Annotated in this window: 43 protein-coding genes and 1 pseudogene (1 of these 44 only partly in view); 17 read left to right on the top strand and 27 right to left on the bottom strand. The window is 72.7% G+C overall.

Translation table 11 applies throughout. The features are described from left to right. Positions 1–366, top strand: a pseudogene (locus B9O00_RS33095) (methyl-accepting chemotaxis protein); the annotation flags it as partial. Positions 367–504: 138 nt separating this feature from the next. On the opposite strand, the gene B9O00_RS16640 reads toward B9O00_RS33095, so the two are convergent. Continuing rightward, entirely contained in the window at positions 505–2,016 is a 1,512-nt protein-coding gene (locus tag B9O00_RS16640; protein WP_085123821.1) for a UbiD family decarboxylase, read from the bottom strand. Between the two features lie 177 nt (positions 2,017–2,193). Between B9O00_RS16640 and B9O00_RS16635 the strand changes: the two genes are divergently transcribed. After that, positions 2,194–3,183: an ABC transporter substrate-binding protein gene (locus tag B9O00_RS16635; protein WP_085123820.1), complete on the top strand. Its 990-nt coding sequence runs from the start codon at positions 2,194–2,196 to the stop codon at positions 3,181–3,183. A 27-nt stretch (positions 3,184–3,210) separates the two neighbouring features. Continuing rightward, positions 3,211–4,935: an ABC transporter permease gene (locus tag B9O00_RS16630; protein ID WP_322111169.1), complete on the top strand. Its 1,725-nt coding sequence runs from the start codon at positions 3,211–3,213 to the stop codon at positions 4,933–4,935. Positions 4,936–5,099: 164 nt separating this feature from the next. Here B9O00_RS16630 and B9O00_RS16625 read toward each other — a convergent pair whose 3' ends face one another. Continuing rightward, positions 5,100–6,167, bottom strand: coding sequence for an ABC transporter ATP-binding protein (locus B9O00_RS16625; protein WP_085123819.1), 1,068 nt, complete (start codon positions 6,165–6,167; stop codon positions 5,100–5,102). Positions 6,168–6,452: 285 nt separating this feature from the next. Between B9O00_RS16625 and B9O00_RS16620 the strand changes: the two genes are divergently transcribed. The 3 genes from B9O00_RS16620 to B9O00_RS16610 all read left to right on the top strand — a co-directional run bounded on the left by B9O00_RS16620 (position 6,453) and on the right by B9O00_RS16610 (position 9,129). Beyond that, a complete protein-coding gene (locus B9O00_RS16620; protein WP_085123818.1) occupies positions 6,453–6,665 on the top strand; it encodes a DUF4170 domain-containing protein in 213 nt (70 codons plus the stop codon). A 15-nt stretch (positions 6,666–6,680) separates the two neighbouring features. Then, positions 6,681–7,406 carry a hypothetical protein gene (locus B9O00_RS16615; RefSeq protein ID WP_085123817.1) on the top strand — a complete coding sequence of 242 codons (726 nt, stop codon included), beginning with the start codon at positions 6,681–6,683 and terminating at the stop codon, positions 7,404–7,406. Between the two features lie 115 nt (positions 7,407–7,521). Beyond that, positions 7,522–9,129, top strand: a complete 1,608-nt coding sequence (locus B9O00_RS16610) for an OpgD/OpgG family glucan biosynthesis protein (RefSeq protein ID WP_085123816.1) — start codon at positions 7,522–7,524, stop codon at positions 9,127–9,129. A 38-nt stretch (positions 9,130–9,167) separates the two neighbouring features. Here B9O00_RS16610 and B9O00_RS16605 read toward each other — a convergent pair whose 3' ends face one another. Both B9O00_RS16605 and ubiA read right to left on the bottom strand, forming a co-directional pair. Next, on the bottom strand, positions 9,168–9,818 hold the full coding sequence (locus B9O00_RS16605; protein WP_200808543.1) for a class I SAM-dependent methyltransferase: 651 nt from the start codon (positions 9,816–9,818) through the stop codon (positions 9,168–9,170). A gap of 8 nt (positions 9,819–9,826) precedes the next feature. After that, entirely contained in the window at positions 9,827–10,786 is a 960-nt protein-coding gene (gene ubiA / locus B9O00_RS16600) for a 4-hydroxybenzoate octaprenyltransferase (RefSeq protein ID WP_085123814.1), read from the bottom strand. A 77-nt stretch (positions 10,787–10,863) separates the two neighbouring features. Here ubiA and B9O00_RS16595 point away from each other — a divergent pair, with 77 nt between their 5' ends. The 3 genes from B9O00_RS16595 (at position 10,864) to B9O00_RS16585 (ending at position 13,490) form a co-directional block, all read left to right on the top strand. Beyond that, on the top strand, positions 10,864–11,664 hold the full coding sequence (locus tag B9O00_RS16595; protein WP_085123813.1) for a 16S rRNA (uracil(1498)-N(3))-methyltransferase: 801 nt from the start codon (positions 10,864–10,866) through the stop codon (positions 11,662–11,664). Positions 11,665–11,836: 172 nt separating this feature from the next. After that, positions 11,837–13,204 carry a glutamate--cysteine ligase gene (locus B9O00_RS16590; RefSeq protein WP_085123812.1) on the top strand — a complete coding sequence of 456 codons (1,368 nt, stop codon included), beginning with the start codon at positions 11,837–11,839 and terminating at the stop codon, positions 13,202–13,204. Positions 13,205–13,274: 70 nt separating this feature from the next. Next, positions 13,275–13,490: a hypothetical protein gene (locus B9O00_RS16585; RefSeq protein ID WP_085123811.1), complete on the top strand. Its 216-nt coding sequence runs from the start codon at positions 13,275–13,277 to the stop codon at positions 13,488–13,490. Positions 13,491–13,560: 70 nt separating this feature from the next. Here the strand turns inward: B9O00_RS16585 and rpmB are convergent, their stop codons facing one another. The 8 genes from rpmB to B9O00_RS16545 form a co-directional block, all read right to left on the bottom strand. Then, complete coding sequence (rpmB, locus tag B9O00_RS16580) at positions 13,561–13,860, bottom strand: 50S ribosomal protein L28 (protein ID WP_085123810.1); 300 nt, start codon at positions 13,858–13,860, stop codon at positions 13,561–13,563. 138 nt (positions 13,861–13,998) lie between these two features. Then, the gene (gene meaB, locus B9O00_RS16575) at positions 13,999–14,973 is read right to left on the bottom strand and encodes a methylmalonyl Co-A mutase-associated GTPase MeaB (protein WP_085123809.1); all 975 of its coding nucleotides are present in this window, start codon (positions 14,971–14,973) and stop codon (positions 13,999–14,001) included. 324 nt (positions 14,974–15,297) lie between these two features. Beyond that, on the bottom strand, positions 15,298–17,139 hold the full coding sequence (locus B9O00_RS16570; RefSeq protein ID WP_085123808.1) for an ABCB family ABC transporter ATP-binding protein/permease: 1,842 nt from the start codon (positions 17,137–17,139) through the stop codon (positions 15,298–15,300). 28 nt (positions 17,140–17,167) lie between these two features. Further along, positions 17,168–19,468 (bottom strand): coiled-coil domain-containing protein, encoded by a 2,301-nt coding sequence (locus B9O00_RS16565; RefSeq protein WP_085123807.1) that lies wholly within the window; start codon positions 19,466–19,468, stop codon positions 17,168–17,170. A 31-nt stretch (positions 19,469–19,499) separates the two neighbouring features. Further along, the gene (gene scpA / locus B9O00_RS16560; protein WP_085123806.1) at positions 19,500–21,665 is read right to left on the bottom strand and encodes a methylmalonyl-CoA mutase; all 2,166 of its coding nucleotides are present in this window, start codon (positions 21,663–21,665) and stop codon (positions 19,500–19,502) included. 65 nt (positions 21,666–21,730) lie between these two features. Beyond that, positions 21,731–23,551, bottom strand: a complete 1,821-nt coding sequence (locus B9O00_RS16555; protein ID WP_085123805.1) for an adenylate/guanylate cyclase domain-containing protein — start codon at positions 23,549–23,551, stop codon at positions 21,731–21,733. A 55-nt stretch (positions 23,552–23,606) separates the two neighbouring features. Then, positions 23,607–24,494, bottom strand: a complete 888-nt coding sequence (locus tag B9O00_RS16550) for a TIGR01459 family HAD-type hydrolase (RefSeq protein ID WP_085123804.1) — start codon at positions 24,492–24,494, stop codon at positions 23,607–23,609. Between the two features lie 121 nt (positions 24,495–24,615). After that, positions 24,616–25,914: an EAL domain-containing protein gene (locus B9O00_RS16545; protein WP_085123803.1), complete on the bottom strand. Its 1,299-nt coding sequence runs from the start codon at positions 25,912–25,914 to the stop codon at positions 24,616–24,618. Positions 25,915–26,078: 164 nt separating this feature from the next. Between B9O00_RS16545 and arsC the strand changes: the two genes are divergently transcribed. Next, complete coding sequence (gene arsC / locus B9O00_RS16540) at positions 26,079–26,426, top strand: arsenate reductase (glutaredoxin) (RefSeq protein ID WP_085123802.1); 348 nt, start codon at positions 26,079–26,081, stop codon at positions 26,424–26,426. Positions 26,427–26,543: 117 nt separating this feature from the next. Here the strand turns inward: arsC and B9O00_RS16535 are convergent, their stop codons facing one another. Both B9O00_RS16535 and B9O00_RS16530 read right to left on the bottom strand, forming a co-directional pair. After that, on the bottom strand, positions 26,544–27,611 hold the full coding sequence (locus tag B9O00_RS16535) for a quinone-dependent dihydroorotate dehydrogenase (protein ID WP_085123801.1): 1,068 nt from the start codon (positions 27,609–27,611) through the stop codon (positions 26,544–26,546). A 12-nt stretch (positions 27,612–27,623) separates the two neighbouring features. Further along, on the bottom strand, positions 27,624–27,971 hold the full coding sequence (locus B9O00_RS16530; RefSeq protein WP_085123800.1) for a DUF952 domain-containing protein: 348 nt from the start codon (positions 27,969–27,971) through the stop codon (positions 27,624–27,626). Positions 27,972–28,180: 209 nt separating this feature from the next. Between B9O00_RS16530 and B9O00_RS16525 the strand changes: the two genes are divergently transcribed. Next, entirely contained in the window at positions 28,181–29,017 is an 837-nt protein-coding gene (locus tag B9O00_RS16525; protein WP_085123799.1) for a branched-chain amino acid aminotransferase, read from the top strand. 98 nt (positions 29,018–29,115) lie between these two features. Next, positions 29,116–29,523: a hypothetical protein gene (locus B9O00_RS33090; protein WP_085123798.1), complete on the top strand. Its 408-nt coding sequence runs from the start codon at positions 29,116–29,118 to the stop codon at positions 29,521–29,523. Between the two features lie 24 nt (positions 29,524–29,547). Here the strand turns inward: B9O00_RS33090 and B9O00_RS16515 are convergent, their stop codons facing one another. Genes B9O00_RS16515 through B9O00_RS16495 form a run of 5 tightly spaced genes read right to left on the bottom strand, consistent with a single transcriptional unit; the run spans position 29,548 to position 33,617 of the window. Next, positions 29,548–30,231 carry an ABC-type transport auxiliary lipoprotein family protein gene (locus B9O00_RS16515; protein WP_085123797.1) on the bottom strand — a complete coding sequence of 228 codons (684 nt, stop codon included), beginning with the start codon at positions 30,229–30,231 and terminating at the stop codon, positions 29,548–29,550. Continuing rightward, positions 30,206–31,246: an MlaD family protein gene (locus tag B9O00_RS16510; protein WP_085123796.1), complete on the bottom strand. Its 1,041-nt coding sequence runs from the start codon at positions 31,244–31,246 to the stop codon at positions 30,206–30,208. Before B9O00_RS16510 ends, B9O00_RS16515 begins: the two co-directional genes overlap by 26 nt. A 6-nt stretch (positions 31,247–31,252) precedes the next feature. Further along, positions 31,253–32,056 (bottom strand): ABC transporter ATP-binding protein, encoded by an 804-nt coding sequence (locus B9O00_RS16505; RefSeq protein ID WP_085123795.1) that lies wholly within the window; start codon positions 32,054–32,056, stop codon positions 31,253–31,255. Next, positions 32,053–33,207, bottom strand: coding sequence for an ABC transporter permease (locus B9O00_RS16500; protein WP_085123794.1), 1,155 nt, complete (start codon positions 33,205–33,207; stop codon positions 32,053–32,055). Before B9O00_RS16500 ends, B9O00_RS16505 begins: the two co-directional genes overlap by 4 nt. 50 nt (positions 33,208–33,257) lie before the next feature. Next, the gene (locus B9O00_RS16495; RefSeq protein ID WP_085123793.1) at positions 33,258–33,617 is read right to left on the bottom strand and encodes a hypothetical protein; all 360 of its coding nucleotides are present in this window, start codon (positions 33,615–33,617) and stop codon (positions 33,258–33,260) included. 86 nt (positions 33,618–33,703) lie between these two features. Between B9O00_RS16495 and B9O00_RS16490 the strand changes: the two genes are divergently transcribed. Beyond that, positions 33,704–35,200 (top strand): CoA-acylating methylmalonate-semialdehyde dehydrogenase, encoded by a 1,497-nt coding sequence (locus B9O00_RS16490; protein WP_085123792.1) that lies wholly within the window; start codon positions 33,704–33,706, stop codon positions 35,198–35,200. On the opposite strand, the gene B9O00_RS16485 is transcribed toward B9O00_RS16490, so the two are convergent. Both B9O00_RS16485 and B9O00_RS16480 read right to left on the bottom strand, forming a co-directional pair. Next, the gene (locus tag B9O00_RS16485; RefSeq protein WP_159460239.1) at positions 35,181–35,870 is read right to left on the bottom strand and encodes an AMP-binding protein; all 690 of its coding nucleotides are present in this window, start codon (positions 35,868–35,870) and stop codon (positions 35,181–35,183) included. The two genes, B9O00_RS16490 and B9O00_RS16485, sit on opposite strands and share 20 nt — an antisense overlap. After that, on the bottom strand, positions 35,867–36,250 hold the full coding sequence (locus B9O00_RS16480; protein WP_085123790.1) for an ankyrin repeat domain-containing protein: 384 nt from the start codon (positions 36,248–36,250) through the stop codon (positions 35,867–35,869). The genes B9O00_RS16485 and B9O00_RS16480 overlap by 4 nt, the downstream gene beginning before the upstream one ends. 135 nt (positions 36,251–36,385) lie before the next feature. Between B9O00_RS16480 and B9O00_RS16475 the strand changes: the two genes are divergently transcribed. Then, positions 36,386–37,564 (top strand): aminotransferase class V-fold PLP-dependent enzyme, encoded by a 1,179-nt coding sequence (locus B9O00_RS16475; RefSeq protein ID WP_085123789.1) that lies wholly within the window; start codon positions 36,386–36,388, stop codon positions 37,562–37,564. Positions 37,565–37,599: 35 nt separating this feature from the next. Here B9O00_RS16475 and B9O00_RS16470 read toward each other — a convergent pair whose 3' ends face one another. The 3 genes from B9O00_RS16470 to B9O00_RS16460 form a co-directional block, all read right to left on the bottom strand. Next, positions 37,600–38,760 (bottom strand): site-specific DNA-methyltransferase, encoded by a 1,161-nt coding sequence (locus B9O00_RS16470; protein WP_085123788.1) that lies wholly within the window; start codon positions 38,758–38,760, stop codon positions 37,600–37,602. 144 nt (positions 38,761–38,904) lie between these two features. Beyond that, complete coding sequence (gene rnhB, locus B9O00_RS16465) at positions 38,905–39,549, bottom strand: ribonuclease HII (RefSeq protein ID WP_085123787.1); 645 nt, start codon at positions 39,547–39,549, stop codon at positions 38,905–38,907. 33 nt (positions 39,550–39,582) lie between these two features. Continuing rightward, positions 39,583–40,935, bottom strand: a complete 1,353-nt coding sequence (locus B9O00_RS16460; RefSeq protein ID WP_159460238.1) for a cation:proton antiporter domain-containing protein — start codon at positions 40,933–40,935, stop codon at positions 39,583–39,585. Between the two features lie 97 nt (positions 40,936–41,032). Here B9O00_RS16460 and B9O00_RS16455 point away from each other — a divergent pair, with 97 nt between their 5' ends. Beyond that, on the top strand, positions 41,033–41,797 hold the full coding sequence (locus B9O00_RS16455) for a class I SAM-dependent methyltransferase (protein ID WP_085123785.1): 765 nt from the start codon (positions 41,033–41,035) through the stop codon (positions 41,795–41,797). Between the two features lie 332 nt (positions 41,798–42,129). Here B9O00_RS16455 and B9O00_RS16450 read toward each other — a convergent pair whose 3' ends face one another. Then, entirely contained in the window at positions 42,130–43,215 is a 1,086-nt protein-coding gene (locus tag B9O00_RS16450) for a PA0069 family radical SAM protein (RefSeq protein WP_085123784.1), read from the bottom strand. A gap of 41 nt (positions 43,216–43,256) precedes the next feature. Then, positions 43,257–44,312: a phosphotransferase gene (locus tag B9O00_RS16445; RefSeq protein WP_085123783.1), complete on the bottom strand. Its 1,056-nt coding sequence runs from the start codon at positions 44,310–44,312 to the stop codon at positions 43,257–43,259. A 99-nt stretch (positions 44,313–44,411) separates the two neighbouring features. On the opposite strand from B9O00_RS16445, the gene B9O00_RS16440 reads away from it, so the two are divergent. Both B9O00_RS16440 and B9O00_RS16435 read left to right on the top strand, forming a co-directional pair. Then, on the top strand, positions 44,412–45,068 hold the full coding sequence (locus B9O00_RS16440; RefSeq protein ID WP_235017145.1) for a TIGR04283 family arsenosugar biosynthesis glycosyltransferase: 657 nt from the start codon (positions 44,412–44,414) through the stop codon (positions 45,066–45,068). 10 nt (positions 45,069–45,078) lie between these two features. Then, positions 45,079–45,723: a TIGR04282 family arsenosugar biosynthesis glycosyltransferase gene (locus tag B9O00_RS16435; RefSeq protein ID WP_085123781.1), complete on the top strand. Its 645-nt coding sequence runs from the start codon at positions 45,079–45,081 to the stop codon at positions 45,721–45,723. Here B9O00_RS16435 and moaB read toward each other — a convergent pair. Beyond that, on the bottom strand, positions 45,695–46,232 hold the 3' portion of the coding sequence (gene moaB / locus B9O00_RS16430; RefSeq protein ID WP_085123780.1) for a molybdenum cofactor biosynthesis protein B. The gene runs 8 nt beyond the window's last position; 538 of the gene's 546 nt are visible here — the last part of the coding sequence; its start codon lies off the right edge, out of view; its stop codon occupies positions 45,695–45,697. The two genes, B9O00_RS16435 and moaB, sit on opposite strands and share 29 nt — an antisense overlap.

Genomic DNA, 46,232 nt, shown 5'->3' with positions numbered 1-46,232 from the left:
CAGACGGCGAAGGCGACGGAGGAGATCGCGGCGCAGATCGGCGGCATGCAGTCGGCGACGGGCGAGGCGGTCGGCGCGATCCGCTCGATCGGCGAGGTGATCGGGCAAATGAGCGAGATCGCGACCTCGATCTCGGCGGCGGTGGAGGAGCAGGGTGCGGCGACCGACGAGATCGCGCAGACCATGAGCCGGGCGGCCGACGGCACGCAGACGGTGGCCGGCAACATCACCGGGGTGACCGAGGCGGCGAACGAGACCGGCACGGCCTCGGCCCAGGTGCTCTCGGCTGCCGGCGAGCTCTCGAAGAATGCCGCCACTCTCGCCGACCAGGTCGACCGCTTCCTCGAAAGAATCAGGGCCGCATAGGGCGATACCGCTCTCCGGCCAAGGATGGCTTCATCCTGAGCCTGTCGCAGGATGGAGCCATTCCGGCTCCGTCCCGGCCAGTTTCGCTTCACCCTGCGACAGGCTCAGGATGAAGCGAAGAGGGCGAGACCGGCCTCGCTAGCGCTTCCAGATCGCCAGGCCGCTGCCGGGCAGGCCGAGGCTCGGCCAGAGGGCGTCGACCCGCTCGACGACCGCGGGGTCCATGCGGATCTCGCGGCCCCACTCGCGCTTCGTCTCGGGCGGCCACTTGTCGGTGGCGTCGAGGCCGATCTTGGAGCCGAGCCCGGACTCCGGACTGGCGAAGTCCAGGTAGTCGATCGGCGTGTTCTCCAGGACCGTGATGTCGCGCGCCGGGTCCATCTTGGTCGAGACCGCCCACCAGACGTCCTTCCAGTCGCGAGCGTCGACCGTGTCGTCCACGACGATCACCCACTTCGTGTACATGAACTGCCGGAGGTAGGACCAGGCGCCGAGCATCACCCGCTTGGCGTGGCCGGGATAGGCCTTCTTCATCGAGACCACGGCGATCCGGTAGCTGCAGCCCTCGGGCGGCAGCCAGAAGTCGGTGATCTCCGGGAACTGCTGTTGCAGCAGCGGAATGAAGACCTCGTTGAGCGCCTCGCCGAGCACCGAGGGCTCGTCCGGCGGCCGGCCGGTGAAGGTCGAGAGGTAGATCGGCTTCCTGCGCCGGGTGATCGCCGAGACGGTGAAGGTCGGGAAGGGCTCGACCGAGTTGTAGTAGCCGGTGTGGTCGCCGTAGGGCCCCTCGTCCTCGTAGTCCTCCAGGCTGACGTGGCCCTCCAGCACGATCTCGGCCTCGGCCGGCACCTTGAGCGGCACGGTGCGGCAGTCGACCAGCTCGACCTTGCGGCCGCGCAGCAGCCCCGCGAACTGGTACTCGGAGAGCGTGTCGGGCACCGGCGTGACGGCGGCCAGGATCGTCCCGGGATCGGCGCCGAGCACGACGGCGGCCGGCAGCGGCTCGCGCCTCTCGGCTTTCCAGCGGGCGTGGTGCTGGGCGCCGCCGCGGTGCTTCAGCCAGCGCATCAGGGTCCTGTTCCGGCCCCTGAGCTGCATGCGGTAGATGCCGAGGTTGAAGTCGTCCTCGCGCCGCTTGCCGGGCCCCTTGGTGACGACCAGCGGCCAGGTGATCAGCGGCGCCGGCTCGCCGGGCCAGCAGGTCTGGATCGGCAGCTCGTAGAGGTCGACCTGGTCGCCGGTCAGTACGACCTCCTGGCAGGGCGCGCTGCCGACGGTCTTGGGCTTCATCGCCATCACGGTCTTCAGGAGCGGCAGCAGGCCGACCGCCTCGCGGAAGCCCCCCGGCGGCTCGGGCTGGCGCAGGAAGGCCAGGGTCTCGCCGACCTCGCGAAGCTGGTGCGGCTCGCGGTCCATGCCCCAGGCGACCCGCTCGACCGTGCCGAAGAGGTTGGCCAGCACCGGCATGTCGTAGCGCCGCCCCTCGGGCCCGGTGACCGTCTCGAACAGCACCGCCGGTCCGCCTTCGGCGAGCAGCCGGGTCTGGATCTCGGTCATCTCGAGGACGCTGGAGACCGGCTCGCGGACGCGCACCAGCCGGCCGCTGGTCTCGAGCCGTTCGATGAAGTCGCGCAGGCTGCGGTAGGGCATGGCGCGCAACTTACTGTGCCGGGGGGCAAAGGCAAACGGCCGCCATGCAGGGCAGCCGCAGCGCCGCGCCGGCCGGTTGACAGAAAAGCTTCAAGCAAGCGTCATGGATCCTCAACGCGGGCTTGGCAGCGTCCGGCGCTGGCTTGATCCGGCGAGAGAGAGGGAGGGGAAGTGACCATGACGGGACGGAATTGGCTCGGTGCGGCGCTGCTGACGGCGGCGGTGGCCCTGGCGGGCGCTCCGGCGGACGCGGCCTCGGGCAAGCTGGTGCTCTACACCAGCCAGCCCAACGCCGACGCCCAGCAGACGGTCGACGCCTTCAAGGCGAAGAACCCGGGCGTCGAGGTCGAGTGGATCCGCGACGGCACGACCAAGGTCATGGCCAAGCTGCGCGCCGAGTTCGCCGCCGGCGCGCCGCAGCCCGACGTGCTGCTGATCGCCGATTCGGTGACCATGGCCGGGCTCAAGAAGGAGGGCCGGCTGATGGCCTATCCCGGGGCGCCGGTCGCTCCCTACGACCCGGCGCTCTACGACAAGGACCGGACCTGGTTCTCGACCAAGCTGATCACCACCGGCATCGTCTACAACACGGCGGCGCCGATGAAGCCCAGGTCCTGGAAGGACCTGCTGAAGCCCGAGGCCAAGGGCCAGATCGCCATGCCGAGCCCGCTGACCTCCGGCGCGGCGATGATCCACCTGGAGAGCCTGACCGGCGATCCCGCTCTCGGCTGGGACTACTACAAGGGCCTGGCCGACCAGGGCGCGGTCGCGAGCGGCGGCAACGGCGGCGTGTTCAAGGCGGTCGCCGGCGGCGAGAAGCTCTACGGCGTGGTCATCGACTTCCTGCCGATCCGGCAGAAGGCCAAGGGCTCGCCGGTCGAGTTCGTCTTCCCGACCGAGGGCGTCTCGGCGGTGACCGAGCCGGTCGCGATCCTCAAGACCGCGAAGAACCCCGAGGCCGCCAGGGCCTTCGTCGACTTCCTGCTGTCGAAGGACGGCCAGGAGCTGGCCTCCTCGATGGGCTACCTGCCGGCCGACCCGACGGTGGCACCCCCGCCGGGCTTCCCGCCGCGCAGCGGCATCAAGGTCATGCCCTTCGACCCGGACAAGGCCCTGGCCGACGAGCAGAAGGACAAGAAGGCCTTCGCGGAGCTGTTCGGCGGCTGACCGGCCGGTCGTCCGGGCGCGGGCCCCGTGTTGTCGCTGGCACTTCCCCGGTCCCGGCCCCGATGGCGGCGCTGGGGCGGCGAGCAGGCCCTGCTCGCCGCCTTCGCCGTCTTCCTGACCGTCGTCAGCCTGCTGCCGATGGCACGCCTGCTCTGGGAGGGAGTCGCGCCCGGCGACGTGCCGCAGCTCGGCGTGCTGGCAGAGGTGCTCGCCTCGCGCAGCACCTGGCGGGCGACCGGCAACTCGCTGGAGGCGGCCTGCGGCGGCACGGCGATCTCGCTGCTGCTCGGCGGCGTCTTCGCCCTGCTGGTCGCGCTGACCGACATCCGGGCCAAGGCGGCCCTGGTCTTCTGCTTCCTGCTGCCGCTGATGATTCCGCCGCAGATCACGGCGCTGTCCTGGGCGCAGCTGTTCGGGCCGGCGAGCCCGCTGCTCAACACGCTGGGCGTCGCGCCGCCGCCGGGCAGCCCGCATCCGCTCTATTCGGCGGGCGGCGTGATCCTGCTGCTCGGCATCCAGCACGCGCCGCTGGTCTTCCTGTCGCTGCGTGCCGGCCTGCGCAGCCTGCCGCGCGAGCAGGTCGAGGCGGCGTGCGCCGCCGGTGCCGGGCGCTGGCGGGTGCTGACGAGCGTGATCCTGCCGCTGATGACGCCGGCCCTGGTCGCCGGCGGGGCTCTGGCCTTCGTCTCGGCGATCGGCAACTTCGGCATCCCGGCGCTGCTCGGCATCCCGGCCGGCTTCACCGTGCTGCCGACCCTGATCTACCAGCGCCTCGCGAGCTTCGGGCCCTCGGTGATCTCCGAGGTCGCGGTGCTGTCGATCCTGGTCGGCCTGATCGCCGCCGCCGGCCTGCTGCTGCAGTCGCTGGTCCTGGGCAAGCGCGACTACCGCAGCTCGACCGCCGTCTCCCAGGCCCTGTCCTACCGCCTCGGCCGCTGGCGGCCGGCCGCCGAGCTGGCCTGCTGGGCGGTCATCTTCCTGATCCTGATCGTGCCGCTCGCCGCCCTGGTCGCGACCTCGCTGGTCACCGCCTACGGCGTGCCGCTCGGCCCCGGCACGGTGACGCTCGACAACTACGTCGAGGTGCTGTTCCGCCAGGCCGTGACGGCGCGTGCCTTCGCCAACTCCTTCGTCCTGGCCGGCGCGGCCGCGCTGGTGCTGGTCGCGGTCTCGGCGCCGCTCGGCTATTTCCTGGTCTGGCGGCGGGCACCGCTGCTGCGCGCCCTCGACCTGGTCGCCGAGCTGCCCTACGCGCTGCCCGGCGTGGTCCTGGCGATCGCCTGCATCCTGGTCTTCCTGAGGCCGCTGCCGCTGCTCGGGGTCGGCCTGTACGGCACGCTCTGGATCATCCTCTTCGCCTATCTCGCGCGCTTCCTGACCCTGGCGCTGCGCCCGACCGTCGGCGCCTTCCACCAGCTCGACCGGGCCCTGGAGGAAGCCGCGCAGGCCGCCGGCGCCCGCTTCCTGCGGCGCCTCAGGGACATCGTGCTGCCGCTGGTCGCCCCGGCCGCGGCGGCCGGCGGCCTGCTGGTCTTCATGACCGCCTTCAACGAGCTGACCGTCTCGGCCCTGCTCTGGTCGGGCGGCAACGAGACCCTGGGCGTCGTCGTCTTCAACCTCGACGACGGCGGCTCGACCGTGCTGGCCTCGGCGGTCGCCGTGCTCGCGGTGCTGGCCATCGTCGCCCTGATGGCCCTGGTCCAGCTGCTCTCGTCGCGCCTGCCCGCCGGCGTGCTGCCCTGGGAGCGGTAGGGGGCGGTCGCGCGCTCCCACGTCCTTCTCCGTTCTTTTCCATTCGTCATCCCCGCGGAGGCGGGGATCCAGGGCGGCCTGCTCGGAGCCCGCGGCTCTGGATCCCCGCCTCCGCGGGGATGACGGGAGAAAGTGTCGCCGACGGGTAGAGCAGGGCCGGCCGGCTACTCGGGGATCACCCAGCCGCCGCCGATGGCGATGCCGACCCGCTCGCCCGGCCCCGGTGCCGTCGCCTCGGGCTCGAGCAGCAGCAGGCTGGCTTCCGGGGCCGCCTCCGGGACCAGGTCCAGCGCGACCCGGCCGCCGCGGTAGACGGCGCGGCGCACGCGGGCCGGCAGGACGTCCGGCCCGTCGGGGGCGGTCAGGCTCAGCTGCTCCGGCCGCAGGCTGGCCACGACCGGGCCCGGCGCCTGGCCCGGCCGGGCGCGCAGCCGGACGCGGCGGTCCCAGAGCGTGACGGCGGCCCGGCCGTCGGCCTCGAAGCCGAGCAGCTCGGCCTCGACCAGGCTGCCCTCGCCGATGAAGCCGGCGACCATGGCCGTCGCCGGCTCGTTGTAGAGCGCGCGGGGGGCCGCGACCTGCTGCAGCCGGCCCTGGTGCATCACCGCGATGCGGTCGGCCAGGGCCATGGCCTCGGCCTGGTCGTGGGTGATGTAGACCATGGTCGCGCCGGTCTTGTCGTGGAAGCCGGCGAACTCCTCCTGCATGGCGGCACGCAGGTGGACGTCGAGATTGGCCAGCGGCTCGTCGAGCAGGACCAGCGGCGGCTCCATGACCAGGCAGCGGGCCAGCGCGACGCGCTGGCGCTGGCCGCCCGAGAGGTCGGCCGGCCGCCGCCCGGCGAAGCCCTCCAGGCCGGTCGTCGCCAGGGCCGCGTCGCGCCGCCGGACCAGCTCGGCGCGGGGCAGGCCGGCGACCTTCAGGGGATAGGCGACGTTCTCGGCGACGCTCATGTGCGGCCAGAGCGCATAGGACTGGAAGACCAGGCCGACCCGTCGCTCCTCCGGCGGCAGCTGGCGGCCGGGCCGCGCGACCTCGCGGCCGGCGATCGAGATCGAGCCGGCGTCCGGCTCCTCGAAGCCGGCGATCAGGCGCAGGAGGGTGGTCTTGCCGCAGCCCGAGGGGCCGAGCAGGGCCAGGAACTCGCCGTCGGCGACCGTCAGCTCGACGGCCTCGACGGCGGCGTGGTCGCCGAAGCGCTTGCCGAGGTTCTGGAGGCGGAGTTCGGCCATGGTGGACGCGGGTTCCTTCGGGTGGCGCGGGGACGGTCGGGCGGGGATACTAGCCCGGCTTCGTTGCAGACTGAATCGCCTCGCCGGCGCGATCGGAACCGCCGCGCTAACGCTTCGTTCACGCTCCTGTCGTCAGGCTGGCGCCCCAGGGTGCCTGCGTCGTCATGCCGGCCTTGCGCCGGCCGGGGCCATTGCCAACTTATTCGGCCTTGATCGGCGCGGCCACCGCAGTGCAGGGTGGAAATCGAAGTCTTCGCGAAAGTTGAATTCGGGCGAGTTACGACCATGCAGCAATACTGGGTCGTCGGCGGTGAGTATCGCGACACGAAGTTTCAAGTGCCGGTGGGCGAGCGCGAGGAGTGGCTCGGCCCCTACACCAGCTACGACGACGCCAAGGCCGAGTGGGCCCGGCGTGCCTGGCTCACGGTCGACGAGGCGCACACGCGCTATCGCATCGAGACGATCGACCAGGACGAAGCGCCGCCCTGCACCGACTGAGCTGGGCCGGCGGTCTTGTCCTGGCCGCTCCCGGAGGGCGCGGCCGAGCGCCTCGCCCTGGCGCTCGACTATCCCTATGACGCCCCCGAGCGTTCCTACCTCTTCGCCTCGGGCGCCGAGCAGCCGATCGAGGCGGCCGACTACCGCGGCCGCCGGCCTGTGCTGGCGCACGGCTCCAACCGGGCGCCGGCACAGCTGCTCCGCAAGTTCGGCGCCGCGACCGAGATCCCTGTGACCTACGCCTGGCTCCGGGGCTACGACGTCGTCTATGCCGCCCACGTCACGCGCTACGGCGCGGTCTCCTCGACCCTGCAGCGCGCGCCGGGCTGCCGGGTGCGGGTCGCCCTGACCTGGCTCGACGAGGCGCAGCTCGTGCGCATGCACGAGACCGAGGGCGCGGCCAGCTATCCCTTCGGCAGCCTGGAGCGGGTCGCGCTGGAGCCGGAGGCCGGCCCCGGCGCCGAGCGGCTCGCCTGCTACGTCAACGCCTACGGCAGCCTGGCCGACGACGGGCGGCCGCTCGGCCTCGCCCTGCTCCGGGCCGAGGGCCGGCCGCACGGCGCGGTGCTGCAGCGCGACCTGCAGGAACGCCTGCGTGCCCGGCACCATCCCGCCGAGCGGCTCGACGACCATGTGCTGGCGCTGATCGACGACGAGGCGCGCCGCAAGGCCTTCGCCCGGCGCCTGCGTGCCCAGGCCCTGCCTCTCGATCTGCCCGATTTCGTCACGGCAACCCGTTAGGGCTGGCGCGCCGGCGTGGCGACGGACTCGCCTTTCGGTACCGGTTCCTGTCTATTCCACCCGCTCCGCCCCCGGGGGCGTCCCGGAGCGTCGGAGCCGAAGCGAGAGGTCGACGATGTCCCATAGTCCGGAACGCCGCGAGTTTCTCGGCACGCTCGGCCTGGCCGGCCTGCTCTGGCTGGCCGGGGCCGCGCCGGGGTCGGCGGCGCAGCGGGCCGCCGGCCTGCGGCTCGGCGAACCGCGGCCCTTTTCCTTCGAGGCCCTGACCGAGCAGGCCCGGCGACTCGCCGCGGCGCCCTACGAGCCGCCCTACCGGCCGGCGCCGGAGATCGTCCAGAAGATCGACTACCAGACCCACGGGCAGATCCGCTTCCGCGCCGAGGACGCGCTGTTCGCCGAGGGGCCGGGCGTCTATCCCGCGACCTTCTTCCACCTCGGCATGTTTTTCCCGAAGAAGGTCACGATGCACGTCGTGCGCGACGGCGCGGCCTCGGAGATCCTCTACGACCCGGCCTACTTCGACATGCCGGCGGACTCCATCGCCCGGCAGCTGCCGCAGGATGCCGGCTTCGCCGGCTTCCGCTTCCAGGAGTCGCGCCACCGCAAGGACTGGAAGACCCAGGACTGGGTCGCCTTCCTCGGCGCCTCCTACTTCCGGGCGATCGGCGAGCTCGGCCAGTACGGCCTGTCGGCACGCGGCATCGCGATCGACACGGCGGTGCCGGGCCCAGAGGAGTTCCCCGACTTCAAGGCCTTCTGGATCGCGCCGGCGCCGAGCGAAGCGGATCCGGCGCTGGTCTACGCCCTGCTCGACGGCCCCAGCCTCGCCGGCGCCTACGCCTTCAAGCTGTGGCGCACCGAGGGCGTGGTCATGGAGATCGAGACCCGCCTCTTCCTGCGCAAGGCCGTGCAGCGCCTGGGCATCGCGCCGCTGACCTCGATGTACTGGTACTCGGAGACCGACCGCGACTCGGCCCACGACTGGCGCCCGGAGGTCCACGACTCCGACGGCCTGGCGATCTGGACCGGCGGCGGCGAGCGGCTCTGGCGACCGCTCAACAACCCGCCGGTGCCGGTGACCTCGAGCTTCGTCGACAAGGGGCCGCGCGGCTTCGGCCTGCTGCAGCGCGACCGCAACTTCGACCACTTCCTCGACGGCGTGCACTACGAGCTGAGGCCCAGCGTCTGGGTCGAGCCGCTCGACGACTGGGGCGACGGCGCGGTGCAGCTGGTCGAGCTCAACACCGACGACGAGATCCACGACAACATCGGCGCCTTCTGGGTGCCGGCCCAAGCGTCCGGGCCCGGCGTCGCCTACAGCTTCCGCTACAGGCTGCACTGGCTGGCCGACCAGCCCTATCCGCCCAAGGAGATCGCCCAGTGCGTCGCGACCCGCCGGGGCCGCGGCGGCGAGCCGGGCAAGCCGCGGCCGCAGGGCGTCGAGAAGTTCGTCGTCGAGTTCGCCGGCGGGCCGCTCGAGGAGCTGGACGGCGACGCGAAGGTGACCCCGGTGCTCGACAGCTCGCGCGGCGAGATCTCCTACGTCTTCGTCGAGCGGATCCCCGGCACCAGGCGCTGGCGGGTCCAGTTCGACCTGACCGCGCCGGGCCGGGAGCCGGCCGAGCTGCGCGGCTTCCTGCGCCTCGGCAAGCGGCCGCTGACCGAGACCTGGCTCTACCAGTACCGGCCACCGGCGATCGCCAGGTCGGCGAACGCGGGGTAGGCCGTTTCGCGGGCTGCTCCGGCCGGAGCAGTGACGCGCTACCCCAGCACCCGCCAGACCACGGCGTTGCGCAGGTCGCTGTCCTCCAGCTCGCGGCTGGTCCGGACGCCGTAGGCCGTGATCCGCTCCAGGCCGGCCTTCGGCAGGTAGGTCCGGCCGGGGTCGCCGAGCAGCACCAGGGCGCCGCGTGCGGCGAGGCTGCGCAGCCAGGCGAAGACGCGCTCGGCCATCGGCCGCTCGTAGCAGACGTCGCCGGCCAGCACGACCGCCCAGCCCTCGTCGCGGCCGACCAGGTCGTCGCTGCGCACCGTCAGGGCCAGGCCGTTGAGCGCGGCGTTGAGCTTGAGGGCGGCCAGCGCGAAGGCGTCGATCTCGCTGGCCTCGACCGCGGCCGCGCCGGCGCGGGCGGCGGCCAGGCCGGCGACCCCGCTGCCGGCGGCGAAGTCGAGCACCCGGCGGCCGGCGACGACCTCCGGCTGGTCGAGCAGGTAGCGGGCCAGGCCCTGGCCGCCGGCCCAGGCGAAGGCCCAGTAGGGCGGCGGCAGGCCGATGGCCTCGAGGTCGGCCTCGGTCGCCTGCCACAGCGGGATGACTTCGGTCGCGAGATGGAGGCGCAGCTCGGGAATGAGCGACGGTGCCTCGATGGCCGTCTGGCTGCGCACGAAGCTCTCGGGGTCCGCGGCAGCCATCGGCGAGGTCATTCCAGGAAAGGAACGGCAACCAGGCCGGCGAGCAGCAGCCAGCCGGCCCAGCGGTTCGACTGGAAGAGCCGGAGGCAGAGCAGGGGCGCGTCGATGTCGAGGCGCCGGATCTGCCAGGCCAGCTGCAGGGCGAGCGCCGCGACGCCCAGGTCGTAGGGCCAGGCGAGCCCGGCGGCCCAGCCGCTCGCGGCGAACAGCAGGACGGATGCGGCGTAGAAGGCGACCAGCCAGGGCCGTGTGCGCTCGCCGAGCTTGAGCGCGCTCGACTTGACCCCGACCAGGACGTCGTCCTCCTTGTCCTGGTGGGCGTAGATCGTGTCGTAGCCCAGGGTCCAGAAGATCCCGGCGAGATAGAGCAGGACCGGCGGCCAGCCGAGGCCGTCGGTGACCGCCGCCCAGCCCATCAGCGCGCCCCAGTTGAAGGTCAGGCCGAGCCAGAGCTGCGGCCAGTAGGTGATCCGCTTCATCAGCGGATAGGGGAAGACGAGCAGCAGCGAGCCGACGCCGAGCCAGATCGCCGTCGCCGGCAGCTGCAGCAGGATGACCAGGCCGAGCAGCAGCAGGCCGGCCAGGAAGGCGAGGGCCTGGCGCGGCGAGACCTGGCCGCTGGCGATCGGCCGGTCGGCGGTGCGCGCGACCTTGGCGTCGAAGTCGCGGTCGGCGAGATCGTTCACGGTGCAGCCGGCGCCGCGCATGACCAGCGCGCCGACCCCGAACAGCAGGTAGAGCCGGAGGTCCGGCGCCTCGCCCCGCACCGCCTGGGCCAGCGCGATCGACCACCAGCAGGGGAACAGCAGCAGCCAGGTGCCGATCGGCCGGTCGAGCCGGGCCAGGCGCAGGTAGGGCCGCCAGCCCCCGGGCGCCAGGCGCAGCACCAGGGCGTCGGGGCGGATGTCGCTGGCCGAGTGGGCGGCCGAGCGGGCGGACGAGGGGCTCGAGGGGGCGGCGCTGCTCATGGCCCCCAAGCCATAGCGCCGAGCGGGGGGGCTGTCACCGCCTGACAGAGGGCCGCGCTTTGGCTACCTTCCGCCCCATGACCCAGGATCCCACGAGCGAGCGCGTCGCGACCCGCCTCTTCGTCGAGGAGGACCTCCGGGCCGGCCTGGCCCTCGGCCTCGACCGCGAGCGCGCGCACTTCCTGCGCTCGGTGCTGCGCCTCGCCCCGGGCGCCGCGCTGGCGCTGTTCAACGGCCGGGACGGCGAGTGGCTGGGGCGGCTCGACGCCGTCGGCAAGGGCTGGGCGTCGCTGGTCGTCGAGGCGCCGCGCCGGCCGCAGGTCCGCGAGCCCGATCTCTGGCTGGCCTTCGCGCCGATCAAGCGGGCGCGCATCGACTTCGTCGCGGAGAAGGCCAGCGAGCTCGGCTGCTCGCTGCTGCAGCCGGTGCTGACCCGCTTCACCGCGGTCGAGCGGGTCAACGTCCAGCGCCTGGCCGCCAACGCCCGCGAGGCCGCCGAGCAGTGCGAGCGCCTGTCGGTGCCGCAGGTGCGCGAGCCGCTCGCTCTCGACCGGCTGCTCGGCGACTGGGAGGCGCTCAACCCGCCCGGCGCGACCGGCGTCGGGCGCCTGCTGGTGATGGCCGACGAGGGCGGCGCCCACGACCGCAGCCTGCCGCCGCTCGCCGAGGCGATCCGCGCCGCGGCGCCGCGTGCGCCGGAAGGTCGCTGGGCGCTGCTGATCGGCCCGGAGGGCGGTTTCGCCGAGCCGGAGCGGGAGCTGCTGGCCGGCCTGCCCTTCGTCGTCCGCGGCACGCTGGGCCCGCGCCTGCTGCGCGCCGACACCGCGGCGATCGCCGGCCTCGCCCTGCTGCAGTCCGAGGTCGGCGACTGGCGGTAGCAGGATCGTCCTCTTCCGGTCTTCGACGGCAGAGGAATTGTGCTCCGAGCGGCAAAGGTGCCATGAAAGCCAAAGGCTTGACGCGGCACCGGCGCTGCCGCCTTTATCAGCCGCGCTGCCCAGAGAAGCGGCGTCGAAGAAGCGCCCAGACAACGCCGGAGCCCCTGGAGACATGTCCGCACCGCCGCAGGAGAAGGGCGCGCCGATCGAGGATCGCCGGCAGCTCGTCGAGCACCTCGAGAGCGCCGGCAAGCCGCGCGCGAACTGGCGCATCGGCACCGAGCACGAGAAGTTCGCCTTCTCGCGCGACGACCTGAAGCCGCTGCCCTACGAGGGCGCGCGCTCGATCCGCACGCTGCTCGAGGTCCTCACCGAGCGCTTCGGCTGGCAGCCGGTCTTCGAGGGCGGCAAGCCGCTGGCCCTGCTCAAGGACGGCTGCTCGATCACCCTGGAGCCGGGCGGCCAGTTCGAGCTGTCGGGCGCGCCGCTGGAGACGCTGCACCAGACCTGCGACGAGGTGCATACCCATCTGCGCCAGGTCAAGGAGGTCTGCGAGCCGCTCGACATCGGCATGATCGGCCTCGGCTTCGCGCCGACCTGGAGCCGCGCCGACGTCCAGGAGATGCCGAAGGCCCGCTCGGCGATCATGCGCGCCTACATGCCCAAGGTCGGCACCCTCGGCCTCGACATGATGCACCGGACCTGCACGGTGCAGGTCAACCTGGACTTCGCCGACGAGCGCGACATGGTGCGCAAGTTCCGGGTCGGCCTGGCGCTGCAGCCGGTCGCGACGGCGCTGTTCGCGAACTCGCCCTTCACCGAGGGCCGGCCGAACGGCTTCCTCAGCTACCGCAGCCACATCTGGACCGACACCGACCCCGACCGCTCGGGCATCCTGCCCTTCGTCTTCGAGCCGGGCATGGGCTTCGAGCGCTACGTCGACTACGCGCTCGACGTGCCGATGTACTTCGTCTACCGCGACGGCCGCTACATCGACGCCAGCGGCCAGTCGTTCCGCGACTTCCTGGACGGCCGCCTGCCGGCGCTGCCCGGCGAGAAGCCGCTGATGAGCGACTGGGCCGACCACCTGACGACGCTGTTCCCGGAGGTCCGGCTGAAGCAGTACATGGAGATGCGCGGCGCCGACGGCGGGCCCTGGCGCCGGCTCTGCGCGCTGCCGGCGCTCTGGGTCGGCCTGCTCTACGACGAGACCGCGCTGTCGGCGGCCGAGGACCTGATCGCCGGCTGGAGCCACGAGGAGCACGCCTTCCTGCGCAACGAGGTGCCGCGCCGGGCCCTGGCGACGCCGTTCCGCGGCCGGCCGCTGCTCGAGCTGGCCCGCGAGGTCGTGGCGATCGCCGGGGACGGCCTGAAGCGCCGTGCCAGGGCCGGCAAGGTCAGCCTGGACGAGACCGAGTACCTGGCGGTGCTGCAGGAGACCGTCGAGTCCGGCCGCACCCCGGCCGAGGAGCTGCTCGAGGCCTACGAGGGCCGCTGGCAGCACCGTCTCGAGCCGCTGTTCCGCGAATACGCCTACTGAGCCGCACTTGGCCCCGGCCCGCCCGAGAGGCTAGGGTCTGGCCTCCGCGGCGGCGACGAGGGGGGCGGCCATGCTGTCCGACGAGGAGAAGAGCTGGGTCAGGGAGTGGGCGCCGAAGATCTTCGGCACCGCCTACCTGCTCTGCATCATGGCCATGATGGGCGCGCATCCCCGGCCGGGCAGCCTCGATTCGATCAGGACCGCCCTGGTCGCCGGCCTGCCCTGGGCTCTCGGCCTCGGCGCCCTGGGCACGGTCGGCGCCCTGCTCTGGCGCCGGCGGGCGTAGCACCCGAACGAAAAAGGCCTCCGCCGGACGGCGGAGGCCTCGATCTCGAAGAAGCTCGGAGAGGCGCCGGTCAGGCGGCAGCCGTCTCGCCCTTCTTGGCGTCGAGGATCTGGCGCTTGATGCGCAGCGCCTCGAGGCCGAGCTTGCGGTCCGGGGTGCCGAGCAGGAAGGAGTCCAGGCCGCCGTTGTGCTCGACCGTGCGGATGCCGGCGGTCGAGATGCGCATGCGCACCATCTTGCTCAGCGCCTCGCTGTAGAGCGAGGTCGTCTGCAGGTTCGGCTTGAAGCGGCGCTTCGTCTTGATGTTCGAGTGGCTCACGTGGTGGCCACTGATCACGCGCTTGCCGGTGAAAGAGCACACACGAGGCATGATTCTATTCCGTCCGCTGGCACTAAAAATCGAGCGGCTGCGGGCAGGCCGCAGCCGGGAGAGCGGGTGTATAGGCGAAGGCCGGGGCGCGCGTCAAGGCGGAAGGACGGGATTTTCCTCCGCTGATCGGGGGGATGGCTAGGTTCGCCCCAGGAAGGCGGCGAGCAACTCCCTCGCGGCCGTCGCGGCCGGCTGCCGGCCTTCCGAGACCGCGGCCTCGGCCTCGGCCAGCCGGGCGGCCACGGCCGGGTGGGCGCGGAAGGCGCGGATCAGGGAGTCGTCGATCTCGCTCCACATCCAGGCCCGGGCCTGGGCGGCGCGCTTGCGCGCCAGGCCGGCCTCGCCGAGCGCCGCGCGGAAGCGGCCGACCGCCTGCCAGACCTCGTCGAGCCCGCGCTCCTCGCGCGCCGAGACCTGCAGGACCGGCACCTGCCAGTCGGCGGTGGTCGGGCGCAGCATGCGCAGCGCGCTCTGGTACTCGGCGGCGGCGCGGCGGGCCGAGGCGAGGAGGTCGCCGTCGGCCTTGTTGACCACGACCAGGTCGGCCAGCTCGACGACGCCCTTCTTGATGCCCTGCAGCTCGTCGCCGCCGGCCGGCGGCAGCAGCAGCAGGAACAGGTCGACCATGTCGGCGACCGCGGTCTCCGACTGGCCGACGCCGACCGTCTCGACGATGGTCACGTCGAAGCCGGCGGCCTCGCAGAGCAGCAGGGCCTCGCGGGTGCGCCGGGCGACGCCGCCCAGCGAGCCGCCGGTCGGCGAGGGGCGCACGAAGGCCTCCGGGGAGCGGGCCAGGCGCTCCATGCGCGTCTTGTCGCCCAGGATCGAGCCGCCGGTGACCCGCGAGGAGGGGTCGATGGCCAGCACCGCGACCCGGTGCCCCTCCTCGATCAGCCGGCTGCCGAAGGCCTCGATGAAGCTCGACTTGCCGACCCCGGGCGGGCCGGAGATGCCGAGCCGCACCGAGCCGCCGGTCGCCGGCAGCAGGACGGCGAGCAGCGCCTCGGCCCGCTCGCGGTGGTCGGCGCGGCTCGACTCGGCCAGGGTGATGGCGCGCGCCAGGGCCCGGCGGTCGCCGGTGCGGATCCTCTCGGCGGTCTCCTCGATGTCCATGGCCCGCGCGCTTAGCACGATTTGCGGGTCGGCGCACCGCGCTGGCTTGCCTTGCCTCCTTCGCGTCCCTCCCGCGATTGCCGCAGCGTCCCCTCTCTTGCGGTGTCCCCTCTTCCATCATCGTCCACGCCCCTTCTTCGTCATCCCCGCGAAAGCGGGGATCCAGAGAACGATGCCGTGGGCGTGGACCGTGAACCGTTCGCGCGGGCGGCCCTTTCCTCTGGATCCCCGCTTTCGCGGGGATGACGAAGGAAGAGGGGACGTTAGAAGAGACAGGGGATAACGGAAGATGCCGCAGGCCCCGGGAGCGCCGAAGAAAGCAACCTACAGCTCCGCCGGCTCGATCGCCGGCTCGGCGCCTTCCTGCTGGCGCAGCCACATCTCGGCGTAGAGGCCGCGCCTGGCCAGCAGCTCCGAGTGGCTGCCGCTCTCGGCGACGCGGCCGGCGTCGAGCACGACGATGCGGTCGGCGTCGACGACGGTCGAGAGGCGGTGCGCGATGACCAGGGTCGTGCGGCCGGCCGAGACCTTGCGCAGGGCGGCCAGGATGTCCTGCTCGGTCTTGGTGTCGAGCGCGCTGGTCGCCTCGTCGAAGATGAAGATGCAGGGCTCCTTCAGCACCGTGCGGGCGATCGCGACGCGCTGCTTCTCGCCGCCCGACAGCTTGAGGCCGCGCTCGCCGACCATCGTCTGCCAGCCCTCGGGCAGGCCCTCGACGAAGCCTGCGATGGCGGCGACCCGCGCCGCCTTGGCGATCTCGGCGTGGCTCGCCCCCGGGCGGCCGTAGCCGATGTTGTAGGCGATGGTGTCGTTGAACAGCACGGTGTCCTGCGGGACGATGCCGATCGAGCGCCGCAGCGACAGCTGCTGGACGTCGCGCAGGTCCTGGCCGTCGATGCGGATCGCGCCCTCATCGACGTCCCAGAAGCGGAACAGCAGGCGCGACAGGGTCGACTTGCCGGCGCCGCTGGAGCCGACCACCGCGACGGTCTGGCCGGCCGGGATGGTGAAGCTGAGCCCCTTCAGGATCGGCCGGTCCGGGTGGTAGCGGAAATGGACGTCGTCGAACACCACCTCGGCGCCGGCGGGCCTGAGCGGCGGAGCGCCCGGCTTGTCGGTCACGCTCGCGCGCACGAACAGCAGCTGGAACATCGCCTCCATGTCGATCAGCGACTGCTTCATCTCGCGGTAGACGAAGCCGAACATGTTCAGCGGCTGGGCCAGCTGCATCATGTAGGCGTTGACCGCGACGAAGTCGCCGACGGTCATGCTGCCGGCCCGCACCCGGCTCGCCGCCAGCAGCATCAGCGAGGTCACGCCGATCGCGACGATCGCCGCCTGGCCGATGTTGAGGATCGACAGCGAGGTCTTGGAGGCGGTCGCCGCCTTCTCGTAGCTCCGCAGCCCCTCGTCGTAGCGCCGCGCCTCGTGGGCCTCGTTGCCGAAGTACTTGACCGTCTCGAAGTTGATCAGGCTGTCGATCGCCTTGGTGTTGGCGCGCTGGTCGCTCTCGTTCATCTGGCGCCGCAGGGTCAGGCGCCACTCGGTGACCCGGTAGGTGTAGAGCGTGTAGCCGACCACCGTGACCAGGGTGATGGCGGCGAACGCGAAGCCGTAGAGCGACCAGAGGATGCCCGCCGAGAGCGCCAGCTCGATGAAGGTCGGGAAGACCGAGAAGAGCGAGAAGGACAGCAGGGTGTCGATCGCCTTGGTGCCGCGCTCGATGACCCGCGACAGGCCGCCGGTCTGGCGGTCCAGGTGGAAGGCCAGCGACAGCTCGTGCAGGTGCTCGAAGACCTTGAGCGCGACCCGGCGGATCGCGCGCTGGCCGACCTTGGCGAAGAAGGCGTCGCGCAGCTCCTGGAAGGCCAGCGAGGCGACGCGGGCGCCGCCGTAGGCCAGGATGACGCCGACCGGCAGCGCCAGCGCGCCCTCGGCCCTGTCCAGGCTGGTCAGGGCATCGACCGCCTGCTTGTAGATCAGCGGCACCACGACCAGGGCCAGCTTGGCGGCGACCAGCGAGGCCAGGGCCAGCACGACGCGGCGGCGCAGGGCCGGCTCGCCCTTCGGCCAGAGGTAGGGCAGCAGGTCGGCGATGGTCCGCCACTGGTCGCGGCGGCCGGACGCCGGCGGGGTCCGGGCGGCGTCTGGCTGGGAATCGCTCAAGGGCGTCCTTCTCGCCCTGGCCGGGCGGCTATTGCTGGCGCCCGACCGCGCGGGCGAGCAGCAGGTAGAGCTTGCCGACGTCGGCGGTCAGGAAGGTCGCGCTCAGCACGTTCTCCGGATCGCACTCGGCGGCCTGGTTGAGCAGGCTCTCGAACTGCTGGATATAGCGCGTCGCCTGCTGGCGGAAACGCTCGTCCTCGCGATAGCGCACGGCGATCTCGCGGGCCATGCCGTCGTCGCGCCGGCGCACCAGGCGGCGGGCGAAGATGTTGCGCTCGCCCTTGCGCCAGCGCTTCCAGTAGTCGTCGGGGATCTCCTCGTCGACCAGCTTGGCGATGTCGACCGAGGCCTCGGTCAGCTCGTCGAGCATCAGCGTCGCGGTGCGCAGGAACAGGTCGCGGCGCGCCTCCAGGTCGGACTGGCGCAGGCGCAGGGTGTGCTGGCTCGCCTCCTCGGAGGCGCGGCGCAGCTCCTCGGCCTGCTGCCGGCAGGCGACCGAGACGTCGTTGAGCTTCTCGACGGCGGTCGCGACCGCCTCGCTGAAGCCGGCGCCCTGGCTCTCGAACTGGGCGCCGACCGCGCGCGCCCGCTCCAGGGCGCCGTCGGCCGACTGGGTCAGCGCCCCCGCCGCCTGGCCGAGGTGGCCGGACAGCTCCTTGAGCCGGGCCGCCGCGCCGGCCGAGGCCTGGCTGAAGTCGGCGACGCTGCCGGCCAGGGCCAGCTTGATCTCCTGCGCCGAGGCCTCGGCGTCGCGGCTCGCCTGGGTCAGGGCCCGGCTCTGCTCGCCGAGCAGCTGGCGCACGGTCTCGCTGGTGCCGGTCAGCTGCGGCGTCAGGCCGCCGATCCGCTCCAGCTCCTCCTCGACGGCGCTGCGCAGGGTCGTCGCCGCGGTCTGGGCCGAGGCCGTCAGGTCGGACAGCGCCCGGCCCTGCTCCTGCATGCCGCTGGCCGCCTCCTTGGACGACTCGCTGGCCTCGCGGGCTCGGTCGGCCAGGGTCTGGGCCAGGCGCTGCAGGCTGCCGGTCGCCTTGTCGATGCGCTCGGCGGTCAGGTCGGTGACCTCGCGCAGCTGCTCGGCGCGGCGCTGGAAGGCCTCACCCGACTGCCCGGCGCGCTCGATCGCCCGGTCCGAGGCGGCGCTCAGCGCCTGGACGTGCGGGCGCAGCGCCTCGCTCGCCTCCTGCAGGCGGCGCGTCGCCAGGCGCGCGGTGTCCGAGAGCGAGCTGGCCGAGGCCTCGCCCATCGACTGCAGGTCGCTGCGCGCCTGGATCATGGTCGAGCGCATCTTCTCGCTGGCGCGCTCGGCGGTCGCCGCGGCCGTTTCGGCCTCGGAACGGAACACGCCGCCCATCTGCGCGGCGCTGGAGACCGCCTCCTCGGCGGCGCTGCGCACGACGTCGCCGACGCCCTGCAGGGCGTGGCTGATCTCGCTGCTCTTCGCCTCGATCTCGTCGACCAGGCGCGCCAGGTCGCCGGACTGGTTGGTCAGCGTCGCCTTCAGGTAGTCGGCCTGGTTGACCGCGCCGGCGAAGGAGGTGGTCAGCTGCTCGAGCAGCTCGCGCGCCTCCTCGTTGAACGACTTGGCGCGCTGCGCCAGGTCGCGGGTCGCGGTCTGGATCGCCTTGGTGTCGCCCTCGAGCTGCTGGCGCAGGCCGCCGGCGCCGCTGGCCAGCTCCTGGGTCACCTTGACCAGCTCCGCCGAGCGCTCGCCCAGGCGGTCCGCGGCGGCGACCGATTCGCCGACCGCGCGGTCGGCGGCGCCGGCCAGCTCGGCGACCGGCTCGCGCACCGCCTCGAGGATCTCGTTCGCGGCCTGCTGCGCCTTCTCGGAGGCGGCGTTCAGCTCGGCGATCTGGCGGTCGGTCGCGCTGCGCATCTCCTCCAGGCGCGCCCCGGCCTGGGCGTCGATCTCGCCGATCCGGCCGAGCTGGCGGGCCAGCTCGTCGCGCACCTCGCCCAGCTTGTCGCTGGCCTCGTCGGCCGAGCCGCGGACCAGCTCGCTCTGCTCGCGCAGGGCGTTGGTGATCGCGCGCACGCGGGCCGTCGCGTCGTCGGGCGGGTAGGTCAGGGCCTCCAGCTTCTCCAGCAGGGCCGAGGTCTCCGCCGAGAGGCCGCGGGCCCGCGCGACGACCAGGGCGACCAGCCAGAGGAAGACCAGCGGCGCGAAGACGCCGACGACCAGGGTGCCGAGCTCGTGCGGCAGCAGCGCCGAGATCTGCTCGACGCCGTAGACCCGGCGCAGGTAGAGCCAGCAGAACGCCAGCCAGGCGAGGCTGACCGCCAGCCCGGCGCCGATCAGCAGGCGATAGAGGCGCTTACCGTGCGGCAAGGATAGGGTCCGTCGCCATGGCGCCCACCCGTCAGGCGGCCTGCTGCCGGCGCCGCACCAGGCCCAGGATCTCGCCGGCCGCCTGCGGGATGTTGGTGCCGGGGCCGTAGATGCCGGCGACGCCCTGCTCCTGCAGGAAGCCGTAGTCCTGGGGCGGGATGACGCCGCCGCAGATCACCACGATGTCGTCGGCGCCGGCCGCCTTCAGGGCCTTCATCAGCTCCGGCACCAGGGTGCGGTGGGCCGCTGCCTGGCTGGACACGCCGATGATGTGGACGTCGTTCTCGATGGCCTGGCGCGCCGCCTCCTCGGGGGTCTGGAACAGCGGGCCGATGTCGACGTCGAAGCCGATGTCGGCGAAGGCCGTGGCAATGATCTTGGCGCCGCGGTCGTGGCCGTCCTGGCCCAGCTTGACGACCAGCAGGCGCGGCCGGCGGCCCTGCTCCTCGGCGAAGGCCTCGACCTCCTTGCGGATCCGCTCGAAGCCGGCGTCGCCCTCGTAGGCCGAGCCGTAGACGCCGGAGATCGAGCGGATCGTCGCCCGGTGCCGGCTGTAGACCTTCTCCAGGGCGTCGGAGATCTCGCCGACCGTGGCGCGCCGCCGCGTCGCCTCGACCGCCAGCGCCAGCAGGTTGCCCTCGCCGCTCTCGGCGGCCGCGGTCAGCGCCTCGAGCGCGGCGCGGCAGGCCGCCTCGTCGCGGCTCTCGCGGATCCTCTTCAGGCGCTCGACCTGCTGCTTCAGCACCTTGGCGTTGTCGACGTTGAGGATGTCGAGCTCCTCGGCGCCCTCCGGCCGGTAGCGGTTGACCCCGACGATGGTGTCCTGGCCGCGGTCGATGCGCGCCTGGCGGCGGGCCGCCGCCTCCTCGATGCGCAGCTTCGGCATGCCGCTCTCGACCGCCTTGGTCATGCCGCCCATCGCCTCGACCTCGTCGATCAGGGCGCGGGCGTGGCTCGCCAGGGCGTGGGTCAGGCTCTCGACGTAGTAGCTGCCGCCCAGCGGGTCGACGGTGCGGGTGACCTCGCTCTCCTCGGCGATGATCAGCTGGGTGTTGCGGGCGATGCGCGCCGAGAAGGGCGTCGGCAGCGCGACCGCCTCGTCGAGCGCGTTGGTGTGCAGCGACTGGGTGCCGCCGAGCACCGCGGCCAGCGCCTCGATGGTCGTGCGGATGACGTTGTTGTAGGGGTCCTGCTCGGCCAGCGAGACGCCCGAGGTCTGGCAGTGGGTGCGCAGCATCAGCGAGCGCGGGTCCGCGGCGCCGAACTTCTCCTTCATCAGGCTGGCCCAGAGCAGGCGCGCGGCGCGCAGCTTGGCGACCTCCATGAAGAAGTTCATGCCGATGCAGAAGAAGAACGACAGGCGCGGCGCGAAGTCGTCGACCTTCAGGCCGCGCTCGACCGCCGTGCGCACGTACTCCAGGCCGTCGGCGATGGTGAAGGCCAGCTCCTGCACGCAGGTCGCCCCGGCCTCCTGCATGTGGTAGCCGCTGATTGAGATCGAGTTGAAGCGCGGCATCTTCTCGGCCGTGTAGGCGATGATGTCCGCGACGATCCGCATCGAGGGTCCGGGCGGGTAGATGTAGGTGTTGCGGACCATGAACTCCTTGAGGATGTCGTTCTGGATCGTGCCGCTCAGCTTCTTCGGCGGCACGCCCTGCTCCTCGCCGGCGACGATGTAGCCGGCCAGCACCGGCAGCACGGCGCCGTTCATGGTCATCGAGACCGACATCTCGCCGAGCGGGATGCCGTCGAACAGGATCTTCATGTCCTCGACCGAGTCGATCGCGACGCCGGCCTTGCCGACGTCGCCGACGACCCGCGGATGGTCCGAGTCGTAGCCGCGGTGGGTCGCCAGGTCGAAGGCGACCGACAGGCCCTTCTGGCCGGCCTTCAGGTTGGCCTTGTAGAAGGCGTTGGACTCCTCGGCCGTCGAGAAGCCGGCGTACTGGCGCAGGGTCCAGGGCCGGACCGTGTACATCGTCGCGCGCGGCCCCCGGACGAAGGGCGCGAAGCCCGGCAGGCCGGGATCGAACTGCAGCGCCTCCAGGTCGGCGGCGGTGTAGAGCGGCTTGACCGGAATGCCCTCCGGCGTCTGCCAGACCAGGGAATCGGGGTCCTCGCCCTTGAGCTCCCTGGCGGCCGCCTTCTGCCAGTCCTCGATGCTCGGCTTGCGGAATCCGGGGTCGAACTCGGCCATTCCGGGAGCCCTTCTGCTGCCCTGTCTCGAATCGCCGGCATCTAATCACCCCGCCGACGGGGTGTCTACGGCAGGGGGGGCGGGAGCTCGCCCGCGATCCGGAGGAACGGCACCGGCTCGTCGAAGCCCTTGAGGCGGGCGCTTGCGCGCTCGACCGGCAGGTCCCGCAGCAGGGCCGCCACCGCCGGCTCGGCGGCCAGGGCCTCGGACAGCACGATGTCGCCGCCGCGGCTCTGGCCCTGCAGGCGGGCGGCGAGGTTCACCGTGCCGCCGAAGTAGTCGAGCCGCTCGTTGAGCGTGACCGCGATGCAGGGCCCCCCGTGCAGGCCGATCTTGAGCAGGATCGGGCCGTCCGGATTCTCGGCGTTGAAGCCGGCGATCGACTGCTGGGCGGCGCGCGCCGCGGCCAGGGCCTGCACCGGGTCGGCGAAGGCCGCCATGATCGCGTCGCCGATCGTCTTGACCACGGCGCCGTCGTGGTCGCGCACCAGGCGGCCGAGAAAGGCGAAGTGCTCGCGCACCAGGTGGTAGGCACGGGCGTCGCCGATCCGGCCGTAGAGCGCGGTCGAGGCGGCGAGGTCGGTGAACAGCAGGGTGACGCGCCGCACCGCGACCTCGTCGCCGGGCCGCAGCACCTGGTCGGAGAAGAGGTCGCGGAAGGCCTGCAGCGCGGTCACCCGGTCGGCGGTCAGGGCCTCGGTGACCCAGGTCCGGTCCTCGACCACGAAGGTGCGCGCCCAGGGCGTGCGGTTGACCAGCTCGAGGGCGCCGATCGGCGCCGGCGCGCCGGCCTCGACCGTCCGCTCGCCCAGGATGACGGCCGGAAAGCCGGCCCCCTCGGCCAGCTCGACGTCGAGCTCCGGGCCCTTCTCCAGGCTGCGCAGGCGGTAGGGGCCGGGCGCCAGGCGCGCCTCGATGCGCCGCGTTGCGCCGGCCGGCACGGTGACGTGCACCTTGATGTGCGGCGTCGACATCGGGCCGAGCAGGCAGTACTCGCCGAAGACGATCGGCCGCACCGCCTCGGCCGGGCGGAACGACAGCTCGACGTTGCTCGAGAAGTCGCGGTCGTAGTCGATGTTGCAGGTGTCGCAGTGCGCGCCGGCCGGCAGGCGGTCGAGCGCCGCCGTTCCCGCCTTGCCGACCCGGCAGCGCGGGCACAGCAACTCCCAGCTCAGCTCCAGCAGGCCGGCGCGCGTCGCCTCCAGGCAGAGCTCGATGAGGTGCCGCTCGGGCAGCTGCCAGCGCCGGGCCAGGGCGATCGGCCGGATCCGCGCGAGATCGACCTCCTGGGCACTCAGCAGGAAATCGGCGAGGCGCCGGGCCAGGCCGTGGCCGTTGCCGCTCGCCTCGATCGCCTCGACCATGCGCTCGACCCGCTGGCGCCGCGCGGCGTCGACCGGTGGCGCCTGGTAGTCGTAGGGACGGTCGCGGGCGCCCTGGGCGAAGCGCCCGGCCTGCTCGGCGAGGCGCGCGAAGCTCTCGCCGGCCGCCTTGAAGAAGACCGTCGCCAGGATCAGCCGGCCGACCGGCCCGGCCGGCTCGGCCTCCAGGCGGTACTCGGCGGTGCAGCCGCCGCCCTCGGCGGGGGTCAGGCGGAAGGTCGCGCAGAGCCGGGACAGCGGCCCGCGGCTGAAGACCCGGCAGTGCTCGAACCAGCCGTCGCTGACCCAGTTGACCGGCAGCTCGCGCCAGGCCAGGTGGAACGGCCCCTGCTTCGCGGTCGCGGTATAGAGCACCGAGCCGTCGGGCTGCGGCGTCTCCTCGATGCGGTGCTTGGGCAGGCCGGCGGCCTCGTTGAAGCGGGCGGTATCGGCCAGCACCGGCCAGACCGCCCCGATCGGTGCGTCGAACCGCCAGTGCCAGCTGCGCGTCCTTGCTCGGGCCACGGCGACCTCCTCCCCGGCGAGGCTGCCGGCCCGGTCGTCTGGCGGCGGCCCGCCGCTACCAGCGGAACAGCGGCACGCTCGCCGTCGGCCGGATGCCGGCCTTGCCGCACAGTGCGGCCAGGCTCTCCGGCGTCGGCGCCTCGCCCTCTTGTACGCCCAGTTCCTCGGCGTGGATGCCGCCGATCACGAGAAGGCTGTCGATGCCGATGGTCTGGGCGCCGGCGATGTCGGTGCGCAGCGAATCGCCGACCGCCAGGATCCGGTCCGACGGCACGCCGTCCAGCGCCGACAGGCAGGCGCCGTAGATCTCGCGATGCGGCTTGCCGTGGTAGCGCACCGTGCCGCCGAGCTCCTCGTAGCGCTTGGCCAGGGCGCCGGCGCAGATCTGGCGCACGCCGCCGGCGATCACCTCGAGGTCGGGATTGGCGCAGATCATCGGCAGGCCCAGCGCCGCGGCCGCCGCCAGCTGCGCCTCGTAGTCCTCGACCCGCTCCTGGCCCATGTGGGCGCCGGTGTTGAGCAGGAAGTCGGCCTCGCCGAAGGCCTCGACCCAGGTGACGTCGAGGCCTTCGCGCATGCCCTTGTCGCGGTCCGAGCCGAGGTGGTGGCCGCGCCGGCCGAGCGCCCGGTACCAGTCGTCCGGCCGCTCCTTGAGGTGGCGCCAGGCCTCCTCGCCCGAGGAGATGACCTTGTCGTAGAGCGCCGGGCCGATGCCCAGCTCGTTCATCTTGGCCTCGATCTCGGCCGAGCGGCGCGGCGCGTTCGAGAGGATGACGACATGCTTGCCGGCGGCCCGCAGGTGGCCCAGGCAGTCGACCGCGTGCGGGAAGGCGCGGTGGCCGTCGTGCAGCACGCCCCAGAGGTCGCAGATCAGGCCGTCGTAGCGCTCGGCGATCGCGCCGACGCCGTCGAGGGCGGGCAGGGGGGGAAGGGCTGAATCCATGGTCGCGGGTTGTGCCACGGCGGAACGCCGCCGAAAAGCCGTCTCAGGGCAAAAAAGCGTCGCCGGCTCGACAGTCGCAGCGAGCGGGCGGAGACGCCGGCGCGCGCGGGGGCCGGGGCGATCAGGCCGCCAGCTTGGCCGGCCGCGGCTCGCCGAACAGGTAGCCCTGGCCGAAGTCGATGCCGAAGTCGAGCAGCTCGCGCAGCGCGTCCTCGCTCTCGATCTTCTCGACGATGACGTCGATGCGGCACTGGGTCAGGCCGCCGAGCAGCGTCTGCACGGCATCGCTGCCCTGGACCTCGGCCAGGGTGACCAGCGCGCGGGCGTCCAGCTTGACGTAGGCGACGTGCCGCTCGGCGAGATCCTTGGGGTCGAGGTTGATGTCCTCGACCTTGTCCAGCGAGAAGCGGCAGCCCAGGCGGTGCAGCCGCTCGAACTGCTTGAGCGTCTCGGCCGGCAGGCCGTCGAGGTCGGCCTGGGCCATCTCGAAGACCAGGTTGCGGCCGAGGTCGCCGTTGGTCGTCAGGTAGTTGGCGAAGTCGGCCAGGAACTCGCGGTCGCGCAGGGTGTGGCCCGACAGGTTGCAGAAGAAGTCGACCGGCTCCGGGCGCTGCTGGATGCGCCGGATCAGCTGGACGCAGCGGAATACCAGCATGTTGTCGATCGCCGTGATCAGGCCGGCGCGCTCGGCGACGCCGATGTAGCGCTGCGCCGGCACGATCCGGTCCTCGTCGTCGCGCATCCGGGTGAAGGCCTCGTAGAAGCGGCGCTTGCGCTGCGGCAGCGAAACGATCGGCTGGAGCACGACCTCGATGCGGTCCTGGCGCAGCGCCTCGTGGACGATCTCCAGGACCTCGGCCTCCTGGCGCTCCTCGGCGGACTCCTTGCGGCGATCCTTGCGCCGGGCCACCAGGCTCTTGGCCGGGGCCTCCTCGTCGTCGTCGCCGGCTCCGGCCGGGCGGGCGCCGGGGTCGTCGGCGCGCAGCTCCGCGATCACCGGGTCGGCGGGCTCCGGACGGCGCGCCGACAGCTTGGCGACCAGCGACTTCAGCAGCTTGATCTCGGCCATCACCTCGTCGACGGCGCGCGCCTTCTCGTAGGCCGCCCTGGTGGCCTGGCCGTCGCGCGGCGCGCCCTGCTCCAGCGCCTCGAGCAGGCTGCGCATCTCGCGGCGCGCCCAGCTCAGCTCCTCCTCGACCTGGAAGTAGGACTGGCGCAGGCGGGTCATCTGGGTCGAGAGCCGTGCCTCGCGCGCCAGCCGCGCCGAGACCTCGTGGGCGAGCGCACAGAGCAGGAATCCGCCGACGCCGACGCCGAGCGCCAGCGCGGGATCGAGACCCGGCACGAAACGCGGCAGGTACCAGGCGGTGAGCCCGGTCAGGGCGGCGTAGCCGGCCAGGAGCAGCAGGTTCGTCAGCATGGCCGGCAGTCTGCGGCGGACGGGCTTGAAAGAAGGTTAACGGAATCCGGTTCCGGCACGCCTCGATCGCGGTTTTCGTGGACCGCGCCCGGACCTCGGGACCGGCGGCTTTTCCCGCGGCCCGAAGCGTCCTATTCAGGGGGCGGAAGCAAGGGAGCCCGCCGATGACCGTCACGATCTACCACAACCCGCGCTGCACCAAGTCGCGCGAGACCCTGGCCCTGCTGCGCGAGCGCGGCATCGAGCCGAGCGTCGTCGAATACCTCAGGACGCCGCCCGACGCCGCGACCCTGGAGCGCCTGCTCGGCCAGCTCGGCCTGGAGCCGCGCCAGCTGATGCGCCGCAAGGAGGCGCCCTACAAGGAGCTCGGCCTCGACGACCCGGCCAGGTCCCGTGCCGAGCTGATCGCCGCGATGGTCGCCAACCCGGTGCTGATCGAGCGGCCGATCGTCGTCAAGGACGGCAAGGCCGCCCTCGGCCGGCCGCCCGAGGCGGTGCTGGCGATCCTCTGAGGCGCAGGGGTTCCGGCCTGCACGCCCCTCGACAGGCTCGGGACGAAGCATCCGTTTGCGCAAAGGTCTGCTTCGTCCCGAGCCTGTCGAGGGGCGTGGGAGCGCGGACCCCGCGACCTACCGCCAATCCGCCCCGACCGCCTCGGCGACCGACTTGAACCCGTCGCGCTTGAGCAGCTCTGCCAGTTCCCGCGCCATGCGGCCGACCAGGCCCGGGCCCTCGTAGACCAGGGCGCTGTAGAGCTGGACCAGCGAGGCGCCGGCCCGGATCTTGGCGTAGGCCGTGGCCCCCGACTCGACGCCGCCGACGCCGACCAGCGGCAGTCGGCCCTCGGTCAGCCGGTACATCTCGCCGAGCAGCCGGGTCGAGGGCTCGAACAGCGGCCGGCCCGACAGGCCCCCGGCCTCGGCCTTCCAGCGGCTCTTCAGGCTCGCCGGCCGGGCGATCGTCGTGTTCGAGACGATCAGGCCGTCGAGCCGGCTGTCCAGGGCGACGGCGGCGATGTCGCGGCAGTCGGCCTCGGTCAGGTCGGGCGCGATCTTCAGCAGCAGCGGCGGCGGGGTCCCGGTTCCGGACAGGGCGTCGCGCACCGCGCCGAGCAGGCGGGTCAGCTCGTCGCGGCCCTGCAGGGCACGCAGACCGGGCGTGTTCGGCGAGGAGACGTTGATCACCAGGTAGTCGGCGAAGGGCGCCAGCGCCGTCGCGCCCGCGGCGTAATCCGGCGCCGCCTCGGGGCTGTCCTTGTTCTTGCCGAGGTTGACCCCGACCAGGCCGCCGACCGGGCCGCCGGCGCGCAAGGCGGCGAGGCGCTGCGCCGCCGCCTCCAGCCCCCGGTTGTTGAAGCCCATGCGGTTGATCACCGCGCGGTCCTCGCTGAGGCGGAACAGGCGCGGCTTGGGGTTGCCGGGCTGGGGTCGCGGCGTGACGCTGCCGACCTCGACCAGCCCGAAGCCGAGGCCGAACAGCGGCCGGATCGCCTCGGCGTTCTTGTCGAAGCCGGCGGCGAGGCCGATCGGGCTGGCGAGCCGGCGGCCCCAGAGCTCGACCGCCAGCAGCGGATCGTCGGGTGCCGCGGCGCGCGGCGCCAGGCCCGACTTCAGCAGGCCCAGCGCCAGGCCGTGGGCCTGCTCGGGATCGAGCCGGAAGATCAGCGGCCGCAGCAGCGGGTAGAGGTCGAGGGCCACGGCCTGGGCCGGTCAGTCGCCGAGCGGCGGGAAGACGTGCCGGCCGTCGGCACCGAGCGGCAGGTCGTCGGCGCGCCGCACCGCCGCGACCGGCAGCGGCCCGTAGAGGTGCGGGAAGAGGGCACCGCCGCGCGACGGCTCCCACTTGAGCGCCGGGCCGAGGGCCTCGGGGTCGACGCTCAGCAGCACCAGCCCGGACTGGCCGGCGCGGTGCCGGGCAACGCTCTCGACCAGCTGCGCCCGGGCCGAGAAGTGGATGAAGCCGTCGCGCCGGTCGTCGGCCGAGCCGTCGTAGCGGCCGGCCCGCTCGGCCTCGCGCCAGGCGTCCCAGCTGGTGACGTGATAGATCGCTTCGCTCATGGCGGGCTCCGGCTGCTCCTTCGGGTGCCGGCGACGATAGGCGAGGCGCCGGCCCGCGACAACGCCGGGGCGGCGGTGGCTCCGGCCTGCAGCGGCGGAATGTCAGGGTGACAAGAATCCGGCGCCCCGCCGCTTGGCCCGCGCGTGCCGGGTCACTATGCTCGCGGGGCGCTTTCCCTCGACAGTCCCTCTTGAGACGGATCCGACAGATGACGGCTTGGCACTTCCTCGACGGCGAGTGGGTCGAGGGCAATCCCCCGATCATGGGCCCGATGAGCCACGGGTCCTGGATGGCCTCGACGGTGTTCGACGGCGCGCGCGCCTTCGAGGGCGTCACCCCGGATCTCGACAAGCACTTCGAGCGCATCGAGAACTCCTGCAAGGCGATGGGCCTGAAGAGCCTCTACCGCCCCGGCGAGCTGATGGAGCTCAGCCAGGACGGCCTGGCGAAGTTCGCCAAGGACGCCCAGCTCTACATCAAGCCGATGTACTGGGCCGAGGCCGGCTTCGTCGCGGCCGATCCCGAGACCACCCGCTTCTGCCTGTCGCTCTACGACTCGCCGCTGCCCGAGCCGAAGGGCGGCTCGATCACGCTGTCGAGCTTCCGCCGGCCGAGCATCGAGACGGCCCCGACCAACGCCAAGGCGGCCTGCCTCTACCCGAACTCCGGTCGGGCGCTGCGCGAGGCCCAGGCCAGGGGCTTCGACAACGCGATCATGCTCGACGCGCTGGGCAACGTCTCCGAGCTCACGACCGCCAACGTCTGGCTGGTCAAGGACGGCGCCGCCCACACCCCGGTGCCGAACGGCACCTTCCTCAACGGCATTACCCGGCAGCGGGTCATCGCGCTGCTGCGCGGCGCCGGCGTGCCGGTCTACGAGCGCAGCCTGACCTATCGCGACTTCCAGCAGGCCGACGAGCTGTTCCAGACCGGCAACTACGGCAAGGTCATGCCGATCACGCGCATCGACGACCGCGATCTGCAGCCCGGGCCGGTCTATCGCCAGGCGCGAGAGCTCTACTGGAGCTGGGCGCACGGCGGCTGAGCCGGCCGGGCCGGCAGGCCGCTCATTTCCGCCGAATTAACCGAACGGAAACATCCCGCCGCCACTCTCGGACCGAGAACAGTCCGATTGGTGGTCGCATGAGCAGCATGAACAGCCTCGACATGGACGGGCCCTTCAAGCTCGACCCCGCGACCGTGCGCAAGGTCGTGCAGGGGGGCATGCCGGGGAACTTCGCGCTCGGCCACCTGGACGGCGGCAAGCGCTTCGCCGTGCAGTACGTCGGCCGCCACGACGTCGACGTGCTCGACGGCCTGATGGCGGCCCTGCGCGCCGGCATCGGCCAGCCCGGCCTGACCGCGCGCCTGTTCGGCAGCGACCGGCGGGCCAACGCCTTCAAGTTCTCCTATGCCGTCGACCAGCGCGCGGCCTTCGAGAAGCAGTGCCGCAACTACCACGACTTCAACGCGTCCGGTAAGCTGGAGAACGGCAGCCATCCGGCCTCGCCCAGCGGCAGCGGGCTGAGCTGCCCGACCTGCGGCGCCTGACCGGCCGGCCCGGCCGGCCGGATCTCAGGACTTCGCCTTGCCGCCCTCCGGGTGGTCCTGCAGCCAGTGCTTCTCGCCGGCCGTCAGCACCCAGACGACGATTTCCTTGAGCACGTGGCCCGAGGCCGTGTCGAAGGCGTCGACCACGTCCTCCAGCGTGTCGGCCGCAGCCGGCGCGATGCGTTCCACGTCGGTCGCGGCGACGATCTCGCGGCGCGGCATCGCGACCAGCTTGAGGGCCAGGCCGACGCGCACCGAGGGCGGCCCGGCGCCGTCGTAGACCGCCTGGAACTCGCGCAACTCGCTCTTCAGCACGAAGTCGGCGCGCAGGCCGAGCGATTCGCGGCCGACCGAGACGATCCGGCGCGAGTTCTCGAAGGACTCGATCAGCATGGTCTGGAACATCGCCGGCGCCCGGTCGGTCCAGTTGGCGCGCGCGTAGTACTCGATCTGGTTGGCCGAGCGGACGAGCGCGATGCGCTGGGTGTTGACGCCGGCGTCGGCGACCGGCATCTCGAGCACCAGCTGCCAGGGCACCGTCGGCAGGTCGGCCGGATAGGTGCTCTTGGGCGACAGCCGGAACAGCTGGGGCGGCGGCCGGTCGGTCAGGATGCTGTTGCAGCCGGCCAGGGCCAGCAGGCTGCCGGCGCCGAGCAGGAGGGCCCGCCGCGAGGCGAGTCCGCTAGCGTTGGGTCGGTTGTGTCTCATATCCCTCCTGCGAGTCGCCGAACAGGAAGCGCGCCGGGTCGCGCTCGACCTGGGCCGTCACGTTGTTGAGCCGCGAGACCAGGGTCTTCATCTGGTTCAGCAGGCCGGCCAGCTCGTAGAGGCCGGTCGCCGTGAAGTCGTGCAGCGGCTCGCGGTTCTCGGCGACCATGCCATTGACCTGATCGGACAGCGACTTGATCGAGCCGGCCGCCTTGCGCACCTCGACCAGGGTGCGCTGCAGCTCGCCGGCGTTGGTGCCGACCGCGCCGTTCAGGTTGTTCGCCAGGCCCTCGATGGCGACCAGGGTGCGGTTGGTGCTGGCGGTGATGGTGTTGGCGTCGCCGCGCAGCTCGGTCGCCAGCTCGGCCAGCTGGCTGGTGCTCTGGCTGATGTTCTCCATGGTTCCCGACGCGTCCTTCAGCAGCTTGTCGATGTCTGCGGAGCGCGTGGCGACCGCCCCCGTGACGGTCTCCAGGTTCTTCAGGGTGTTCGAGAAGGTCTGCAGGTTCTCGTCGTCGACCAGCTTCTCGACCTGGTTCAGCACCCGCTGGGCGGCCGCCAGGGTGTCGGGCGCGCCCTCGATGACCTGCGAGATCGTCGAGGGCCGGGTGCGGATGCGCGGATAGCGGCGGCCGGGCTCGACCTTCGGCGCCGCCGCCTCCTTGCTGCCGCCCTGCAGCAGGATGTAGCGCCCGCCGGCCAGGCCCTCGAACTCCATGCTGGCGACGGTGTCCTGCTTGACCGGCGTGTCGGCCTGGACCTCGACGATCACCTGCACCTGCTCGGGATGGTCGGGATCGAGCCGGACCGAGCGCACCTCGCCGACGCGCACGCCGGCATAGCGCACGGGGCTGGCCTCGGACAGGCCGGTCACCGAGTTCTTGAAGACCAGCTCGTAGGACCTGAGGTCGCTCTGGACCTGGAAGTTGGCCAGCCAGATCACGAAGCCGAGGGCGCCGACCAGCAGCGCCAGGACGAAGCTGCCGACGAGCAGATAGCTGGCGCGCGTCTCCATCGCCTCTCAGGCCTCCTGCCGCTGCCGGGACGCCGCCGCCGCCGCCGCCCGGCCTCGGGGGCCCAGGAAGTACTCCTGGATCCAGGGGTGGGGATCCCGCTCCAGCTCCTCGAGCGTGCCGACCCTAACACGCTTGTCGATCAGCACGGAAATGCGGTCGCAGACGGCGTAGAGGCTGTCCAGGTCGTGGGTCACCATGACCACGGTCAGGCCGAGCGCGCGCTGCAGGTCGCCGATCAGCCGGTCGAACTCGGCGGCGCCGATCGGGTCGAGCCCGGCGGTCGGCTCGTCGAGGAACAGCAGCTCGGGATCGAGCGCCAGGGCGCGCGCCAGACCGGCGCGCTTGCGCATGCCGCCGGACAGCTCGCTCGGCCGCTTGTGGGCGGCGTCGGCCGGCAGGCCGGACAGCGCGATCTTGATCTCGGCCAGCTCGCGCTGCAGCCGCCGGTCGAGCTGCCGGTGGGCGCGCAGCGGCACCTCGACGTTCTGCAGCACGGTCAGCGAGGAGAACAGCGCGCCGTCCTGGAACAGCACGCCCCAGCGGCCGCGCAGCCGCTGGCGCTCGCCGTCGCTCAGCCGGTCGACGTCGCGGCCCAGCACCTCGATGCGTCCGGCGGCCTTGCGGTTGAGCCCCACGATCGTGCGCATCAGCACCGACTTGCCGGCGCCGGAGCCGCCGACCAGGCCCATGACCTCGCCGCGCCGCACCTCGAAGTCGAGGTCCTGGTGGATGACCTTCGGGCCGAAGCGCGTGGTCAGACCCTGGACCCGGATCGCCGGGCTGTCGTCGTCCTGGCGGGCCTGGGTCATACGTGGATCACCGAGAAGAAGATCGAGAAGAGCGCATCGAGCAGGATCACCACGAAGATCGCCTCGACCACTGCCGTGGTGGTGCGCAGGCCGACCGATTCCGCCGAGCCGGTGACCTTCAGGCCCTCGAAGCAGCCGACCAGGGCGATGGCGTAGCCGAAGATCGGCGCCTTCGCGAGGCCGACGTAGAAGTGGTTGACGCGGATCCCCGCCTCGAAGCGCCGCAGGAACTCCAGCGGCGAGATGTCGAGCGCGATCCAGCTCATCATGGCGCCGCCGAGGATGCCCATGATGTCGGAATAGAAGGTCAGCAGCGGCAGGGCGATGGACAGCGCCACGATGCGCGGCACGACCAGGACGTCGACCGGGTCGAGGCCGATCGTGCGCATCGCGTCGACCTCCTCGCGCACCTGCATGGTGCCGATCTGCGCGGTGAAGGCGCTGCCCGAGCGGCCGGCGACGACGATCGCCGTGATCAGGATGCCCATCTCGCGCAGCACCGAGATGCCGACCAGGTTGACCGTGAAGATCTGCGCGCCGAACTTGGCCAGCTGGTCGGCGCCCTGGTAGGCCAGCACGACGCCGATCAGGAAGGACAGCAGGCCGACGATCGGCAGCGCGTCCCAGCCGGTCCGCTCGATGTGGTAGACCACCGAGGTGAAGCGCAGGCGGGCGGGCCGCGTCAGGTTGCGTGCCAGGGCGATGGTCACCAGGCCGAGGAAGTTCAGCAGGTCGCGCGCCGTGCCGCCGGCCGTCACCGTCTTCTCGCCGATCCGCTCGACGATCGCGACCAGCCGGTTGGGCCGCGCCGGCTCGCCGGGCGCGCTCTCGTGCTCGGCGACCTTCTCGACCAGCCGGCGGCGCGCCTCGCCCAGGCCCTGCCAGGTGACGACGAGCCCGGCCGCCTCGGCCTCGCGCGCCATGCGCAGCAGCAGCCAGGCGCCGGCCGTGTCGAGCTGCGAGACGGCCTCGAGGTCGAGCAGCAGCTCCCGGCCCTGCCAGGGCGGCAGCCCCGCCAGCGCGGCCTCGCGCCGCGCCGCGAGCTCGGTCGTCCAGGCGCCGGACAGCGTCAGCTCGACCCGCTCGCCCGTGCGGCTCAGGGCCAGGCCCTCGGCCTCGGGTCGCGTCTCGCTCGAAAGGTCGGTGGCCATGGCGGGGAAAGTCTCGCACGCGCCTCGGCGGCCGCCAAGCCGGGCGGCTCCTAGGCGCCGGCGCCCCAGTAGGCCCAGGCGAGCTCCAGCTCCTCCCGGTGGAAGGCGGCGGCCGAGGGGCCGTCGTCCGGGCCGTCGTAGCGGCCCAGCGCCTGGAGCAGCTGGAAGAAGCCGCGCTGCGGGATGGCGGTCGGGCTGCGGCTGATCGCGAGAGCGGCCAGCAGCGGCCGGTCGGCGGCCAGATCCTCCTGGACGATCTGCTCGAGCAGATCGGTGATGCGCTGGATCCGGCAGGGCCCCGGAATGTCGGCGAGCTCGCAGAGGTCGCGATAGGTGACCGTCGCGTGCTCGCGCGCCATCGCGGTCAGCACCCGCCGCAGCTCGTTCCTTTCCGCTTCGTCGTCATGCATCCGGCAAGGCTTCATCCGGTTCGAGGCTGCGGTTAAGGTGGCGAGCCCTAGAGGATAATTCCAGACGACAAGGAGGATCGGCGCAGATGGCCGAGGCGTTGCACCATTTCATCGGCGGCAGGATCGTCGCGGGGACCAGCGGACGGACCAGCGAGGTCTTCAATCCGGCGACCGGCGAAGTCAAGGCGAAGGTCGATCTCGCCTCGGCCGCCGAGCTCGATTCCGCGGTGCAGACCGCCAAGGCGGCCTTCCCGGGCTGGGCAGCGACGGCGCCGCTGCAGCGCGCCCGGATCATGTTCCGCTTCAAGGAGCTGCTCGAGGCCAACAAGGCGAAGCTGGCCGAGCTGATCGGCTCGGAGCACGGCAAGGTGCTGGGCGACGCCGCCGGCGAGGTGACCCGCGGCATCGAGGTCGTCGAGTTCGCCTGCGGCATTCCGCAGCTGCTCAAGGGCGAGTTCAACGAGAACGTCGGCACCGGCGTCGACGCCTACTCGGTGCGCCAGCCGCTCGGCGTGGTCGCCGGCATCACGCCCTTCAACTTCCCGGCCATGGTGCCGATGTGGATGTTCCCGGTCGCGCTGGCCTGCGGCAACGCCTTCATCCTGAAGCCCTCGGAGCGCGACCCCTCGGCGCCGCTCTACCTCGCCGAGCTGCTGAAGCAGGCCGGCCTGCCCGACGGCGTGTTCAACGTCGTCAACGGCGACAAGGAGGCGGTCGACGCGATCCTGGCGCACCCGGACATCGAGGCGGTCTCCTTCGTCGGCTCGACGCCGATCGCCGAGTACGTCTACCGGACCGGCACCTCGACCAACAAGCGGGTCCAGGCCCTGGGCGGCGCCAAGAACCACATGATCGTCATGCCCGACGCCGACATGGACCAAGCGACCGACGCCCTGATGGGCGCGGCCTACGGCTCGGCCGGCGAGCGCTGCATGGCGATCTCCGTGGCGGTCGCGGTCGGCGATGCCGGCGACAAGCTGATGGAGCGCCTGGAGCCGCGGGTGCGCGGCCTGAAGATCGGCGCCTACACCGACGCCGAGGCCGAGATGGGCCCGCTGGTCACCAGGCAGCACTACGAGAAGGTCAAGGGCTACGTCGACCTGGGCGTCCAGGAGGGCGCCAAGCTGGTCGTCGACGGCCGCGACTTCCGCATGCAGGGCTACGAGAACGGCTACTTCATCGGCGGCTGCCTGTTCGACGAGGTCAAGCCGGAGATGCGCATCTACAAGGAGGAGATCTTCGGGCCGGTGCTCGCGGTGATGCGCAGCGGCAGCTACGAGGACGCCCTCGATCTGGTCAACGCCCACGAGTTCGGCAACGGCACGGCGATCTTCACCCGCGACGGCGACGCGGCGCGCAACTTCGCCCAGCGCGCCAGGATCGGCATGGTCGGCATCAACGTGCCGATCCCGGTGCCGATGGCCTTCCACTCCTTCGGCGGCTGGAAGCGCTCGCTGTTCGGCGACCACCACATGCACGGCCCCGAGGGCGTGCGCTTCTACACCCGCCTCAAGGCGGTGACGACGCGCTGGCCGACCGGCATCCGCAGCGGTGCCGAGTTCGTCATGCCGACGATGAAGTAGGCCGCGGCTCGATCCGATAGCGCCCGCCGTCGGACAGGCGGGCGAGCAGAGAGGCGAAGCCGGCGCGGCGATGCAGCGGCGCCGGCTTCGTCGTGTCCGGGCGCTCGCCCAGCAGCTCGGCGAAGGTCGCCGGGCCGTCGCTGAACAGCAATTGCTCGCCGGCCGCCGCGCGGTCGTACCGCGCTCCGCGGCCCGCTTCGAGCCGGAAGAAGGCCGGATGGGCCGGGCGCTGGCCGAGGCCGCTGCCGCGCAGCAGGGGCGCCAGCAGGTTGCGCGGGAAGGGCAGCTCCTCGCTGGCGCGCAGCAGGCCGATCCGCAGGTCCGGGCGCTCGGCGAGCAGGGCGAGGCCGCGGTCGATCAGGCCCTGGAGGTCGTAGGTCAGCAGCAGCCGGGCGCCGCCGTCGCGCAGGGCCTCGAGCTGCGCCTCGGCGGCGGCCGCGGGGTCGAGCAGCTGCGGCCGCGCGCCGCGCGCCAGCAGCGCGAAGACGGCGGCGACCAGGCCCGGGCTGTCGGGCAGCAGCAGCGCGACCGTCGCGCCCTCGCTGACCCCGCGGCCGGCAAGCGCCGCGGCCAGGGTCTCGGCGCGTGCCGCGAGCCGGGCGGGCGGCAGCTTCCGGCCCAGGAACTCCAGGCCGCCGCCGGCCTGTCGCAGAAGGCCGGCCGGCGTCACGCCTTGGCGGCGGCGTAGAGCCGGGCCTTGACCTCGTCGCCGTTCGGCGCCCAGTCGGCCCACTTGGCGGCGTCGAAGCCCCACTTGTTGCGGTGGCCGGGCGCGGCGCCGCCGGCGATCAGCCGCTCGATCACGGCGAGATGGCCGCGCGCCGCGGCGACCATCAGGGGCGTGTTGCCGGCGTCGCTCGAGCGGTCGATCTCGGCGCCCCGCTCGAGCAGCAGCCCGACGCTCGCCTCGTCGCCGCGCGCCGCGGCGCGGTAGAGCAGGCTGACGCCGAAGCGGTCGCGCGCCCTGGGATCCGCGCCGCCCTCCAGCGCCGCGCGCAGCGCCTCGGCGTCGCCGCGCTTGACCAGGCGGAACAGCTCGTCCTTGTCCATCGTCTCCCGCACTCCCCGCCAATTCCGCGACCCGCGGTTCTCCGCGGCCCGCCGCTTCTTGCCCGGGAGCTTGGCGGCAGCCGGAGGCTATGACAAGCAGGGGGTGGCAGCCGGCAAGGCGAAGGGAGGGGCACCATGTCGATCGACGTCGCGCGCGCCAGGGCCGAGACGCCGGGCTGTGCCGGGGTGCTGCACCTCAACAACGCCGGCGCCGCGCTGATGCCGGCGCCGGTGCTGGCGGCGCAGGTCGGCCACCTGCAGCGGGAGGCCCAGATCGGCGGCTACGAGGCCAAGGCCGAGGCGGCCGGGCGGCTGGAGGCGGTCTACGGCTCGGTCGCCGCGCTGATCGGCGCCCGGCCCGAGGAGATCGCCCTGGTCGAGAACGCGACGGTCGCCTGGGACCTCGCCTTCTATTCCTTCCGCTTCCAGGCCGGCGACCGGATCCTGACCGCCGAGGCCGAGTACGCCAGCAACTACCTCAACTACCTGCGCGCCGCCCGGCGCTGGGGCGTCCTGGTCGAGACCGTGCCGAGCGACGCCGCCGGCCAGCTCGACGTCGCGGCCCTGGAAGCGATGATCGACGAGCGGGTCCGGCTGATCGCGGTCACCCACGTGCCGACCAACGGCGGCCTGGTCAATCCGGCCGAGGCGATCGGCAAGGTTGCCCGGCGCCACGGCATCCCCTACCTGCTCGATGCCTGCCAGTCGGTCGGCCAGCTCGAGGTCGACGTCGAGCGGATCGGCTGCGACCTGCTGTCGGCGACCGGCCGGAAGTACCTGCGCGGCCCGCGCGGCACCGGATTCCTCTACGTCCGGCGGGCGATCCTGGAGCGCCTCGACCCGCCCTTCCTGGACCTGCATTCGGCCGAGTGGGTGGCGCCCGGCCGCTACGAGCTGCGACCCGACGCGCGGCGCTTCGAGAACTGGGAGTTCAACATCGCCGGCCTGCTCGGCCTGGGTGCCGCGGTCGACTACGCCCTCGACTGGGGCCTGCCGGCGATCGCGCTGCGCGTCGCTGCCTTGGCCGAGGAGCTGCGTGCGTGGCTCGCCGAGATTCCCGGCGTCACGCTGCGCGATCTCGGCAAGCGGCACTGCGGCCTCGTCACCTTCACCGTCGAGGGCCACGAGGCGGCGGCGCTGCGCGACGCCCTGCGCGCCCGGGCGATCAACGTCTCGGTCAGCGACCCGCGCTCGACCCTGCTCGACGCCACGCGCCGCAGGCTGCCCGACCTGCTGCGCGCCTCGGTCCACTACTACAACGACACCGACGAGCTGGGGCGCTTCTGCGCGGCGCTCAGGGAGCTGGTGCGGTAGGCAGGTCGCGCGGGGGCTCGGAAACGACCGGTCCCTCAGTGCATCTCGGCCCGCAGCTTCTGGCGCAGCAGGTCGATCGGCACGGCGCGGCCCTCGACGTCGAGGTGCCAGAAGGTCCAGCCGTTGCAGGCCGGGGCGCCCTGGACGGCGGCGCCGACCTGGTGGATCGAGCCGCGGTGCTCGGAGGAGATCAGCGAGCCGTCGGCACGCACCTTGGCGGTCCAGCGCCGGGACGGGTCGAACAGCTGGGTGCCCGGCTCGATCAGGCCGCGCTCGACCAGCCAGCCGAAGGGGATGCGCGGCTCGGCGCGGCGCGGCCTGATGGTCTCCAGCTCCTCGGGCCCGAGCGGCTGGACCCGGGCGATGCGCTTGCGCGCCGCCGCGGCGTAGTCGGCCTCGCGCTCGAAGCCGAGCCAGCGCCGGCCCAGGCGCTTGGCGACGGCGCCGGTCGTGCCGCTGCCGAAGAAGGGGTCGACGACCAGCTGGCCGGGGTTGCTGGCGGCCAGCAGCACCCGCCAGAGCAGGGCCTCGGGCTTCTGGGTCGCGTGGACCTTGCGGCCCTCGGCGTCCTTCAGGCGCTCGCCGCCAGTGCAGAGCGGCAGGGTCCAGTCGCTGCGCATCTGCAGGTCGTCGTTCAGCGCCTTCATGGACTCGTAGTTGAAGACGTAGCGCGAGTCCTTGGACTTGGCCGCCCAGATCAGCGTCTCGTGGGCGTTGGTGAAGCGCTTGCCGCGGAAGTTCGGCATCGGGTTGGACTTGCGCCAGATCACGTCGTTGAGGATCCAGAAGCCGAGGTCCTGGAGGATCGCGCCGACCCGGAAGATGTTGTGGTAGCTGCCGATCACCCAGAGCGAGCCGTCGTCGCTGAGGGCGTCGCGGGCGGCCGCCAGCCAGTCGCGGGTGAAGCGGTCGTAGCTGGCGAAGTCGTCGAAGCGGTCCCAGGCGTCCTCGACGCCGTCGACCCGCGAGTTGTTCGGCCGCAGCAGCTCGCCGCCGAGCTGCAGGTTGTAGGGCGGATCGGCGAAGACCAGGTCGACCGAGCCGGCCGGCAGGCCGCGCAGCAGCTCGATGCAGTCGCCCTCGACGACCCGGTCGAGCGAGACGTCGGTCAGCCCGCGCTGCGCCGGGCCCTTGCGCAGGGCCGGCCGCCCGCCCGTCGTGCTGCGCGTCCCGCGCCCCTTACCCAGATCCGACATGCCGGTCCTCGCCCCCAGAAATTCCCTGCGGCGGGGCACCTGCCCCGTCCGTTGCGGGCGCATCCTGAGTCAATGCTTTAGGAGCGTCAAGATTCGTGATGCGAGTCAGATGCTTAGACGATTTCCTTGAAAGGTGACCTGAAACTAGATGCAGGGGGTCGCGGCGGTCTCGCCCACCAGAAGCAGGCGGATCGGGGCGAAGGAGCGGCGATGATGCAGGCAGGGACCGAGGCGCTGCAGGCCGGCCAGGTGCTCCGCCGTGCCGTAGCCCTTGTTGCGTTCCCAGCCGTAGCCGGGATGCTCCAGGGCGAGCCGCAGCATCTCGGCGTCGCGGGCGACCTTGGCCAGGATCGAGGCAGCGGCGATCGAGAAGGAGCGGCCGTCGCCGCCGACCAGGGTCTCGCAGCGGCAGGCGAGCGCCGGCGCCTTGTTGCCGTCGATCAGGGCGACGTCCGGTGGGCTGCCCAGGGCCTCCGCGGCCCGGCGCATCGCCAGCAGCGAGGCCTGCAGGATGTTGATCCGGTCGATCTCCTCGACCTCGGCGCGGGCGACCGCGGTCTCGGCGTAGCGCGGCAGCAGCTCGGCGATGCGCTCGCGCTTCTCGGCGGTCAGCTTCTTGGAATCGTCCAGGCCATCGCGCAGGTCGCTCGGCAGCGCGTCGAGCCTCAGGCAGACCGCGGCGGCGAAGACCGGCCCGGCCAGCGGGCCGCGCCCGGCCTCGTCGAGCCCGGCGATGCGCCGGCCCCCGGCAGCGCCCAGGCGCAGTTCCTCGCTGTAGTCCGGCGGCATGGCCCTGGTCTCCCCGATCCGGATTCCGGCCTATCAGACTTCCCCGGCCCTGTCGCCTCCCCGCAGGGCCGCCAGCCGGCGCCGCGCCTGCCGGCCGGCCACGCTCAGCCGCAGCGCCAGCGCGCCGGCGCGGCGCCTGGCCCGGCCGGTACCCTGGCGCAGCGGCCCGAGAGTCAGGCGCACCGCCTCGGGACCCGAGGTGACGCCGAGCAGGATCGCCCGGTGCAGCTGGCGCGCCGCGCCGAGCCAGAGCGGCGCGATGGTCAGGGACAGCACGGTCAGCGCGACGATCAGGCGCTGCTCGTCGGGCCCGGCGATGCCGAGGGCGAGGGCCGTCGCGACCAGCACGAAGGAGAACTCGCCGATCTGGGCCAGCAGCACGCCGGACAGGAAGGCGCGCGGCCAGGACTCGCCGAAGGCGCGGATCGCCAGCACGTTGAGGGCGGTCTTGAGGCCGATGATCAGGAACAGCAGCAGCAGGACCGAGAGGAAGTTGTCCAGCACGTAGCGGACGTCGAGCAGCAGTCCGACCGACAGGAAGAAGACCATCAGCAGCACGGCCTGGATCGGCTCGGTGTGGCGCATCATGGTCGTGCGCGCCGTCGAGTTGCCGACGACGAGGCCGGCCAGGAAGGCGCCGTAGGCCGGCGAGAGGCCGAGCAGGCCGGAGGCCGCGGCGGCGCCGAAGCAGAACACCAGGCCGGCGAGCGGGGTCAGGTCGACCGATTTGCCGACCAGGCGCTGGAACGGCAGCCTGAGGCGCTGGCGCCGGCCCAGGTAGAGCAGCAGCAGCACCAGGAAGCCGAGCGACAGGCCCATGCGCAGTCCGGCGACCAGCCCCTCCCGGCCGGCCAGGCCGCCGCTGCCCAGGGCGTCGAGGCTCAGCATCATCGGCACGACGGCGAGGTCCTGGGCGATCAGCACGCCGACCGTGACCTGGCCGACCCGGGTGCGCAGCTCGCCGATCTCCTCCAGCATCTTGACCGCGACGGCGGTGCTCGAGAGGGCGACGACGAAGCCGAGCAGGACGACCCGCTCGATCGGCCAGCCGGTCGCCAGGGCGGCCAGCCAGGTGACGCCGACGCCGGCGGCGATCTGCACCACCGTGGTCGCCACCGCGATCTTCCAGACCTCGCGGAAGGCGCGCAGGCTGAGCTCCATGCCGAGCAGGAACAGCAGCATCAGGACGCCGAGCTCGGCGAGCAGGGAGATCGCCGCCCGGTCGTGGACCAGGCCGAGGGCCGAGGGGCCGAGCAGGGCGCCGGCCAGGATGTAGCCGACCACCGCCGGCTGCCTGAGGCGCGCCATCGCCATGCCGCAGCCGAGCGCGACCAGGGCGACGATGGCGATGCCGGTCAGCTGGGACTGGTCGTGGAGCGACTCCATGGCATGGACGACGATAGCACAGGCTGCCGTGCCGCCCGTCCTGCGGCCCGTCGTGCCGCGGTGGAGTGGGGGACGGGGGGCGGCCCAAGGAGGTTTCATGACCGGAACGACCGTCGAGTTCGGCCGCAGCGCCGGCGACTATGCCCGTCACCGCCAGGGCTTCCCGGATTCCTTCTTCCGCCGGCTCGGAGGCCTCGGGCTGGCGCGCGCCGGCGACGCGGTGGTCGACCTCGGCACCGGCACCGGCCTGCTGGCGCGCGCCCTGGCGGCGCGCGGCTGCGCGGTCCTCGGGCTGGACCGCGACCCGGCGATGCTGGCCGCCGCCAGGACGGCCGGCGGCGGGCCGCGCTATCTGGAGGCCCCGGCCGAGGCGACCGGCCTGCCCGGGGGCTCGGCCGATCTCGTGACCGCGGCGACCTGCTGGCACTGGTTCGACCGTGCCGCCGCGGCGCGCGAGGCCGTCCGGCTGCTGCGGCCCGGCGGCGCCCTCCTGATCTGCAGCCTCGACTGGCAGCGCCTGCCCGGCAACGTCTGCGAGGTCTCCGTCGGGGTCATGCGGCGCTTCGCCGAGGCGGCGCCGGCGGGCCAGCGCGGCACCTTCGCCTTCCCGGACTGGCTGGCCGACCTCGCCGAGGCCGGCCTGCGCGACTTCGAGGCCTTCTCCTACTGCGAGCCGCTGACCTACACGCAGGAGGCCTGGCGCGGCCGGGTCCGGGCCAGCCGCTTCGCCGGCCCGGTGATGGACGCCGGCACCCTCGCTGCCTTCGACGCGGCCCTGGCCGAGGCGCTGACGGCGGCCTTCCCGGACGATCCCTTGCAGGTCGACCACCGGATCTTCGGACTGGTCGCGCGGCGTCCGTAGAGGGGGGGCGAGGAAAAGGTCGTAGGGACAGTGGGTTGGCGGGCGGTGTGGAGGTGCGAGGCGAAGCTGGGGGCGATGTCTCAGAAGTCTCGGTCATAGTATTTATTTCAATATCTTATGAAATCTTCCTCATCTTCCATACCTCCATATAGCCGTCGTCCCCGCGAAAGCGGGGATCCAGAGGAAAGGGCCGTTGGCACGAACGGTCGCCGGTCCACGCCCACGGCGTCGTTCTCTGGATCCCCGCTTTCGCGGGGATGACGAAGGGAGGGTGGGGACGACGCGGAAGGGGCCGGCGGACGGGAGCGAGGCGGCGGCGAAGACGCCCTCTCCTACAGCAGGCTCATCTGCCGGGCGTCGGCGGCGGGGCGGACGAACTGGCTGGTGTCCAGGACCCAGCGGCGCTCGTCGAAGCCGAGTCGCCTGGCGGCGAGGCGGAAGCGGCGGGCCAGGGCGTCGGCGTGGGCGCCCTCGCCGCGCATGCGCTTGCCCCACTGGCTGTCGTAGAGCTTGCCGCCGCGGCTCTGCCGGATCAGCGACAGCACCTTGGCCTTGCGCTCGGGAAAGTGCGCCTCCAGCCACTCCTCGACCAGCGGCGCGATCTCCAGCGGCAGGCGCACCATGATGTAGGAGGCGCTGGTCGCCCCGGCCTGGCGCGCCGCCGCCAGGATGCGCTCCAGCTCCATGTCGTTGATCGCCGGGATCATCGGCGAGGCCAGCACGGCGACCGGCACGCCGGCCTCGGCGAGGCCGCGGATCGCCTCCAGCCGGCGGGTCGGGGTCGAGGCGCGCGGTTCCAGGATGCGCGCGAGATCGCGGTCCAGGCTGGTCACCGAGAGGCAGACCTTGGCCAGCCCGGCCTTGCCGAGTGGGCCGAGCAGGTCGAGGTCGCGCAGCACGCCGGCCGACTTGGTGACGATCGCGAAGGGATGGCGGGCCTCGGCCAGCACCTCGATGATGCCCCGGGTGATGCCGAGCCGCCGCTCGACCGGCTGGTAGGGGTCGGTGACCGCGCCCAGCGCCAGGGTCGAGGGCTTGTAGGAGCGCCTGGCCAGCTCCTTGCGCAGCAGCGCCGGCGCGTCGTGCTTGGCGAAGATCTTCGTCTCGAAGTCGAGCCCGGCCGAGAGTCCGAGATAGGCGTGGGTCGGCCGCGCGAAGCAGTAGATGCAGCCGTGCTCGCAGCCCCGGTAGGGATTGATCGAGCGCTCGAAGGGCACGTCCGGCGAGTCGTTGCTGGCCAGGATCGTCCGGCTGCTGTCGGGCAGCACCTGGGTCTCGACCCGGGTCGCCTCCCTGAGCGCCTCGTCCGTCGACCAGCCGTCGTCGACGGCCTCGCGCGTGCAGGGCTCGAAGCGGCCGGCCTGGTTGGTCACGGCACCCCGTCCCTTGCGCACGCGGATCTGCGGCAGCTCGCTCATGGCGCCGATGCTAGCGCCGGGACGGGAACAAAACAAGAATATCAGAGGAGCTGGCCGAGCGCCGCCGCCTCCCGTCCCATGGCCTCGACGGTCGCCGGCCTCAGGTACTCGGCGACCCGTCCGGCGACGTGGGCGATCAGCGCTTCGTCGCTCCGGCCGGCAGCCCAGTCGCGGCCGGCGGAGGCGGCGAGATCCCGCCGCTCGCGGCGGTGCTCGACCGACCAGAGCACGCACCAGGTCAGCGCCCGCAGGGCCAGGATCCGGCGCAGCGGCAGCAGCCAGGGGCGCAGCGACCCGGCCGCCTCCGGGCCGGCCGCCTCCAGGTAGCGCTGGTAGAAGCCGGCGACCTCCTCGACCGTCAGCTCGGCACGGCTCTCCAGGTCCCAGGTCGTCGAGGTGAAGACCGTGGCGTGGGCGAGGTCGATGGCCGGCGCGCCGTAGAGCGCCTTCTCCAGGTCGACGATCACGGCGCGGCCATCGGGGCGGACCAGGAAGTTGCCGGGGTGGGTGTCGGTCAGCACCAGGCGGCGCGGCTGCGCGTGGCCCGCGGCCTCGGCGGCGAAGGCCTCGGCCCAGGCGAGCTCGGCGCGCAGAAGCCGGGCGGTCTCGAGATCGAGGTCCTCGGCGCGCCCGAGATAGCCGGCCTGGAAGCGGATCTCGGCGAGGGCGCCGGCGACCGGGTCCTCGTGGTCCTCGAGCGGCGGCCGTTTGTCGGCCGGCGGCAGGCCGAGGGCATGGACCGCGGCCAGGGCCTCGGCCAGGGCCGGCAGGTCCGACGGCAGCACGGCCGGGCGGCCCGCGATCTCCTCGACGGCCAGCGCGCCCATCGGCAGGCCCGGCCCCGGCGCGATCACGCCGTCGAGCCGCGGGCCGTGGCCGCTCGCCGCGACCCGCTCGAAGCAGGCGGCCTGGTAGGCCAGGTTGTCGGCGGCGGCGTAGCCGAACTGGCTCTGCTTCGGTATGCGCAGCAGCAGGCCGCTGCCGGGCAGGCGGACGTGGTCGTGGGCCAGGCCCTTGTCGGTCAGCGGCGCCAGCGGCCGGCCGCCGTAGCGCGGCTCGCCGGCCAGGGCCTCGGCGAGGCGGTCGAGGTCGAGCATCCCGCCCCTGGTAGCACGGCCGGCCGGCGGGCGTGATATCAAGAGGCCGTCATGGCCGCGCCCCACCTCCCACCCAGTCTCCTACCCCGCCTCTCCCTCGTGATTCCCACGCTCGACGCCGCGGCGGACCTGCCGGCGACCCTGGAGTCGCTGGCGGCCTGGCCGGAGGCCGAGCGGATCGTCGTCGACGGCGGCTCGGCGGACGGCACGGCTGCGCTGGCCGAAGCCGCCGGCTGCCGGGTCCTGGCCGGCCCGCGCGGCCGGGGGCGGCAGCTCGCCGCCGGTGCGGCGGCGGCGGGCGGCGACTGGCTGCTGTTCCTGCACGCCGACACGCGCCTCTCGCCGGGCTGGCCGCAGGCGGCCGGGGCCTTCCTCGCCGATCCCCGCAGCCGGGACCGGGCCGGCTGGTTCCGGCTCCGGCTCGACAGCCCGGCAGCGGCGGCGCGCCGGGTCGAGCGCCTGGCGAACTGGCGGGCCCGGCGCCTCGGCCTGCCCTACGGCGACCAGGGCCTGCTGATCGGCCGGGCGCTCTACGAGTCGCTCGGCGGCCATCCGCCGCTGCCGCTGATGGAGGACGTCGCCCTGGCCCGCCGGCTCGGCCGCCGGCGCCTGGTGCCGCTCGGGGCCGAGGCGCTGACCTCGGCGGCCCGCTACGAGCGGGACGGCTGGTGGCGTCGGCCGGCGCGCAACCTCTGCCTGCTGGCCCTCTATTTCGCCGGCGTCGCCCCGGAGCGCCTGGCGCGGCTCTACGGGTGAGGTTCAGGGGATGAAGCGCCATCTCGTGGTCATGGCGCGGGCGCCGCGCCGGGGCGTCGGCAAGCGGCGGCTCGCCGCCGGCGCCGGCGAGGCCGCCGCCTGGCGCTTCCAGCGCTTCGTCTCGCTCGCCGTGCTGCAGCGCCTGGCCCGCGACCGCCGCTGGACGACCTGGCTGGCGGTCACGCCAGACCGCCTGGCGAGCCGTCGGCGCTTCGGGCCGCGCCTGCCGGCCGGCGTCCGGATCGTGCCGCAGGGGCCGGGCGGCCTGGGCGCCCGCATGGGCCGGCTGCTGCGCCGCCCGCCGGCGGGCCCGGTGGTGCTGGTCGGCCTCGACATCCCGGCGCTCGGGCCGCTGCAGGTGGCCGCGGCCTTCCGCGCGCTCGGCCGCACGCCCTGGGTCTTCGGCCCCGCCGCCGACGGCGGCTACTGGCTGGTCGGCACCCGGCGTCGGCCGCGCCTGCGGCTGCCCTTCGCGGGGGTGCGCTGGAGCACGGGCCACGCCCTGGCCGACACGCTCTCGCGACTCGACGGGGCGGCCGCGCTGCTGGCGGACCTCGCCGACGTCGACGAGGCGGCCGATCTGGCCATGATGGCCCCCGAGGCGCCGTTGGCCTCGCGGCGGCGCCTCAGCCCGCCGCCTTCAGGTGCTCCTTGAGGCGCGGCATCAGCTCGACCAGGTTGCAGGGCCGGTGCCGGCTGTCGAGCTGCCAGCGCAGGATCTCCTGCCAGCCGTCCTTGCAGGCGCCGGGCGAGCCGGGCAGGGCGAAGAGGTAGGTGCCGCCGGCGACGCCGCCGAGCGCGCGCGACTGGATCGTCGAGGTGCCGATCTTCTGGTAGGAGATCCAGCGGAACAGCTCGCCGAAGCCCTCGATCTGCTTCTCCAGCACGGCCTCGAAGGCCTCCGGCGTGACGTCGCGGCCGGTGATGCCGGTGCCGCCGGTCGAGATCACCACGTCGATCGCCGGGTCGGCGACGCAGTCCCTGAGGAAGGCCTCGATGGCCGGCACCTCGTCGCGCACGATGGCGCGCCTGACGACCCGGTGGCCGTCCTCGCCGATCATCCGCTCCAGGCTGTCGCCCGAGGTGTCGGTCTCCGCGCTCCGGCTGTCGGAGACCGTCAGCACGGCGATGTTGACCGGCAGGAAGGGCTTCGTCTCGTCGATG

This window comes from Tistlia consotensis USBA 355 (genome assembly GCF_900177295.1).
Classification (GTDB): Bacteria; Pseudomonadota; Alphaproteobacteria; order Kiloniellales; family DSM-21159; genus Tistlia; species Tistlia consotensis.
This window is presented reverse-complemented; position numbering and strand designations above follow the sequence as displayed.

Excerpts from the sequence above, each read along its gene's own strand:
- B9O00_RS16640 (WP_085123821.1), bottom strand. The coding sequence starts at position 2,016 with ATGCCCTACCGCAGCCTGCGCGACTTCATCGAACGGCTCGAGACCAGC.
- B9O00_RS16635 (WP_085123820.1), top strand. The coding sequence starts at position 2,194 with ATGACGGGACGGAATTGGCTCGGTGCGGCGCTGCTGACGGCGGCGGTG.
- B9O00_RS16625 (WP_085123819.1), bottom strand. The coding sequence starts at position 6,167 with ATGGCCGAACTCCGCCTCCAGAACCTCGGCAAGCGCTTCGGCGACCAC.
- B9O00_RS16620 (WP_085123818.1), top strand. The coding sequence starts at position 6,453 with ATGCAGCAATACTGGGTCGTCGGCGGTGAGTATCGCGACACGAAGTTT.
- B9O00_RS16610 (WP_085123816.1), top strand. The coding sequence starts at position 7,522 with ATGTCCCATAGTCCGGAACGCCGCGAGTTTCTCGGCACGCTCGGCCTG.
- B9O00_RS16605 (WP_200808543.1), bottom strand. The coding sequence starts at position 9,818 with ATGGCTGCCGCGGACCCCGAGAGCTTCGTGCGCAGCCAGACGGCCATC.
- ubiA (WP_085123814.1), bottom strand. The coding sequence starts at position 10,786 with ATGAGCAGCGCCGCCCCCTCGAGCCCCTCGTCCGCCCGCTCGGCCGCC.
- B9O00_RS16595 (WP_085123813.1), top strand. The coding sequence starts at position 10,864 with ATGACCCAGGATCCCACGAGCGAGCGCGTCGCGACCCGCCTCTTCGTC.
- B9O00_RS16590 (WP_085123812.1), top strand. The coding sequence starts at position 11,837 with ATGTCCGCACCGCCGCAGGAGAAGGGCGCGCCGATCGAGGATCGCCGG.
- B9O00_RS16585 (WP_085123811.1), top strand. The coding sequence starts at position 13,275 with ATGCTGTCCGACGAGGAGAAGAGCTGGGTCAGGGAGTGGGCGCCGAAG.
- rpmB (WP_085123810.1), bottom strand. The coding sequence starts at position 13,860 with ATGCCTCGTGTGTGCTCTTTCACCGGCAAGCGCGTGATCAGTGGCCAC.
- meaB (WP_085123809.1), bottom strand. The coding sequence starts at position 14,973 with ATGGACATCGAGGAGACCGCCGAGAGGATCCGCACCGGCGACCGCCGG.
- scpA (WP_085123806.1), bottom strand. The coding sequence starts at position 21,665 with ATGGCCGAGTTCGACCCCGGATTCCGCAAGCCGAGCATCGAGGACTGG.
- B9O00_RS16550 (WP_085123804.1), bottom strand. The coding sequence starts at position 24,494 with ATGGATTCAGCCCTTCCCCCCCTGCCCGCCCTCGACGGCGTCGGCGCG.
- B9O00_RS16545 (WP_085123803.1), bottom strand. The coding sequence starts at position 25,914 with ATGCTGACGAACCTGCTGCTCCTGGCCGGCTACGCCGCCCTGACCGGG.
- arsC (WP_085123802.1), top strand. The coding sequence starts at position 26,079 with ATGACCGTCACGATCTACCACAACCCGCGCTGCACCAAGTCGCGCGAG.
- B9O00_RS16530 (WP_085123800.1), bottom strand. The coding sequence starts at position 27,971 with ATGAGCGAAGCGATCTATCACGTCACCAGCTGGGACGCCTGGCGCGAG.
- B9O00_RS16525 (WP_085123799.1), top strand. The coding sequence starts at position 28,181 with ATGACGGCTTGGCACTTCCTCGACGGCGAGTGGGTCGAGGGCAATCCC.
- B9O00_RS33090 (WP_085123798.1), top strand. The coding sequence starts at position 29,116 with ATGAGCAGCATGAACAGCCTCGACATGGACGGGCCCTTCAAGCTCGAC.
- B9O00_RS16515 (WP_085123797.1), bottom strand. The coding sequence starts at position 30,231 with ATGAGACACAACCGACCCAACGCTAGCGGACTCGCCTCGCGGCGGGCC.
- B9O00_RS16510 (WP_085123796.1), bottom strand. The coding sequence starts at position 31,246 with ATGGAGACGCGCGCCAGCTATCTGCTCGTCGGCAGCTTCGTCCTGGCG.
- B9O00_RS16505 (WP_085123795.1), bottom strand. The coding sequence starts at position 32,056 with ATGACCCAGGCCCGCCAGGACGACGACAGCCCGGCGATCCGGGTCCAG.
- B9O00_RS16500 (WP_085123794.1), bottom strand. The coding sequence starts at position 33,207 with ATGGCCACCGACCTTTCGAGCGAGACGCGACCCGAGGCCGAGGGCCTG.
- B9O00_RS16495 (WP_085123793.1), bottom strand. The coding sequence starts at position 33,617 with ATGCATGACGACGAAGCGGAAAGGAACGAGCTGCGGCGGGTGCTGACC.
- B9O00_RS16490 (WP_085123792.1), top strand. The coding sequence starts at position 33,704 with ATGGCCGAGGCGTTGCACCATTTCATCGGCGGCAGGATCGTCGCGGGG.
- B9O00_RS16480 (WP_085123790.1), bottom strand. The coding sequence starts at position 36,250 with ATGGACAAGGACGAGCTGTTCCGCCTGGTCAAGCGCGGCGACGCCGAG.
- B9O00_RS16475 (WP_085123789.1), top strand. The coding sequence starts at position 36,386 with ATGTCGATCGACGTCGCGCGCGCCAGGGCCGAGACGCCGGGCTGTGCC.
- B9O00_RS16470 (WP_085123788.1), bottom strand. The coding sequence starts at position 38,760 with ATGTCGGATCTGGGTAAGGGGCGCGGGACGCGCAGCACGACGGGCGGG.
- rnhB (WP_085123787.1), bottom strand. The coding sequence starts at position 39,549 with ATGCCGCCGGACTACAGCGAGGAACTGCGCCTGGGCGCTGCCGGGGGC.
- B9O00_RS16460 (WP_159460238.1), bottom strand. The coding sequence starts at position 40,935 with ATGGAGTCGCTCCACGACCAGTCCCAGCTGACCGGCATCGCCATCGTC.
- B9O00_RS16455 (WP_085123785.1), top strand. The coding sequence starts at position 41,033 with ATGACCGGAACGACCGTCGAGTTCGGCCGCAGCGCCGGCGACTATGCC.
- B9O00_RS16450 (WP_085123784.1), bottom strand. The coding sequence starts at position 43,215 with ATGAGCGAGCTGCCGCAGATCCGCGTGCGCAAGGGACGGGGTGCCGTG.
- B9O00_RS16445 (WP_085123783.1), bottom strand. The coding sequence starts at position 44,312 with ATGCTCGACCTCGACCGCCTCGCCGAGGCCCTGGCCGGCGAGCCGCGC.
- B9O00_RS16435 (WP_085123781.1), top strand. The coding sequence starts at position 45,079 with ATGAAGCGCCATCTCGTGGTCATGGCGCGGGCGCCGCGCCGGGGCGTC.